General features: G+C 64.6%; 58 protein-coding genes, 1 tRNA gene and 1 other RNA gene (2 of these 60 cut by a window edge). 28 read left to right on the forward strand and 32 right to left on the reverse strand.

The genetic code is table 11. From position 1 onward, the window contains the following. Positions 1 to 568, forward strand: the 3' portion of a protein-coding gene (locus tag D8Z78_RS09810; RefSeq protein ID WP_240672070.1) for a DUF1194 domain-containing protein. 173 nt of this gene lie to the left of the window's left edge; 568 of the gene's 741 nt are visible here — the last part of the coding sequence; the start codon falls outside the window, past its left edge; the stop codon is at positions 566 to 568. 6 nt (positions 569 to 574) lie between these two features. On the opposite strand, the gene D8Z78_RS09815 is transcribed toward D8Z78_RS09810, so the two are convergent. The 3 genes from D8Z78_RS09815 to D8Z78_RS09825 form a co-directional block, all read right to left on the reverse strand. Continuing rightward, the gene (locus tag D8Z78_RS09815) at positions 575 to 1072 is read right to left on the reverse strand and encodes a MarR family winged helix-turn-helix transcriptional regulator (RefSeq protein ID WP_206169665.1); all 498 of its coding nucleotides are present in this window, start codon (positions 1070 to 1072) and stop codon (positions 575 to 577) included. A gap of 142 nt (positions 1073 to 1214) precedes the next feature. Continuing rightward, positions 1215 to 1475, reverse strand: coding sequence for an FAD assembly factor SdhE (locus D8Z78_RS09820; RefSeq protein WP_121630593.1), 261 nt, complete (start codon positions 1473 to 1475; stop codon positions 1215 to 1217). 1 nt (position 1476) lies between these two features. Further along, positions 1477 to 1869 (reverse strand): helix-turn-helix domain-containing protein, encoded by a 393-nt coding sequence (locus tag D8Z78_RS09825; protein WP_121630592.1) that lies wholly within the window; start codon positions 1867 to 1869, stop codon positions 1477 to 1479. 84 nt (positions 1870 to 1953) lie between these two features. On the opposite strand from D8Z78_RS09825, the gene D8Z78_RS09830 reads away from it, so the two are divergent. Next, complete coding sequence (locus D8Z78_RS09830) at positions 1954 to 3156, forward strand: pyridoxal phosphate-dependent aminotransferase (RefSeq protein ID WP_121630591.1); 1203 nt, start codon at positions 1954 to 1956, stop codon at positions 3154 to 3156. 53 nt (positions 3157 to 3209) lie between these two features. After that, entirely contained in the window at positions 3210 to 3608 is a 399-nt protein-coding gene (locus D8Z78_RS09835) for a hypothetical protein (protein ID WP_121630590.1), read from the forward strand. A gap of 27 nt (positions 3609 to 3635) precedes the next feature. Here D8Z78_RS09835 and D8Z78_RS09840 read toward each other — a convergent pair whose 3' ends face one another. After that, positions 3636 to 3911 (reverse strand): hypothetical protein, encoded by a 276-nt coding sequence (locus tag D8Z78_RS09840; RefSeq protein WP_121630589.1) that lies wholly within the window; start codon positions 3909 to 3911, stop codon positions 3636 to 3638. A 202-nt stretch (positions 3912 to 4113) separates the two neighbouring features. Here D8Z78_RS09840 and D8Z78_RS09845 point away from each other — a divergent pair, with 202 nt between their 5' ends. Together D8Z78_RS09845 and D8Z78_RS09850 are read left to right on the forward strand one after the other, a co-directional pair. Then, entirely contained in the window at positions 4114 to 4416 is a 303-nt protein-coding gene (locus D8Z78_RS09845; RefSeq protein WP_121630588.1) for a hypothetical protein, read from the forward strand. A gap of 90 nt (positions 4417 to 4506) precedes the next feature. Further along, on the forward strand, positions 4507 to 5298 hold the full coding sequence (locus D8Z78_RS09850) for an inositol monophosphatase family protein (RefSeq protein ID WP_121630587.1): 792 nt from the start codon (positions 4507 to 4509) through the stop codon (positions 5296 to 5298). Between the two features lie 21 nt (positions 5299 to 5319). On the opposite strand, the gene D8Z78_RS09855 is transcribed toward D8Z78_RS09850, so the two are convergent. From D8Z78_RS09855 to putA, 3 genes are all read right to left on the reverse strand, one after another. After that, positions 5320 to 5694, reverse strand: coding sequence for a GFA family protein (locus tag D8Z78_RS09855; RefSeq protein WP_121630586.1), 375 nt, complete (start codon positions 5692 to 5694; stop codon positions 5320 to 5322). Beyond that, complete coding sequence (locus D8Z78_RS09860; RefSeq protein WP_121630585.1) at positions 5691 to 6431, reverse strand: rhomboid family intramembrane serine protease; 741 nt, start codon at positions 6429 to 6431, stop codon at positions 5691 to 5693. Before D8Z78_RS09860 ends, D8Z78_RS09855 begins: the two co-directional genes overlap by 4 nt. Before the next feature lie 67 nt (positions 6432 to 6498). Beyond that, on the reverse strand, positions 6499 to 9942 hold the full coding sequence (gene putA, locus D8Z78_RS09865) for a bifunctional proline dehydrogenase/L-glutamate gamma-semialdehyde dehydrogenase PutA (protein WP_121630584.1): 3444 nt from the start codon (positions 9940 to 9942) through the stop codon (positions 6499 to 6501). Between the two features lie 108 nt (positions 9943 to 10050). On the opposite strand from putA, the gene D8Z78_RS09870 reads away from it, so the two are divergent. From D8Z78_RS09870 to D8Z78_RS09895, 6 genes are all read left to right on the forward strand, one after another. Then, positions 10051 to 10527 carry an Lrp/AsnC family transcriptional regulator gene (locus tag D8Z78_RS09870; RefSeq protein WP_121630583.1) on the forward strand — a complete coding sequence of 159 codons (477 nt, stop codon included), beginning with the start codon at positions 10051 to 10053 and terminating at the stop codon, positions 10525 to 10527. Between the two features lie 30 nt (positions 10528 to 10557). Further along, positions 10558 to 11097: a tetratricopeptide repeat protein gene (locus tag D8Z78_RS09875; protein WP_164932938.1), complete on the forward strand. Its 540-nt coding sequence runs from the start codon at positions 10558 to 10560 to the stop codon at positions 11095 to 11097. Between the two features lie 113 nt (positions 11098 to 11210). Next, positions 11211 to 12806 carry a calcium-binding protein gene (locus D8Z78_RS09880; protein ID WP_121630582.1) on the forward strand — a complete coding sequence of 532 codons (1596 nt, stop codon included), beginning with the start codon at positions 11211 to 11213 and terminating at the stop codon, positions 12804 to 12806. A 54-nt stretch (positions 12807 to 12860) separates the two neighbouring features. After that, a tRNA-Leu gene (locus D8Z78_RS09885) sits at positions 12861 to 12944 on the forward strand. Positions 12945 to 13143: 199 nt separating this feature from the next. Next, the gene (ypfJ, locus tag D8Z78_RS09890) at positions 13144 to 13965 is read left to right on the forward strand and encodes a KPN_02809 family neutral zinc metallopeptidase (protein ID WP_121630581.1); all 822 of its coding nucleotides are present in this window, start codon (positions 13144 to 13146) and stop codon (positions 13963 to 13965) included. Then, complete coding sequence (locus D8Z78_RS09895; protein WP_121630580.1) at positions 13931 to 14476, forward strand: protein-tyrosine phosphatase family protein; 546 nt, start codon at positions 13931 to 13933, stop codon at positions 14474 to 14476. The genes ypfJ and D8Z78_RS09895 overlap by 35 nt, the downstream gene beginning before the upstream one ends. A gap of 129 nt (positions 14477 to 14605) precedes the next feature. Here D8Z78_RS09895 and ffs read toward each other — a convergent pair. Next, positions 14606 to 14701, reverse strand: an RNA gene (gene ffs, locus D8Z78_RS09900) — signal recognition particle sRNA small type. A gap of 88 nt (positions 14702 to 14789) precedes the next feature. Between ffs and D8Z78_RS09905 the strand changes: the two genes are divergently transcribed. Then, the gene (locus tag D8Z78_RS09905) at positions 14790 to 15878 is read left to right on the forward strand and encodes a THUMP domain-containing class I SAM-dependent RNA methyltransferase (protein WP_121630579.1); all 1089 of its coding nucleotides are present in this window, start codon (positions 14790 to 14792) and stop codon (positions 15876 to 15878) included. 18 nt (positions 15879 to 15896) lie between these two features. Here the strand turns inward: D8Z78_RS09905 and D8Z78_RS09910 are convergent, their stop codons facing one another. The 6 genes from D8Z78_RS09910 to D8Z78_RS09935 form a co-directional block, all read right to left on the reverse strand. Beyond that, complete coding sequence (locus tag D8Z78_RS09910; RefSeq protein WP_121630578.1) at positions 15897 to 16541, reverse strand: HAD family hydrolase; 645 nt, start codon at positions 16539 to 16541, stop codon at positions 15897 to 15899. Continuing rightward, complete coding sequence (locus tag D8Z78_RS09915; protein WP_121630577.1) at positions 16538 to 16876, reverse strand: hypothetical protein; 339 nt, start codon at positions 16874 to 16876, stop codon at positions 16538 to 16540. Before D8Z78_RS09915 ends, D8Z78_RS09910 begins: the two co-directional genes overlap by 4 nt. A gap of 137 nt (positions 16877 to 17013) precedes the next feature. Further along, complete coding sequence (locus D8Z78_RS09920; protein ID WP_121630576.1) at positions 17014 to 17649, reverse strand: hypothetical protein; 636 nt, start codon at positions 17647 to 17649, stop codon at positions 17014 to 17016. 19 nt (positions 17650 to 17668) lie between these two features. Further along, positions 17669 to 18055, reverse strand: coding sequence for a VOC family protein (locus D8Z78_RS09925; RefSeq protein ID WP_121630575.1), 387 nt, complete (start codon positions 18053 to 18055; stop codon positions 17669 to 17671). 170 nt (positions 18056 to 18225) lie between these two features. Beyond that, complete coding sequence (locus D8Z78_RS09930) at positions 18226 to 19512, reverse strand: PQQ-dependent sugar dehydrogenase (protein ID WP_121630574.1); 1287 nt, start codon at positions 19510 to 19512, stop codon at positions 18226 to 18228. Between the two features lie 187 nt (positions 19513 to 19699). Continuing rightward, on the reverse strand, positions 19700 to 21667 hold the full coding sequence (locus D8Z78_RS09935) for a bifunctional 2',3'-cyclic-nucleotide 2'-phosphodiesterase/3'-nucleotidase (protein WP_121630573.1): 1968 nt from the start codon (positions 21665 to 21667) through the stop codon (positions 19700 to 19702). A 189-nt stretch (positions 21668 to 21856) separates the two neighbouring features. On the opposite strand from D8Z78_RS09935, the gene nudC reads away from it, so the two are divergent. The 4 genes from nudC (at position 21857) to D8Z78_RS09955 (ending at position 25588) form a co-directional block, all read left to right on the forward strand. After that, on the forward strand, positions 21857 to 22810 hold the full coding sequence (gene nudC, locus D8Z78_RS09940; RefSeq protein WP_121630572.1) for an NAD(+) diphosphatase: 954 nt from the start codon (positions 21857 to 21859) through the stop codon (positions 22808 to 22810). A gap of 67 nt (positions 22811 to 22877) precedes the next feature. Next, positions 22878 to 23345 carry an SRPBCC family protein gene (locus D8Z78_RS09945; protein ID WP_121630571.1) on the forward strand — a complete coding sequence of 156 codons (468 nt, stop codon included), beginning with the start codon at positions 22878 to 22880 and terminating at the stop codon, positions 23343 to 23345. A gap of 51 nt (positions 23346 to 23396) precedes the next feature. Beyond that, positions 23397 to 24188, forward strand: a complete 792-nt coding sequence (locus tag D8Z78_RS09950; RefSeq protein ID WP_121630570.1) for a DUF4198 domain-containing protein — start codon at positions 23397 to 23399, stop codon at positions 24186 to 24188. Next, positions 24185 to 25588, forward strand: coding sequence for an FAD-binding oxidoreductase (locus D8Z78_RS09955; protein ID WP_121630569.1), 1404 nt, complete (start codon positions 24185 to 24187; stop codon positions 25586 to 25588). Before D8Z78_RS09950 ends, D8Z78_RS09955 begins: the two co-directional genes overlap by 4 nt. Positions 25589 to 25754: 166 nt before the next feature. On the opposite strand, the gene D8Z78_RS09960 is transcribed toward D8Z78_RS09955, so the two are convergent. From D8Z78_RS09960 to D8Z78_RS09980, 5 genes are all read right to left on the reverse strand, one after another. After that, positions 25755 to 25958 carry a hypothetical protein gene (locus D8Z78_RS09960; RefSeq protein WP_121630568.1) on the reverse strand — a complete coding sequence of 68 codons (204 nt, stop codon included), beginning with the start codon at positions 25956 to 25958 and terminating at the stop codon, positions 25755 to 25757. 103 nt (positions 25959 to 26061) lie between these two features. After that, a complete protein-coding gene (locus D8Z78_RS09965; protein ID WP_164932939.1) occupies positions 26062 to 26784 on the reverse strand; it encodes an OmpA family protein in 723 nt (240 codons plus the stop codon). 12 nt (positions 26785 to 26796) lie between these two features. Next, positions 26797 to 29184, reverse strand: coding sequence for a DUF4384 domain-containing protein (locus tag D8Z78_RS09970; RefSeq protein ID WP_121630566.1), 2388 nt, complete (start codon positions 29182 to 29184; stop codon positions 26797 to 26799). Positions 29185 to 29225: 41 nt separating this feature from the next. Then, the gene (locus D8Z78_RS09975) at positions 29226 to 31646 is read right to left on the reverse strand and encodes an SH3 domain-containing protein (protein WP_121630565.1); all 2421 of its coding nucleotides are present in this window, start codon (positions 31644 to 31646) and stop codon (positions 29226 to 29228) included. 133 nt (positions 31647 to 31779) lie between these two features. Further along, the gene (locus D8Z78_RS09980) at positions 31780 to 32172 is read right to left on the reverse strand and encodes a rhodanese-like domain-containing protein (protein WP_121630660.1); all 393 of its coding nucleotides are present in this window, start codon (positions 32170 to 32172) and stop codon (positions 31780 to 31782) included. A gap of 61 nt (positions 32173 to 32233) precedes the next feature. Between D8Z78_RS09980 and D8Z78_RS09985 the strand changes: the two genes are divergently transcribed. Beyond that, a complete protein-coding gene (locus tag D8Z78_RS09985; RefSeq protein WP_121630564.1) occupies positions 32234 to 33466 on the forward strand; it encodes an NAD(P)/FAD-dependent oxidoreductase in 1233 nt (410 codons plus the stop codon). Between the two features lie 30 nt (positions 33467 to 33496). Here D8Z78_RS09985 and D8Z78_RS09990 read toward each other — a convergent pair whose 3' ends face one another. The 6 genes from D8Z78_RS09990 to D8Z78_RS10015 all read right to left on the reverse strand — a co-directional run bounded on the left by D8Z78_RS09990 (position 33497) and on the right by D8Z78_RS10015 (position 38862). Beyond that, the gene (locus D8Z78_RS09990; protein ID WP_121630563.1) at positions 33497 to 34222 is read right to left on the reverse strand and encodes an amino acid ABC transporter ATP-binding protein; all 726 of its coding nucleotides are present in this window, start codon (positions 34220 to 34222) and stop codon (positions 33497 to 33499) included. Further along, on the reverse strand, positions 34219 to 35052 hold the full coding sequence (locus tag D8Z78_RS09995) for an amino acid ABC transporter permease (protein WP_240672072.1): 834 nt from the start codon (positions 35050 to 35052) through the stop codon (positions 34219 to 34221). The genes D8Z78_RS09990 and D8Z78_RS09995 overlap by 4 nt, the downstream gene beginning before the upstream one ends. Positions 35053 to 35066: 14 nt before the next feature. Then, positions 35067 to 35882, reverse strand: a complete 816-nt coding sequence (locus D8Z78_RS10000; protein ID WP_121630561.1) for an ABC transporter substrate-binding protein — start codon at positions 35880 to 35882, stop codon at positions 35067 to 35069. Positions 35883 to 35983: 101 nt separating this feature from the next. Continuing rightward, a complete protein-coding gene (locus D8Z78_RS10005) occupies positions 35984 to 36946 on the reverse strand; it encodes an aldo/keto reductase (protein ID WP_121630560.1) in 963 nt (320 codons plus the stop codon). Between the two features lies 1 nt (position 36947). Continuing rightward, the gene (locus D8Z78_RS10010) at positions 36948 to 37835 is read right to left on the reverse strand and encodes an amidohydrolase family protein (protein ID WP_240672073.1); all 888 of its coding nucleotides are present in this window, start codon (positions 37833 to 37835) and stop codon (positions 36948 to 36950) included. Between the two features lie 67 nt (positions 37836 to 37902). Then, positions 37903 to 38862: a sugar phosphate isomerase/epimerase family protein gene (locus D8Z78_RS10015; RefSeq protein ID WP_121630559.1), complete on the reverse strand. Its 960-nt coding sequence runs from the start codon at positions 38860 to 38862 to the stop codon at positions 37903 to 37905. Between the two features lie 151 nt (positions 38863 to 39013). Here D8Z78_RS10015 and D8Z78_RS10020 point away from each other — a divergent pair, with 151 nt between their 5' ends. Next, positions 39014 to 40615, forward strand: coding sequence for a glycoside hydrolase family 43 protein (locus D8Z78_RS10020; protein ID WP_121630558.1), 1602 nt, complete (start codon positions 39014 to 39016; stop codon positions 40613 to 40615). 81 nt (positions 40616 to 40696) lie between these two features. On the opposite strand, the gene urtE is transcribed toward D8Z78_RS10020, so the two are convergent. The 5 genes from urtE to urtA all read right to left on the reverse strand — a co-directional run bounded on the left by urtE (position 40697) and on the right by urtA (position 46716). Next, positions 40697 to 41395, reverse strand: a complete 699-nt coding sequence (urtE, locus tag D8Z78_RS10025) for an urea ABC transporter ATP-binding subunit UrtE (RefSeq protein WP_121630557.1) — start codon at positions 41393 to 41395, stop codon at positions 40697 to 40699. Positions 41396 to 41399: 4 nt separating this feature from the next. Then, positions 41400 to 42140 carry an urea ABC transporter ATP-binding protein UrtD gene (gene urtD, locus D8Z78_RS10030; RefSeq protein WP_121630556.1) on the reverse strand — a complete coding sequence of 247 codons (741 nt, stop codon included), beginning with the start codon at positions 42138 to 42140 and terminating at the stop codon, positions 41400 to 41402. Continuing rightward, entirely contained in the window at positions 42137 to 43309 is a 1173-nt protein-coding gene (urtC, locus tag D8Z78_RS10035) for an urea ABC transporter permease subunit UrtC (RefSeq protein ID WP_121630555.1), read from the reverse strand. The genes urtD and urtC overlap by 4 nt, the downstream gene beginning before the upstream one ends. 121 nt (positions 43310 to 43430) lie before the next feature. Further along, complete coding sequence (gene urtB / locus D8Z78_RS10040) at positions 43431 to 45362, reverse strand: urea ABC transporter permease subunit UrtB (protein WP_121630554.1); 1932 nt, start codon at positions 45360 to 45362, stop codon at positions 43431 to 43433. A gap of 70 nt (positions 45363 to 45432) precedes the next feature. After that, positions 45433 to 46716 (reverse strand): urea ABC transporter substrate-binding protein, encoded by a 1284-nt coding sequence (gene urtA / locus D8Z78_RS10045; RefSeq protein ID WP_121630553.1) that lies wholly within the window; start codon positions 46714 to 46716, stop codon positions 45433 to 45435. Positions 46717 to 47070: 354 nt separating this feature from the next. On the opposite strand from urtA, the gene D8Z78_RS10050 reads away from it, so the two are divergent. From D8Z78_RS10050 to ureC, 6 genes are all read left to right on the forward strand, one after another. Next, positions 47071 to 47940, forward strand: coding sequence for an urease accessory protein UreD (locus tag D8Z78_RS10050; protein WP_240672075.1), 870 nt, complete (start codon positions 47071 to 47073; stop codon positions 47938 to 47940). 3 nt (positions 47941 to 47943) lie between these two features. Then, on the forward strand, positions 47944 to 48246 hold the full coding sequence (locus D8Z78_RS10055; RefSeq protein ID WP_121630551.1) for an urease subunit gamma: 303 nt from the start codon (positions 47944 to 47946) through the stop codon (positions 48244 to 48246). Positions 48247 to 48312: 66 nt separating this feature from the next. Next, entirely contained in the window at positions 48313 to 48477 is a 165-nt protein-coding gene (locus D8Z78_RS10060; RefSeq protein ID WP_240672076.1) for a hypothetical protein, read from the forward strand. Further along, entirely contained in the window at positions 48474 to 48779 is a 306-nt protein-coding gene (locus tag D8Z78_RS10065; RefSeq protein WP_121630550.1) for an urease subunit beta, read from the forward strand. The genes D8Z78_RS10060 and D8Z78_RS10065 overlap by 4 nt, the downstream gene beginning before the upstream one ends. 42 nt (positions 48780 to 48821) lie before the next feature. Then, positions 48822 to 49100 (forward strand): antifreeze protein, encoded by a 279-nt coding sequence (locus D8Z78_RS10070; RefSeq protein ID WP_128910762.1) that lies wholly within the window; start codon positions 48822 to 48824, stop codon positions 49098 to 49100. A 52-nt stretch (positions 49101 to 49152) separates the two neighbouring features. Continuing rightward, a complete protein-coding gene (ureC, locus tag D8Z78_RS10075; protein ID WP_121630548.1) occupies positions 49153 to 50913 on the forward strand; it encodes an urease subunit alpha in 1761 nt (586 codons plus the stop codon). Here the strand turns inward: ureC and D8Z78_RS10080 are convergent. Then, a complete protein-coding gene (locus tag D8Z78_RS10080) occupies positions 50898 to 51224 on the reverse strand; it encodes a hypothetical protein (protein WP_121630547.1) in 327 nt (108 codons plus the stop codon). The genes ureC and D8Z78_RS10080 overlap by 16 nt on opposite strands. A gap of 143 nt (positions 51225 to 51367) precedes the next feature. Here D8Z78_RS10080 and D8Z78_RS10085 point away from each other — a divergent pair, with 143 nt between their 5' ends. From D8Z78_RS10085 to ureG, 4 genes are read left to right on the forward strand one after another with little or no spacing between them, the layout of a single operon-like run. Continuing rightward, the gene (locus D8Z78_RS10085; RefSeq protein WP_121630546.1) at positions 51368 to 51883 is read left to right on the forward strand and encodes a hypothetical protein; all 516 of its coding nucleotides are present in this window, start codon (positions 51368 to 51370) and stop codon (positions 51881 to 51883) included. 5 nt (positions 51884 to 51888) lie between these two features. Beyond that, positions 51889 to 52386, forward strand: a complete 498-nt coding sequence (locus tag D8Z78_RS10090; protein ID WP_121630545.1) for an urease accessory protein UreE — start codon at positions 51889 to 51891, stop codon at positions 52384 to 52386. Further along, positions 52352 to 53002, forward strand: coding sequence for an urease accessory protein UreF (locus tag D8Z78_RS10095; RefSeq protein ID WP_240672077.1), 651 nt, complete (start codon positions 52352 to 52354; stop codon positions 53000 to 53002). Before D8Z78_RS10090 ends, D8Z78_RS10095 begins: the two co-directional genes overlap by 35 nt. Continuing rightward, positions 52999 to 53610 carry an urease accessory protein UreG gene (gene ureG, locus D8Z78_RS10100; protein ID WP_121630544.1) on the forward strand — a complete coding sequence of 204 codons (612 nt, stop codon included), beginning with the start codon at positions 52999 to 53001 and terminating at the stop codon, positions 53608 to 53610. Before D8Z78_RS10095 ends, ureG begins: the two co-directional genes overlap by 4 nt. Before the next feature lie 177 nt (positions 53611 to 53787). Here the strand turns inward: ureG and D8Z78_RS10105 are convergent, their stop codons facing one another. Beyond that, positions 53788 to 54168: the 3' portion of an RbsD/FucU family protein gene (locus tag D8Z78_RS10105; RefSeq protein WP_121630543.1), read on the reverse strand. The gene runs 48 nt beyond the window's last position; the window shows 381 of its 429 coding nt (coding positions 49–429); its start codon lies beyond the right edge, outside the window — the gene reads right to left on this strand; the stop codon is at positions 53788 to 53790.

Consider the following 54168-nt stretch of genomic DNA (forward strand, 5'->3'; position numbering starts at 1 on the left):
GTTCTTGCAGATGCCGGACGCGCCGGTGGTGCTGGCGGTCTACGACTGGAGCGGCGCGCTGGCGCAGCGGGTGGTGCAGGATTGGGTTGTGGTGAGCAGCGCGGCCGATCTGGTGCAGGTGGCGGCGCGATTGCGCGGCACGGCCCGGGTCGAGGGCGATCCCTCGACGGCGATCGGTGCGGCCAAAGCGTTCGGGGCGCGGCTGCTGGCGCAGCAGGCCGGGTGCTGGCGGCGGGTGCTGGACCTGTCGGGGGATGGCGAATCCAATACCGGGCCAAGGCCGGGCGAGGTGCGCCCCGACGGTGTCACGATCAATGGGCTGGTGATTGGCGAAAGCGCGGATGCGGACGGGATCGGTGCCTTGGCCGCCTATTTCGGGGCCTACGTGATCCAAGGGCCGGATGCGTTCGTCGAAACCGCATTGGGGTTTGACGACTACGAGGCCGCGATGGTCCGAAAACTGAAGAGGGAGTTGCTGGTGCTGACCTTGTCCGGCATCTCTGGCGAGGCGGTCGGTCGAGCGGGGTGCGTCGGGACTTCTGCCCCAGGCTGCTCGCGGCAGCGGTAACGCGTCTTAGTAGATGTACCGGATCTGATCGGTCCAGTAGCGTTCCACGCGGCGCAGCGCGGTGGTGATATCGTCGATCCCCTCGCTGCTGAGCACGGCCTTGGTCTGCAGACCCTCGGCATGGCGACCGAACAGGTCGGTGACGATGTCGCGGATCTCGCGGCCGCGCTGGGTCAGGCGCACGCGGACCGAGCGGCGGTCGATCTCGCAGCGCTGGTGGTGCATGTAGCCCATCTCGACCAGCTTCTTCAGGTTGTAGCTGACATTCGAGCCTTGGTAATAGCCACGGCTTTTCAGTTCGCCAGCGGTCACCTCGTTGTCGCCGATGTTGAACAGCAGCAGCGCCTGCACCGCGTTCACGTCGATAATGCCGAGCCTCTCGAACTCATCCTTGATGACATCCAGCAAGAGACGGTGCAGCCGCTCCACCAGACTGAGTGCTTCGAGGTAGCTCGCCATGAAGCCCGTATCCGAGCCGTTGGTCATGGACGAATGAATGCTCATTTCATGTGTTCTCCGCCTGTTTCATTTGAACGGAGATTTGTGGAAAAAACCCAATATCCCGTTAAACCGCCACGAAGACCGCGAAAATTAGAGCTATTTAAGTGTGAAATTGGGGTTAGAGCACCGTACGCAGGGGCGGCGTTCAACCGTTGGCTGCAACCTGCGTGATCTCTGAAATCATCGGTGCGTGGATCTCGGGCGCGGGTTTCTGCCCCGAGATCCACTGATACAGGTCCTGATCGTTCTCATCCAGCAGCGCCTCGTAGGCGTCCAGCTGGTCGTCGGTCAGGTCCGCGAGGCGCGCGGCGGAATAGCGCATCAGGAGAATGTCCATCTCCTTGGTGCCGCGCCGCATGGAGCGCATGTGAAGCCGTTTCAAGCGCGTCTCGCGGGATTCGGTCATGTCAGGCCTCGGTCTTCAGCAGCAGGCGCAGTTTTTTCTCAAGGCGACCGAGCTTTTCGGCGCGGGACTTGAACTGGGCTTGCAGGCCACGAATCTCCATCAGGATCTCGTGCATATCGGCCGAGATCGGGTCGGATTCGGGTTCCGACACACCTTCGCCTTCGCCGGTGATCAGCCAGACCATGGACACGTTCAACATGCCCGCGATCATCTGCAGACGGTTGGCGCGCGGCTCGGCGAGGTCGTCTTCCCATTTCTGGACGGTGCTGAGCTTGAGGCCCATGCGTTTGGCCAGCGTGGCTTGGTCCATGCCGGCGGCTTCGCGTGCCGCAGCCAGCCGGTCGCCGAAGGTGGCCGCGTCGGGGCCATACCAGTCGGTCGTGGTCTCGTTCATGTCGATCTTCCTCCGATGGCGCTTGTCACGCGGTCGCATCGCAACTTATGACAGGGGGCGCAGAATTACAAACGGTGACCCCAAATGCCTTTCCTGTCCGAGACCCTCGCCCGTGTAAAGCCCTCGCCCACCGTGGCGGTGACGCAACTGGCGGCAGAGCTGAAGGCGCAGGGCCGGGACGTGATCGGCCTGGGGGCCGGTGAGCCGGACTTTGACACGCCGGACAACATCAAGGCTGCGGCGATTGCGGCAATCGAGGCCGGGAAAACGAAATACACCGCGCCAGATGGCATCATCGAACTGAAACAGGCGATCTGCGACAAGTTCAAGCGCGAGAACGGGCTGGGTTACGTGCCCAGCCAGGTCAGCGTGTCGACGGGCGGCAAGCAGGTGCTGTTCAACGCGCTGCTGGCGACGCTGAACCCCGGCGACGAGGTGATCATTCCCGCGCCCTACTGGGTGTCCTACCCGGATATGGTTCGGCTGGGGCAGGGCGAGCCGGTGATCGTCGAGGGCGAGCGCCAGCTGGGCTACAAGATCACGCCTGCCGCGCTGGAGGCGGCGATCACGCCGAAGACAAAGTGGTTCATCTTCAACTCGCCGTCCAACCCGACGGGCGCGGGCTATAACCGCGACGAGTTGAAGGCGCTGACGGATGTGCTGATGCGGCACCCCCATGTCTGGGTGATGACCGACGACATGTACGAACACCTCGCCTATGACGGGTTCGACTTTGTGACACCCGCGCAGATCGAACCGGGGCTGTACGACCGGACGCTGACGGTGAATGGCGTGTCCAAGGCCTATGCCATGACCGGCTGGCGCATCGGCTACGCGGCAGGCCCCGAACACCTGATCGCGGCGATGCGCAAGCTGCAATCGCAGTCGACGACCAATCCCAGCACGATCAGCCAATGGGCGGCGGTCGAGGCGCTGAACGGGCCGCAGGATTTTCTGGCCGAGCGGTGTGATGCATTCCTGCGCCGCCGCGATCTGGTGGTTGCGGGGCTGAACGCCTGTCCGGGGATCGACTGCGCCACGCCCGAGGGGGCGTTCTACGTCTACCCGTCGATTGCGGACTGCATCGGCAAGACCTCGGCGGGCGGGGCCTTGATCGAGAATGACGAGGCGTTTGCCAAGGCGCTGCTCGAGGAAGAGGGGGTGGCGGTGGTGTTTGGCGCGGCCTTCGGCCTGTCGCCGAATTTCCGCGTCAGCTATGCGACGTCGGACGCGGCATTGACCGAGGCCTGTGCCCGGATCAAACGCTTCTGTGAAGGATTGCGTTGAAGTAGGATGGGTGATCACCCATCCTACCCAAGCTTGGCCCCGAAGGAGGTCAGATGACCGATCTGCCTGAATATTATTACCGCGTGCGCGAAAACGGCGCGCTGGTGTTTCTGGTCGATACCGAAAATCGGCAGCGTCGCATCGAGATGGACCAGATCGCCGTCGTCAACCTCAACAAGGGCGAGATCAAGCCGCATGGCGGGCGCGACCTGACGGATCGGGACAAGGCCGAGATCGAGGCGTGGATGGCCCGGCGCAAGGCGCTTTTGGCGATGCGGGATATCGATGACATCCACAGGGCGGTCGATTACCTGAACACGACCACGCAATGGGTGCAGTCCAAGGCCACCGATGACCAGTTGGACGCCGTGACCGACGATCTGCTGCTGGCGATGCATGACCTGCGGACGGTGCTGGTGCGCAAGAAGGCGGATCGCTTGATGAAGAAATAAGGCGGCCGGGGTCCGACCCCGCCCCCGTCAGCCTTGGCCGAGATGGGCGCGCGCGGTCTTGCGCAGGCCCTCGACCAGCGCCGGGTTGGCGGCCTCCCACGCCTTGAACTTGCGATAGGCCGCCAGATTCTGGGCCGCCCTCGCTTCGCTGCCCGAAGGTGCGGGCGTTTCGTCGAGGAATGTCAGCTTGACCTGTTCATAATGGCGCGCGCAGCGTTGCGCGTCGGACGGGGGCAGCGGACGCAAGGCGGCGCCTTGATCGCACAGGTAATACAGGCTCAGCAGGGCGATGAATGGGGACATGATGGCTCCTTTCGGGTGGGCCGAATCGTGCGCCCGATTCCTTGCTGCGGCGTAAACGATGCGTCCGGCGCCGGGGATTTCGTCGGAAATACCCGGAATTGTTCGGGAATTCCGCATATCCACACACGAATAAATTGACTCGGGCCGTCGCGCTGGTAGCTTGATGACAGACGGAATTTCGATTTCACCACGGGGGATTATCATGCGTAACATGTTTCGGATGGCGGCCGCTGCGTCGCTGTGTCTTGCGGGCAGTTCGGCCTTTGCCTGGGGCGACATGTATATGGGGGACGGCACCAACGACCCCAATTCAAACTTCCTTGTCCACAGCTACAACGCGACGAACTATTGCCCGCAGGGCTTGCAGCCCGTGCTGGCGGGCGGCGTGATCTGCTGCGGCGTGCCCAATGCCGGGCACTATGTCGACCGCCCCGGCAAGGCGCATTACAAGCCGACCAAGCGGTACTACACGCCCGAGGGCGAAAAGGGCGTCGTCTATCGCTGACCCTGCGGGGGCAAGGCCCCTTGGCATTTCCGGTCAGGCCGCGTATACGCGCGGCCTGATTTCTTTTGATCGACCGAAAAGGGCAGACCCATGCAGGGCACCGCGAATCTGAACATCATGATGAAAGCCGCGCGCAAGGCGGGGCGCTCGCTGGTGAAGGATTTCCGCGAGGTCGAGAACCTGCAGGTCTCGATGAAAGGCGCAGGCGATTTCGTCGCCAAGGCCGCCATCGCCGCCGAGGCAATCCTGAAGGAAGAACTGCTTGGCGCCCGCACGACCTATGGCTGGTTGGCCGAAGAGGGCGGCGAGATCGCCGGTGAGGACCCGACCCGCCGCTGGATCGTCGACCCGCTGGACGGCACCACCAATTTCCTGCACGGCCTGCCGCATTGGGCCGTCTCGATCGCGCTGGAGCACAAGGGGCAGATCGTGTCGGCCGTCGTCTATGACGCCGCCAAGGACGAGATGTTCTTTGCCGAGCGCGGCGCGGGCGCTTGGCTGAACGACAAGCTGCGCATGCGCGTCTCCGGTCGCCGCCGCATGATCGAGGCGGTGTTCGCGGCCCCGGTCCCGTTCGCCGCGAAAAAGACCCTGCCCGCCACGTTCAAGGACCTCGCCCGCGTCATGCCCGAGGTGGCTGGCGTGCGCCAATGGGGCGTGTCTTCGCTGGACCTGTGCTATGTCGCGGCTGGCCGCTTCGATGGCTACTGGGAGCGTGAATTGCAGATTTGGGACATGGCAGCCGGCCACCTGATCGCCAAGGAAGCGGGCGCCCTCATCGAAGGCATTCGCGAAGACCAGGACCCGTTCGAGAACGGCTCGGTTCTGGCAGCGAATGGCGAACTGTTCAAGCCGCTGGCCAAGTTGCTGCGCGAGGTCTGACCTGCGCCTACGGCGCGCCCGTCATCCCTGCCGGTCGGAGGGGTGATTGACCCCGTCGACCCACCTGACCGGCTCGACATCTGCGGGCAAGACCCCCTCTATGGTATAGACGTTGACGCCATACTCGTTCGGGTTGGACCGCCGCTGGTGGTACATGTAGATGCCGCAGACCGAGCAGAAATGGTGCTTGGCCGTGTGGGTGTTGAAGCTGTAGGTGGTCAGCACATCCGATCCCTTGACCACCTCGATCCCGCCCAACGGGGCCGACACGGCGGGCGCGCCACGCCTGCGGCAAAACGAACAGTCGCACCGGCGCGCCGTGTTCAGCCCGTCGCTCAGCGTGACGCGCAGTTCGACGGCGCCGCAATGGCAGGTGGTTTTCACAGGGGCGTTCATCGTCTGGGAATCCTCGGGATGCGGGTGACGGACCTGTAGCGTGTGGCGCGGTGTGGCGGATGTCCATGGGTCACCGCCCAGAAACGTGGCCCGCCAAGCCAAAGCCAGGTCGGGAACGCCAGCACAATCCCGATCACAAAGCCCCCGGCATGCGCCCAGTAGGCGACGCCGCCTTCTGCGGCGGGGGCGCTCCAGCCACCGATCACCTGCATGGCGAACCAGAGCGCAAGCATCAGCCAAGCGGGCACCGGGATCACGCGGATGATGACGATGAGGAACAGCAGGATATCGACCCGCGCTTTGGGAAACAGCAGCAGGTAGCCGCCCATCACCCCCGCAATGGCGCCGGAGGCGCCGATGGTGGGGACGGTCGAAAACGGCTCGGACAGGTACTGCGCCAGACCCGCGCCGGCGCCGCAGGCAAGGTAGAACAGCGCGTAAAGGGCATGGCCCATGCGGTCTTCGAGATTGTCGCCGAAGATGAACAGGAACAACATGTTGCCCGCCAGATGCATCACCCCGCCATGCAGGAAGATCGAGGTCACAAGCCCGGTATAGCCGTAGCCTTCGGTCAGGAAACGGGGAACGAGCGCGTAGTTCGCATAGAGTTCGAGCAAGGCGCGGGGCGAGGATTCGAGGTGCCAGGTCGACAGAAAGACAAGGATGTTCGCCGCGATCAGCGCGTAGGTGACAAAGGGCACCCGGCTGGACGGGTTGTGATCGCGGATCGGAAACATCCGCTAGAGTTAGGCGCTGTCACGGGCGGCGTAAAGTAGGATGGGTGATCACCCATCCTACCTCGGGTCAGTCCTGACCGGCCAGCAAGGCGGCATTGCCCCCGGCGGCGGTCGTGTCGATGCAGACGTGACGTTCTGCCATGGCGTGGCCCTTGTCGGGCCGTGCCGTGATCAGGGTCAGGATCGGGCCGTCGCGCCCGGCCAATGCGCGGCGATAGGCGCGGGCCGTGGTTTCGTCCCCCCACCAGAGCGCGGCGGAAAACCCGTCGAGACGGCCCAGTTCCTCGGGTGAGATGGCCCGGGTGGCGGCCAGTGCGCGTCCGCCAAGTGCCTCGATCTCGGCAGCCTGAGCCTTGGCGGACTCCTCGCCGGGGCCGAGGCACAGCACCGGCAGACGGGCTTCCTGCCGATACTGGTTGGCCTCGCCCGTCGGGCCGGGCAGGTCGCGCGTCTCGCTCGCCGGGGCAGGATGCGCCAGCAGAGCCTTGCCAAGATCGGTCGGCCCGGTTTCGGCGAATACCCCGGTCGACCGGTCTGCGGCGTGCAGGCGGAACCGGTCCAGATACAGCGGCCCCCCGGCCTTTGGCCCGGTGCCCGACAGACCCTCGCCCCCGAAAGGCTGGCTGCCGACGATCGCGCCGATCTGGTTGCGGTTGACGTAAATGTTGCCCGCATGGATGCGGTCGGACACGTGCTGCACGCGGTCGTCGATCCGGGTCATCAGGCCAAAGGTCAGCCCGTAGCCGGTGCCGTTGATCGTGTCGATCACCTTGTCCAGATCCTTGGCCTTGAAGGTGGCGATGTGCAGGACGGGGCCAAAGATCTCGCGTTCCAGATCTTCGATCGCGTTTACGCGGATCAGTGCGGGCGGCACGAAATATCCCGTGTCCGGCACCGCGACGCGGTGCAGGAGGCGCTGCCCGGCGGCGTCGATATGGCTTTGGATGCCCGCCTGCGCCTCGGCGTCGATCACCGGGCCAAGGTCGGTCGCCGGGTGCCACGGATCACCCGCCACCAGCGCATCCATCGCGCCGGTCAGCATCTTGGTGAATTCCTCGGCGATGTCTTCCTGCACGTAGAGGCACCGCAGGGCCGAGCAGCGCTGGCCCGCCGATTGGAAGGCGCTTTCGACGATGGCCTGCACGGCCTGTTCGGGCAGGGCGGTGCTGTCGACGATCATCGCGTTCAGCCCGCCGGTTTCGGCGATGAAGGGCGTGCCGGGGTCCAGATGCTCGGCAATGCTGCGATGGATGATCTGCGCCGTCTCGGTCGAGCCGGTGAAGGCCACACCCGCGACTTGCGGCTGGCGCGTCAGCGCCGCGCCCACATCGCCCGCGCCGGGCAGCAGGTGCAGGGCCTCGCGGGGGACGCCGGCCTCGTGCAGCAACTGCGTGGCGCGCCATGCGATCAGCGGGGTCTGTTCGGCGGGTTTGGCGAGGACCGCGTTGCCGGTGGCCAAAGCCGCCGAGATTTGCCCGGTGAAGATCGCCAGCGGGAAGTTCCACGGCGAGATGCAGGCAAAGACGCCGCGCGGCGGGGCATCCGCGTCTGAAATCCCGGCGGCGTAATAGCGCAGGAAATCCACCGCTTCGCGCAGTTCGGCCACGGCGTCGAGCTGGGTCTTGCCCGCCTCGCGGTGCAGCAGGGCGAACAACTCGCCGAAATGCGACTCATACAGGTCGGCGGCGCGGTTCAGCACGGCGGCGCGCTCGGCAGCGGGGACGTCCCAAGGCCGCGCGGCCTCTGCCGCCTGCGCGACGGTGTCCGCGCTGGCCCAAGTGATGTGGCCAACCTGATCGGCGGGATCGGTGGGGTTCACGACAGGCTCGGTCGCGCCATGGGTCGTGGCGGTCGTCAGCGGTGTCCCGTGCCATTCGTGATGGCGGAAGGGGGCGCGGGCGGTCTCGATCACCGCCTGCGTCGGGCGGTGGCGCAGGTCGAAACCCCGAGAATTCGTGCGCTCGGGTTGGAACAGATCCGGCCCAGCCGTGAGGCCCCGGGTCTGCGCCCGGGGCGCGGTGTCTGCGGCAAAGACCGTATCGAAAGGATCGGCGGCGACGGTTTCGGGCGCCACGTCCTCGTCCACGATCTGGTTGACGAAGGACGAGTTCGCGCCGTTTTCCAGCAGGCGGCGCACGAGGTAGGCGAGCAGGTCGCGATGTGCGCCCACGGGCGCGTAGATGCGGCAGCGGGTCTGTTCGTTCTTATGGACGATCTCGTGCAGGGTCTCGCCCATGCCGTGCAGGCGCTGGAACTCGAATGCGCCCTTGTCGGTCGCCATGTACAGGATCGCGGCCACCGTATGCGCGTTATGCGTCGCGAATTGCGGGTAGATGCGGTCGGTCAGGCGCAACAGGCGGCGGGCATTCGCGATATAGCTGACATCCGTCGCGGCCTTGTGGGTGAAAACCGGGAAACCCGGCAGTCCTGCGACCTGAGCGCGCTTGATTTCCGTGTCCCAATAGGCGCCCTTGACGAGGCGGACCATGATCCGCCGGTCATGCTTCTCCGCCAGCGCATGCAGCCAGTCGATGACGGACCCGGCGCGCTGGCCATAGGCCTGCACGACGACGCCGAAACCGTCCCAGCCGCGCAAGGACGCATCGGCCAGAACCGTTTCGATGATGTCCAGAGACAGCGACAGGCGATCGGCCTCTTCGGCGTCGATGTTCAGACCGATGCCCACCGCCTTGGCGCGCTGGCACAGGTCCAGCAGTCGGGGGCACAGCGCGGCCTTGGCGCCGTCGCGCAGCAGTTCGTCATAGCGCGGATGCAGGGCCGAGAGCTTGACCGAGATGCCGGGATTGTCGCGGATGTCGCTGGCCTTGGCGTTTGCCCCGATGGCGGTGATCGCGTCGGCATAGGATTTGAAGTAACGCTGCGCGTCGGCCTCGGTGCGAGCGGCCTCACCCAGCATGTCGTAGGAATAGGTGTAGCCCTTGGCTTCCATCTTGGATCCGCGCTTCATCGCGGACTGGATCGTCTCACCCAGCACGAATTGCGCGCCCATCTCCTTCATCGCGCGGCCGACGGCGGTGCGGATCACCGGCTCGCCCAAGCGGCGGACGGCCGAGCGCAGATGCGCCACCGGTCCCGGCGGCGTGTCCTCCAGCACCTTGCCGGTCAGCATCAGGGCCCATGTCGAGGCGTTCACAAGCGGCGAGGTCGAATGCCCCATATGCTTGCCCCAGTCCGACGGCGCGATCTTGTCCTCGATCAGCGCGTCGATGGTGCGGGCATCGGGCACGCGCAAAAGCGCCTCGGCCAGACACATCAGCGCGATGCCTTCATCGGTGGACAGACCGTATTCCGCAAGGAACACCTCCATCAGGCCGGGGCGCGTGGTGCCGCGGATGTCACGCACCAGTTGCGCGGCGCGCGCGCTGATCGCGCTGCGGTCCTGCGTGGTCAGATCGGCTGTTTCGCGAAGCACTTTCAGCCGCTCTGCCTCGTTGGCATAGGTCAAAACGTCGATTTGGCTGCGAAGATCGGGCATGCTGTCTTTGGGCATCTGCTGTCTCGTGTGGAGTTTGGACCAGTATACACGCGGCTGCGCGGGCGGATTGACCGCATAGGGCCTGAATGATTATCTAAGTGACTTCATTTGAGGGGACAGCCTATGCAAAGTGACGATTCCTTTCTGGACCGTTTCGACCGGGCGATTCTCACGGAACTGGCCGGAGACGGTCGGATTTCCATCACCGAACTGGCCAAACGGATCGGCTTGTCCAAATCGCCGACGCAGGCGCGGCTGCGAAAACTCGAAGAGGACGGCGTGATCAAGGGCTACCGCGCCATGCTCGATCCGATCCGGCTGGGGCTGGATCACGTCGCCTTTGTCGAGGTGCGCATGAACGACACGCGCGAGGCCACGCTGGCGCGGTTCAATCAGGCCGTCACCCAAATCCCCGAGATCGAGCAGGCGCATCTGATCGCGGGCAATTTCGACTACCTGCTCAAGGTGCGCACGGCGGATATGCCGTCCTACAGGCGGGTACTGGCCGAGAAGGTCTCGACTCTGCCGGGGGTGGCCTCGACCTCGACCTTCGTCGCGATGGAGGCCGTGAAGGAGGCCGGTTTCGCAGACGTGACTTGACCCATGGGCAGGCTGAGTCATTCTTGGATCATGAAGAATGTTCTTGCTCTGATATTGGTGGCGGGTCCGGTCTGTGCGGATGGCTGCCCCGAGGCCCCCGACCACAGCGCCGATCTTGCGCCGCTTTACGAGGCGTTGCAAACCGCCCCGAACGAGATGGCGGCGCGCGCGATCACCAACCAGATGTGGGGCTATTGGGACAATGCGCCTGACGAGGCCAGTCAGGCGATGCTGGACCAAGGCATGCGATACCGCGCGTCTTACGACTTCCTGAACGCGTTGGACCGGTTCGATGCGCTGGTGGGATACTGTCCCTTCTACGCCGAAGGCTACAACCAGCGCGCCTTCGTCAATTTCATCAGCGGAAATTACGCCGCGGCGCTGCCGGATCTGGAACGCGCGCTGGAGCTGAACCCGCGCCATATCGGGGCGCTGTCGGGCAAGGCCCTGACGCTGATCCAGATGGGCCGCGACGCCGAAGGGCAAGCCGCGTTGCGCGCGGCGCTGGACGTCAACCCGTGGCTGTCCGAGCGGCACATGCTGAAGGACGCACCCGGCGAAGAGCTGTGACGCGACCCATAAGTTAACGTTGCGTTAAGATCGGGTATTCCGGACTTTTACCGGTGGCCATGGGCACCAGACTGAGAGGGCACGCATCTCGCCCCATTCAGAAAGCTTTTCCCATGCCCATTTTGACCAACAACGAAACCACCCAACAAACCATCGCTTTTCACAATGATCTGTTCATCGCGCCCGGGGCCTCGGTGATGGTCACGACGGGCTCTGCGATCGACACGTCCAGCGGCGATTATACTCCGTCCCTGATCAACTACGGGACCTTGGTGACGAATGCGACCGAGGCGGTCGAATGGCTGGCCGATGGCGGGAGCATCTACAATGATGGCATCATTGCCTCCGGGTCCGCCTATTCGGCCCGCGCGGTCAGCTTCAATGCGCATTACGTGGACGCGGCCTTTGCCCTGACGAACGGGCCAAATGGCCAGATCATCGGCGGGTTCGAGGTCAACTCCTATGGCGTCCCGGTGGGAACGCCGATCCCGGCCGGGGACAACTTGGTCTCGCTCCAGAATTCCGGGCTGATCACCGTTCTGCCTGACCAATACAACAACAACAATTCCGCAGCGGTCCGGCTTCTGACGATGCCGGCGCATTACAATATCGACAACAGCGGCACGATTTCCGGCGAGATCGGCGTGTATTTCCAGCAACTCGCGTCCTATGGCGGGGATTTCGTGTTGTTCAACACGGGAGAGATCATCGGCACTGCCGGAGAGGGTCTGCGGCTGTATGCCAACGCCAACAACAACGAGACCCTGCTGCTGAACAATTCGGGCCGCATCGCCAGCCTTAACGATGACGCGATCTATGCGTTTGCGGGCAATTGGGTCCTGAACAATCTCGAAGGCGGCGTGATCGAGGGCCGGATCAATTTCGCAGGGGATTGGGAAACGCGTCTGACCAATGACGGGCTGATCGTCGGCGATGTCGACCTGTGGGACGGAAGCGACCATGTGACGAATTCTGGTTCGATACAGGGCAACGTGAACATGGGCGCCCACGATGACCGCTATATCGGGCAGGGCGGCACCGTGACCGGCAGTATCGACATGGGCGGCGGCGATGATCTGGCGCGCGTCGATCAGGACTACCTCGTGATCGACGGCGGGGCGGGCAACGATACGCTGATCGTCACCGGCGACCGGGTCGTCGCCAGCGGGTTCGAGACGATCTTCCTCAATGGCTCGGCCGATATCAGCGTCGATGGCGGCGCGACCGATGACAAGATCTGGGGCAATTTCGGGGCCAATGGCATCGGCGGCGGCGACGGGGCCGACACGATCCGGTCCGGCAATGGGGACGACACGATCGAAGGCGGCGCGGGCGATGACATCCTGTATTCCGGTTCCGGCAATGACGAGATCGTCGGGGGCGGCGGCAAGGACTTGATGAACGGGGGCGCCGACGCGGATATCTTTGTTTTTGAGGCGGTCAGCGACAGCGGCACCACGGGCGCCACGGCGGACATCATCAAAAGCTTTGAACATGGCGTGGACCGGATCGACATGTCCTTTCTCACCAATCCCGCCTTTATCGGCACCGGCGCCTTCACCGGGGGCGGCACTGCCGAAATCCGCGTGCAACTGCTGGCGAACAACAACAGCCGCTTGCTGATTGACGCCGATGGCAACGGCACGACCGACATGATGATTACGATGCTCGGCCAGCAGACCTTCGACGCGGATGATTTCATCCTCTGAGCCGCGAAAACCGCTTTTCACGCTGCGCCGCAGGTCCTAGTTTGCGCCCTGCTGGCCCGCGTGGTGGAATGGTAGACACAGGGGACTTAAAATCCCCAGCCTTCGGGCGTACCGGTTCGAGTCCGGTCGCGGGTACCAAAGCTTCGGTCCGATGCCGACATGTTCCATGCGGCGGTGTCGGCAAGACCGGTATGGCCCATGTCCGGCATCCCCTGCCTCAGCCCTATGATTGCGAAACTTGGCGTGTTGCGGAACCGCCCCGCGCCTTGCGCGATAGGTAAGGGCTAGGCCTATGCGTGGGCTTGTGTATCATCACGTCGGGTTCGGGAGAACGGCTATGAAACTCAGAGGGGTACGGCGCAGCCGCAATGTCGAGGATCGGCGCGGTATGGCCAGTGGCGGAATGAAGGTCGGAGCGGTGGGCTTTCTTGCCGTGCTGGCATTGAGCTACTTCACCGGCATCGACCTGACGCCGCTGGTGTCCGGGGGCGGTGACAATCGCCTCGAGGCCCCCACCGCCGCCGAGGAAGAGGCGGCGGATTTCTCGGCGGCCGTTCTGGGCACGACGGAAAGCGTCTGGAGCGATATTTTCCGCGACCAGTTGAACGCATCCTACCGCCCGCCCGTGCTTGTGCTGTTCTCGGGGACCACGTCTTCGCCCTGCGGCGGGGCCAGCGGGGCCACGGGGCCGTTCTACTGTCCGGCGGATCGCAAGGCCTACCTCGATACCGCGTTCTTTGCGACCTTGCGGCAGCTGGGGGCCAAGGGCGATTTCGCCGCCGCCTATGTCATTGCCCACGAGGTCGCGCATCATGTGCAAAACGAGACGGGCATTCTGCCCGAGGTCAACGCCCTGCGGCAGCGCGCGTCGGAAACCGAGGCCAACGCCTTGACGGTTCGGCTGGAATTGCAGGCGGATTGCCTGTCAGGGGTCTATGCGAGCCGCGTCGATGGCCTGCTGGAACCCGGCGATCTCGAAGAGGCGCTGAACGCGGCGCGCCAGATCGGCGATGACACCTTGCAGCGGCGGGCGGGGCGCGTGCCGCAGCCGCATACGTTCACCCATGGCACGTCCGAGCAGCGGGCGCGCTGGTTTGCCCGCGGGTATGAAGGGGGAGATATCGATGACTGTGACACCTTCGGGGCAGCCCGGCTCTGATCCGGTGGTTTTTCACGTGTTGCCGGTCGGCGGCGGCACGGTCGTTCTGTCTGCGGTGCCGGGGGCGGGCGGCGATTTCGCCGGTGACATGGAGCATCTCGTCAGTTGGCGTCCGGCGATGGTGATCGCGGTGCTGGAGCAGGCGGAACTTGCGGCGGCGGGGGCCGAGACGCTTGGCCAGAAGGTGCAGGACAAGGGCGCGCGCTGGTTGCATGTGCCGGTGGCGAAAGGTGGCGTTCCGGCGCCGCAGGTCGAGGAAGCATGGCCCGAGGCCAGCGTGCGGGCGCGCAAGGCGCTGTTGGGCGGGGGCCGCGTCGTGGTGCAATCGCCCGAGGGGGCGGGCCGGGCCGGCATGGTGGTTCTGCGCTTGATGATCGAAGCGGGCGAGGCACCGGATGAGGCATTGTCCCGCTTGTCGACCGTGCATCTGCCGGCGATCGGATCGGAGGCGCAGGTCGATTGGGCGCGCAAGGCGCCGCGCGAACCCGCGGTCTTTGTCCGACACAGATAGGCGTGACCTGCCGGTGCGGACGATGTCCGCGCAGGTGGGTTTGCGTTCGGGCCACGCAGGCCCTGGGGGTGCCCCCCAGACCCCCATCGCGCATGTGGCGATGGTTCGACATTATCAAACTGAGGGGATGGGTGAGAGGCTGAAACGACCCAGGCGGGACTCGTTGTGGCTGCTTCCTTCCGGACCTGACCAGGTTGGCGAGGCGCCTGCCCGCACAACCTCTCGACTTCGGATGTAGGGGGTTTGTCACCGTTTTGCAATGGGGGCGCAGAGTCTTCTTTTCGCGGGCGGATCGTCGCTGTAGGAGGTCCGGATGGATCAGGAATTCGAGATATTCGCGAGCGCCCCGCCGGGCTTGGAGCCGTTTTTGCTGGCGGAGGTGGTCGAGGCTGGCTTTGCCGCGCCTGCGGCGGTGCCGGGCGGCGTTGTGTTTCGTGGCGGTTGGGCCGATGTGGCGCGGGCCAATATGTGCTTGCGCGGGGCGGGGCGGGTTCTGGCGCGGATCGGCAGCTTTCGGGCGATGCATCTGGCACAGTTGGACAAGCGGTCGCGGAAGTTTCCCTGGAGCGAGGTCTTGCGCGCGGATGTGCCAGTTCGGGTCGAGGTGACCTGCCGGAACTCGAAGATCTACCATGACCGTGCTGCACGCCAGCGGGTCGAGACGGCGATTCGGGAGACGGTCGGCGCGCCGATCGAGGCCGAGGCGGCTTTGCGTGTCATGGTGCGGATCGAGGATGACCTCGTGGTGATTTCGCTGGACACGTCGGGTGAACCGCTGCATCGGCGCGGCCACAAGGAGGCGGTCGGCAAGGCGCCGATGCGTGAGACGCTGTCCGCACTGTTCCTGCGGGCTTGTGGCTATGACGGTCAGGAAACCGTGGTGGATCCAATGTGTGGATCGGGGACCTTCGTGCTGGAAGCCGCAGAGATCGCGGCGGGGCTGATGCCGGGACGGTCACGGCATTTTGCGTTCGAAGATTTGGCCCTGGACGTTCCGAGGGTGGGCGGCGCGGAGCCCCGACCGACGCAGTTGCGGTTCTACGGATCGGACCGGGATGACGGCGCCATCCGGTCGTCGCTGGCGAATGCGGAACGGGCCGGTGTGGCCGGGATCTGTCAGTTCACACGCGCGGCGGTCAGCGATCTGCAGCGGCCCGGAGGGGCGCCGGGGCTGGTGATCGTCAACCCGCCCTACGGGGCGCGGATCGGCAACCGCAAGCAGTTGTTCGCGCTGTACGGTGCCTTGGGCCAGGTGATGCGCGACCGCTTTCAGGGCTGGCGGTTCGGCATGGTGACCAGCGATGGCGGATTGGCCAAGGCAACTGGTCTGGCGCTGGAGGCCGGCCCCCCGGTGGCATTCGGGGGCTTGAGCGTCAAGCTGTATCAGGCGCGGATCGGGTAGGATGGGTTTGAACCCATCCTACTGTGAGAAAAGCCCGGCACGCTGTGCGCCGTCCATCAGTGACCTTGCCCGGAAATGGGCGGGCGCCGCGCCGTCGGGTGCAAAGTTCGGCACAAGCACGACGGTCATGCCTGCCGCATGGGCCGAGGTCGCGCCGGGGGTGCTGTCCTCGAATACGAGGCAGGTCTCTGGACGGACACCAAGCCGGTCCGCCGCCATCAGGTAGGGTTCCGGATGGGGCTTGGCATGGGTCACGCAATCGCGGCTGACCAGCGTCTCGAACTGCCCGGCCAGCGCGCTTTTCTCCAGCTTTGCCATGGCATTGGACCGACCCGAGGAGGTGGCTATTGCGATCGGCATCTGGGCCTGCGCAAGCCGCTGCACCAGATCGAGCGCACCGGGCATCGTATCGACGCCTTGCGCAAACAGCGCCTTCGCCTCGCGCTGCCATGCCTTGAACAAGGCGGGCATGTCGATCTCGCCCAAGGCGTCTTGCAAGAGCCGCATGCCGGTGTCCTGATCGGTGCCGATCAGGCGGTGAAACAGGGCGTCTTCCGGGTCGTGCCCAAGGTCGCGCAGAGCCTTGCGCCCGGCGGCCATGGCGAGCCGCTCGGTATCCAGCAGGGTCCCGTCGAGGTCAAAGAGGACTGCGGCATATGTCATTGCGGTTGCAGCCCGCCGGGGCAGGTAAACCGAGTATAGAGTCCATAGCAGGCAACACGGCGGTCAAAGCCGGTCACGGTCACGCGGGCGTAAAGGATGCGGTCTTCGTAGGTCACGTCTAGCCCGGCCCGCAGCAGGTCGAGGCAGGTCGCGGTGTCGACACGGCAGGCGATCAGGGCGGCGGCATCCAGGCCCTTGGCCCCGGCCAGATCCTGCGCTGCGATCGTTTCGGCCAATTGGCGGCGCAGTTCGGTTTCGGCATCAATGGGCGAGGGTTTGGTGACGAGCGCGGCCAGGGCGGCCATCGTCAGCATGCCTGCGAGGAATTTCAGCATTCCGGCTCCTTGTCATGGCAGGTGGGCCGGGCCTTTGGCCCGGACGTTGTTCGAGCATTCGCTCGAAGGCGCCCCACCCACCATCCCTTTGGTGTCGGTTTGGGATAGGCGATGTTGGCACAAAGGGGAAGGGGTGGTCAGGCGGGGTCCTGCAGGATGATCTCGGCATGGGTGCGGACCCGCCCGCTATCGGTCAAGTCGATCATGTCGCTGATCCAGAGACAGCCGTCGAACGAGAGTATCGACCACGGCCACGCGCTGCGCAAGGCGGGTCGGACCGGCACCCATGGGCGCAAAGGCTGGCTGCCGGGTCGCAGGTCGTGCAGCCGGGCCATGTTCCGGGCATCGCGGCACGTGTCGAGCACGCGCACTCCCTTCCCGGTTTCCAACGAGAAGTGTTTGACCACGATGAATTCGGTTCTTTCGAAGATCAAAGCCCGTTCAAAGGCCTGTGCCAAGGGGCGCAGGTCAAACACGGCAAACCTGCCGCGCGAGGTCGACAGCCATCCGGCTTTGCAGGGCTCGGGCAGGGTGAAGCTGCGATCCATCGCCCAGTCCGGATCGACCAGCATCAAGTCTCCAACCCATGGCTGCACCAGTTTTGGGGTGAAGTCCCCGGGCCAGTCGATGTCGCAGGTGATCTCTGGTTTCGCTTCAGGCGTGCGCGAGGTCTCGAACGTCTCGTACAGACTGGCCCGCTGTTTGTCGGAAAACGGGTCGTGGGCATCGTCGTGAATGATCCGATCATCTTCGATCGTGTAGGTGAAGCGCATGGCGGTTACCTTGCGGACCCTAGGTCCAAGAGGCGTTTTGCAGGACAACCCGGTAGCCGTCGGCATCTTCGTAGGTCAATCCGTTGCGGTCCCAGTAGGGGTTGAAGGCGGGTTTCGGGGCAAAGCCCGCCTGTGCCATGCGTGACGTGGCCGCCTGCCAGTCGTCGGGATCGGGCAGGTAGAGCACCAGAAGGTTGTCTTGGGTTGGGGCGTGGCCAACCGTGTGGCCTTGGGCGTGGGTGAATTCCAGATGCCAAGGCGCATCGGGATGGCCCAGCATGACGCCATAGAACCCCTCATGGTCAGCAAACTGGCTGAGGACCGCGAAGCCCAAACCGTCACGGTAGAACGGCAAGAGCGCGGCGATGTCATCCGTCGGTCGGGCAATACGCAGGTGTGGGGTCATTTCATCACGCCTCAGGGGATGGTTGCGCCACTGCGGGGCGGTCGCTGCGCCGCGCAGTGGCGGCGCGCGGATCTTCGTGTTTATAGCGCCGCAGGATGCCCTGCGACAGCCAGACTGACACGTCACCGATAGGCTGGACTTGCATGTTGACCCTACATTTTAGATGCGCTTCAGGCCCCAGTGACCCGCCAGATAACGTCGCCCACGTCATCCGCCATAAGCAGCGACTTGCCATCATGTCCGAGCGTAACGCCGACCGGGCGGCCATAGGCGAGCTTTTCATCGTCGGACAGGAAGCCCGACAGGATGTCGCGCGGCGGGCCGCTGGGTTTGCCATCGGCAAAGGGCACATGGATCAGCCGATACCCGCTGAGTTTCGAGCGGTTCCACGACCCGTGCTGGCCGATCACCATGCCCTCGCCAAAGCCGGGCAGGGTGCCCTCGGGCAGCCAGCACAGGCCGAGGGAGGCGGTGTGCCCCCCCAGCGCGTAGTCGGGCTTGATCGCACTGGCGACCTTGGCGGCGTCCTGCGGGACACGGTCGTCCACGACCCGATCCCAGTAGCAATAGGGCCAGCCGTAGAAGCCACCATCCTGCACCGAGGTCAGGTAATCGGGCGGGGTCTCATCGCCCAGCCCGTCGCGTTCGTTGACCACCGTCCAGAGCACACCTGTCGAAGGCTCGAACGCCATGCCGACGGCGTTGCGCAATCCGGTGGCAAAGACGCGCGCCTGTCCGCTGGCCACGTCCAGTTCCCAGATCGCGGCGCGGCCTTCCTCCACCTCCATGCCTTGATCGGCGATATTGGTGAGCGAGCCGACCCCGGCATAGATCTTCGTCTGGTCGGGTGAGACCAACAGGCTGCGGGTCCAATGGCCGTGCGGTTTGAAATCGACCAGCTTTTCGCCGTCGCCCTGCAAGGGCTGACCGGGGGTGTAGTCGAACACCTTGATGCCATCGGTATTGCCCAGATAGAAACGGTCGCCCACCAGCGCCATGCCGAAGGGTTGGTTCTGGTTCTGGACAAAGACCTCGGAATGCTCGGCCACCCCGTCACCGTCCGCATCGCGGAACAGGGTCACGCGGTTGGCGCTTTTGCCGATGGCCTTGACGCGGCGCATGGTGGCCTGGGCGGCGTGGTCCATGAATGTCTTGGGCGGGCCGGGCTGTTCCTTGGATTCGGCCACCAGAACGTCGCCGTTTGGCAGCACCTCGATCCAGCGCGGGTGGTCGAGGCCGCTGGCAAAGGCGTTGACCTTGAGCCCCGGCGCGCAGGTCGGCAGGCGGCCATTCTTCCAGCCCTCGGCGGCGGGCATTTTCAGCGTCATGATGCCCTGCGCCCGGGCCTCGGGGATCTCGGGTGCGGTGCCCATGGCCTGATGGCTGGGCGCATTCATGCGCCGGATCGCGGCGATGGTGCCCCCGACGATATTGGTTGCTTTGGCGATCATGCTCATCTTGTCCCTCCGGTCGGTTCCAAGGGGACTTTAGCGGGAAACCCGCGCAAGAACAGGCCATGGCATGCCGGTTGCGGGGGGAAAGGCGCTTCGAAGCGCCTTTCTTGCGAAAATTCGAATTTTCGCGTGCAAGCGCCTTCGAAGGCGCTTGGATCAAGGCCCTTCGAAGGGCCTTGCTCGCGCTGGTTCAGAGCTTGATGCGGAAATTGGCAAAGCCGTTCTCGGCTTCACCCGCATCCTCGATGCTCACCCCTTCGACACTGTCCATGAAATCGCGCGCCTTGGGGCCGGTCTCGAACAGAACGCTTGTGCCTTCCATCGGCTTGAACGACCAGTTGGCATCCGCCGACGGGTTGATGGTGCCCTGCTCGACGATATAGCGCACGATCACGTCGCGGTTGGTATCGGGCGCCTCGAACACGATGGTGTCACCCGTGCCGGGGAAATTGCCGCCCCCCGACGCCCGGTAATTGTTCGTCGCGATGATGAATTCCTGCGCCGGATCGATGGGTTCGCCATTGTAGCGCAGGTCGGTGATCCGGTTGGCATCGGGGTTCTCGACCTCGCCCTTCGGCCCGTATTTCGAGGGCTGGCTGAGGTCGATCTGATAGGTTACCCCGTCGATCACGTCGAAATTATACGACGGAAAGTCGGGGTTCAGCAGGGTCGCATCCGTGGCCCCCGGCTCGACTTGGTTGAACATGCCCGCCGAGCGTTCCAGCCAGTCCTTGACCTGCGCGCCCGTGACCTTCACCGCGCGGACGGTGTTGGGGTAGAGGTACAGGTCGGCGACGTTCTTGATCGCCACATCGCCCGGCGCGACATCGGTGTAATACTCGGGGCCACCCCGACCCCCGGCCTTGAAGGGGGCTGCGGCGGAGAGGATCGGCAGGCCTTCGTATTCCGTGCCCTGCATCATCTGACCGATATACCATTCCTGCGCTTGGGACACGATCTGAACCGAGGGATCATCGGCGACCAGCGCGAAATAGCTGTGCAGCGGGGCCGAGGTCTTGCCCACCGCCGTGCGCACATAGGCCAGCGTTTCCTCGTGTTCCTGACGGGTTGCGTCCAGCACAGCCTCGTTGCTTTGCACCAGTGCTGTGATGGAGCGATCCTCGTTGCGCTGCGAAATCGGGCGGGTTTCCGAGGTGGTGGACACCACGCGCCATTCATTTCCCTCGCGCTCCAAAAGCAGGTCGATCACCCCAAGGTGAGAGCCCCAGAACCCGCCCATCACGGCGGGCTTGCCGTGGATCGTGCCCTTTTCCGCATCGACGGCGGCGAAACCTTCATAGGTGGGCGAGGGGAAGACAAGGTGCGAATGCCCCGTCACCAGCGCGTCGATCCCGTCGACGGCGGCCAGCGGCACGGAGGCGTTTTCCATGCCGTCCTCGTGATCCGCCGAGCCGATGCCGGAATGCGACAGGGCAAGGATGATCTCGGCCCCTTCCTCGCGCATCTGCGGCACATAGGCCTGCGCGGTGGCGACGATATCGCGCGCGGTGACGTTGCCTTCCAGATGCTTGCGATCCCAGTTCATGACCTGCGGCGGGGTAAAGCCGATGATGCCCACCTTGATCGGGTGCTCGTTGCCCGCGCCGTCCTTCAGCATCCGGTCGAGGATCACGTAGGGCTTGAACAGGGTCTCGTCCTTGGTCGGGTCGCTGCCTTCGGACTTCACCACATTGGCCAGCACCACCGGGAACTCGGCCCCGGCCATGGATTTGTCGAGGAAGGGCAGACCGTAGTTGAATTCATGGTTGCCGATGGTGGCGGCGTCATAGCCCACGGTGTTCATCGCGGTGATGATCGGGTGCATGTCGCCCTCTTTCATGCCGCGCTCATAGGCGATGTAGTCGCCCATCGGGTTGCCCTGAAGGAAGTCGCCATTGTCCACGGTCAGCGTATTCGTCGCCTCGGCGCGGATTTCGTCGATGATGCTGGCGACGCGGGCCAGACCCACGGTGTCGACTTCGCGGTCGGCGTAGTAGTCATAGGGCCAGACATGGACGTGAATGTCGGTCGTCTCCAGAATGCGCAAATGCGCCTGATTGGCCTGTGCGCGCGCCGAATAGGGGTGCAGGATCACCAGCGCGGCACCGGCCGTGGTGCTGGTCAGGAATTGGCGGCGGTTGAGGGTCAGTTTGGTCATGGTCCCACCTGTCGGGTTGTCGTTCCACCATCGCCTAGTCTTGCCACGCGACAGACGCATGACAGCGGCGGGCAGAATCGTTTGGGTTGTGCAACCATTTGGTCAAATTTCAGGGCATCTGCCAAGCGCGGTTGCGCCTGCCGTTGCGGGACGGCAGGGTGTGGCCGATGGATTGGCGGGACGGTGCATATGAAACATGCGGAACAGGTGACATTCGGCGGATCGGGGCTGGACCGCGCGGCCGAGCTGCGCGGCGATATCCCGGCGCTGGCGGCGGCGATGCAGACGCCCGAGGCGCGGGTCATCTTCGTCTGGCGCGGCAAGGTCCTGATCCAAGGTGATGCGCTGGCGCGGTTGCCGATGGACCACCCCTTGCTTGCAGAGGCCCGGACCCCGCCTATCCTGCTGGGCCGCGAGACCGGCGCGGTCTTTGCCCATGACATTTCCCATTGGGACCCGCAGGCGCAGGATATGGGCGAGGTCGGCGCCTTCATCGACAAGTCAGAACAGGTCCACCCCGCCGCCTCTGATGCGCACTTCGCCGAACTGCGGATGATCATGACGCGGCTCAGCCCGCGCGACGCGGAACTGGCCTCGGTCGCGAAGGGCATCTTTGGTTGGCACGCCACGCATGGCTTTTGCGCCAAATGCGGGGCGGCGTCCGAGATGCACAAGGCGGGCTGGGAACGGGTCTGCCCGGCTTGCGGCGTGCATCACTTTCCGCGCACCGATCCGGTGGTCATCATGCTGATCACCCACGGCAATCGCTGCCTGCTGGGGCGCTCGCCCGGCTGGCCCGAGGGGATGTATTCCTGCCTCGCGGGCTTCGTCGAACCGGGCGAAACCATCGAGGCCGCCGTGCGCCGCGAGGTCTTCGAAGAGGCGGGCGTGAAGGTCGGTCCGGTCACCTATCTGGCCTCGCAACCTTGGGTCTTTCCATCCTCGCTGATGTTCGGCTGCCATGGCGAGGCGCTGTCGGATCAGATCACCATCGATCCCGACGAGATCGAGGATGCCATGTGGGTCACGCGCGAGGATATCCTTGAGGCGATGGCCGGCAATCGCGAAGGCCTGCTGCCCGCCCGCAAAGGGGCGATTGCGCAGTTTTTGCTACAAAACTGGGTCGCAGATACGTTGGATTGAGGCTGGATTTGTCGTATCCTTGTGGATAATCCGGTTAACAAAATATTAACGCTATCGAGGCAGAGACATGCAGCTGACCGCAAGGGAAGACATCGAGGCCCCGCTCGACCGGGTTTTCGCGGAACTCTCGGATTTCGAGACGGTGGAACGGCAGGCCCTGCGGCGGGGCATCGAGGTGCAGCGCGTCGATAGCGTTGCTGGCAAGGGTCCGGGGATGCAATGGGCCACGGGCTTTACCTTTCGCGGCAAGATGCGCAACGCGGACATCACCCTGTCGGAATACAGCCCGCCCGAACGCATGGTGTTTACCAGCGTGTCCGGCGGTCTCGAACTGGAAACCGTGATTGACCTCGTTGCGCTGTCACGCACCCGCACGCGCGTCGCAGTGGCCTCCGAATTCAAGCCCAAGACCCTGTCGGCGCGCCTTTTGGTGCAGTCGCTGAAGCTGGCGAAGGGCGGCGTGGACAAACGCTTTCGCAATCGTATGGCCGGGCTGGCCAAGGATCTCGAGGACAAGCTGAAACGGCAGGCATGACTGCTTGCGCGTGGCGGGCCTTGGGCTAGTTTGCGGGCAAAGGGGAGCGTGATGAAACACCTGATTGCCATATTGGCACTGCTGGCCGCGCCGGTTTCGGCGCATGAATTCTGGATCGAACCGGCTGACGGGCAGGTGCCCGAAGGTGCGCCGCTGGTGGCGCAGATCCGCGTGGGCGAAATGCTGGAAGGGGCGAATTACAGCTATCTCCCCAAGAACTTCCGCCGCTTCGAGATCGCGCTCGGTGACCGGCTGATCCCGGTCGAGGGCCGCATGGGCGACCGCCCGGCGCTGAACATGGCAGTCGAGGGCGAGGGGCTGGCTACGGTCATCCACGTCACCCGCGACTATGACCTGACCTATGACCGCTGGGAAAAGTTCGCGAACTTCACCCAGCACAAGGATTTCACATGGGCGCAGGCGCGGCATGTCGAACGCGGCCTTTCTCGGGACAAGGTGACGGAACGCTACATCCGCTATGGCAAGAGCCTGATCGCCGTGGGCGACGGGCAGGGCGCCGACCGGGCCTTTGGTCTCGAGGTCGAGATCGTGGCGCTGGCCAACCCCTATACCGACGACCTTTCGGGCGGGTTCCCGGTGCAGGTGATGTATCAGGGCGCGGCGCTGGCGGATGCGCAGGTCGAGGTCTTCGACAAGGCCCCGGATGGCGCGGTGGAGCAGCGGTTGTACCGGACGGACGCAGACGGGCGCGCGATGATCGACGTCACGCCGGGGCATTTTCATCTGGTCGATCACGTCGAACTGCGCGAAGTGGACGAGGGCCCCGATGGCCCGGCTTGGGAAAGCGTCTGGGCGTCGCTGACTTTCGAGGTACCTGAATGATTGAAGACTTGCGCGCCGTTCTGGGCGCGGGGGCGGTTCTGACCGGCGCGGATTGCGCGCCATGGGCGAAGGACTGGACGGGGCAATACGCGTGGACGCCGCTCTGCGTGGCGCGCCCGGCCTCGACCGAACAGGTCTCGGCCGTGCTGCGCCTGTGCCATGCGGCGCGCGTGCCGGTGGTGCCGGTCTCGGGCCATACGGGCCTGTCGGGCGGCACAAAGGGCGAGGGCGCGGTGATGCTGTCGCTCGACCGGATGAACGCCGTCCGCGAAATCCGTGGCGCAGCGCGGCTGGCGGTGGTCGAGGCGGGCGTGATCCTGTCGGACCTGCACGATGCGGTGGCGGCACAGGGGCTGAGCTTTCCGATGACCTTCGGCGCGCGCGGCTCGGCCCGGATCGGCGGGCTGCTGGCGACGAATGCGGGCGGCTCGAACGTGCTGCGCTACGGCAATACGCGCGATCTGGTGCTGGGGGTCGAGGCTGTTTTGGCCGATGGCCGCGTCGTCGACCTGATGAGCGAGCTGCACAAGAACAACACCGGTTATGACCTGCGCCACCTGCTGATCGGGTCCGAGGGGACGCTCGGCGTGATCACGGCGGCGGTGCTGAAACTGGTGCCCGCGCCGCGTGCCCATGCCACGGCGATGGTGGCGCTGGCCGCCCTGCCCGAGGCACTGGACCTGCTGAACCGGTTGCAGGACGTGACCGGAGGCGCGGTCGAGGCGTTCGAGTTCATGCCCGCCCGCTACATGCGCGAATATGAGGCGAAACACCCGCAGGCGCAGGCGGTCTTCGACCGCGAATACGCCGTGAACGTTCTGGTCGAACTGGGCGCGACCGCGCCGCGCGACGTGACGCCGGGACCGGATGGCTCTGTGCCGATCGCCACCTATCTCGAAGAGGTCCTTGGCGACTTGCTCGAACAGGGCGCGGTGCTGGACGCGGTGGTGGCGCAGAACGACGCGCAACGCAGCGCCATGTGGGCCAGGCGCGAGGCGGCGGCTGAACTGTCCCTGTCGCGCAGGCCGCTGGTGGTCAGCGACGTGGCCGTCGCGCTGGACCAGGTGGCGGAGTTTCTGGAGAAGGCCGGCGCACGCATGGCGGCTCTGGCCCCTGATTATGACACGATGATCGTGTCGCATCTGGGCGACGGCAACATTCACTACGTGGTCTGGCCCTCCGAGGGCGTGTCGCTCGACGCCGTGACCGAGGCGGTCGAGGATGTGGTGCAGGAACTGGGCGGCTCTTTCTCGGCCGAGCACGGGATCGGCGTGTCGAAACTGGGCTCGATGCGGCGGCGCAAGGACCCTGTTGCGCTCGACATGATGCGCGCGATCAAGACGGCACTGGACCCTTCGGGCATCCTCAACCCCGGCAAACTGATCCCGGACCTGGACTGATCCAAAGGGGCGCTGACGCGCACAGACACCTCGGCCCCCTCGCTACGCTCGAAGGCCTCAGGCGGGCGCCCGTGGCGATGGTACCGCAAGAACGGACAGGCCTCTCGGCTTGGACAGGGGGCAGGCTGGCTTCTTCTTGGTCAAAATACCCCCGCCGGAGGCGTCCCTACCTGTCATCCGGCGGCTCGGCCGGATCGAACGCGATGAAGAACTGGTGGGCGCAATACACGCCGATCGCCCCGAACGCTGCGGCCCAGCCGGTATTTCCGAGATACAATTCGAACCCTGCCCAGCCAAGACACAGGCCAACCGTGGCGACACGGCGCCACAGCGGAATGAAGAACGGGACCTGGACATCGATTAGGCGCATGCCCGTATGCTTCGTCAAAAGCCCATTGGATTGCAACCCCGTCCCGGGCTTGACCCGGGACCTCCACGCCGATTTCGGCGCAGGCCCCGGGTGGCGGAGGGGGCTATCGGCACACCGCCCCGGCGGTTTGCAGCACCGCCCCCGGCGTATCGGGCAGCCGCATGAAGGTGACGCGGCGGTTGGCCGGGCTCTTGGGGTTGTAGGTGTCCTTCAGAACGTGCTCGCCAAAGCCCACGGGGTAGAGCGGCACGTAGACATTCGCGCCTGTCAGCGTGTCCGTGACCGACCGGGCGCGCCGCTGCGACAGGTCGCAGTTATAGCCAAAGCTGCCGACCGAATCCGTATGGCCGATCACGGCATAGGAGGTGCCCTGCAAGGCCGGGTCGTTCAGCGCCGATACCAGTTCCATGATCTTGCCGATCTGGTCGCCGCGAATGCGGTCGCTGTCATAGTCGAACTCGATGGTGATCGCCACCGACGGGTAGGCGACCTTGCCCTTGGTCGGCGGCACCGGTTCGTCATATTTCGGCGGCTCGGGCGGGGGGGCCTTGGACACCACCACCTTTTTCTCGTCGAGGTCCAGCACCAGCGTCTCGTATTCGACGCCGCCTGCGCTCTCGAACGCAAGCCCGTCGCCCTCGGCCCCGACACCGGCGCAATTCCCGGCATTGGGGTTGGCAAGGCAGCGGGCGAGGGCGCTTTGCGCCTGTGGCTTCACCTCGACCGCGGCGCCGGTATCGGCACCGGGGATGAAGATCTCGCCCTCCTGTGCGAGGGCTGCCAGCGGCAGCCCCACACAAAGTGCAATAGGAGCAAGGATACGCATCGCCATACCTCCTTAGTAGTCCGACACGACGACCGAGATCTGCGCCTTGGTCACATGCGGGTTGTGGTCGGAGACGGCCTTGTAATCGGCCCCGGCGAGGGTCTGCTTGTCCGGCGCATTGTCGTCTAGATCCAGCGCCAGCACCTCGTTGACCACGGATTCGTAGTTGCCCGTATGGCCACCGGCGGCGCAAGACACCGGCTCATATCCCGCCCGTTCGGTGCTGATCGCATGATCCGAGGCGTTGCAGATTGCGAGGATCGTTTCCAGCCCGGCCTCGGTCGTCTTCAGCGAGCCGCGCGGCGGGAAGATGTATTGCGAGCCACCGGGGATCACGATGTCCTCCAGCCCGGGGAAGGGATAGAGCACGCAGGACCGCTTGCGATCGTCGATCGAGATCAGCGTCAGACGGCAGTCGTGGCGCGGCTCGATGAAGACCTTCAGCCCCTCGCCGACCTTGTAGGTGGGCTTGTCGGTATAGACCGTCAGATGCGACTGGGCGTTGACCGAATGTTGGGTCGGGTCATAGGCGGGGGCCTTGGCCGCATCGGCATAGCTGGTCGGCTTGACCACCTGCTTGGCGGGGGGCAGGGCCTTGGGCTTGGGTGCGGGGGCGTAATCCGTGCCCGCGACGACCTTTTGCGTCGAATAGGACAGGTCCGCATGCACGGGCTTGGCCGCCTTGATCGGGCGATACTCGGTGATCTTTTCCAGCATCACCGGATAGGCCACGGCCCATTCATCGCGCGCAATCGGCGAGATTTGCAGGCGGTTGATCATCGAGGCCAGATCGACACCGACGAACCCGGCGCGCGATTTCAGCTCGTCCTCGGTCAGGCCCAGCTCATTCGCGGCCTGCTTGAAGTCGATGAAACGATCGACATGGTAGACGAACAGACCCCGGATCGGCTCCAGCCCGCCGGCGGTGATGTCGGGGTTCAGCCCTGCGCTTTCCATCGCGCCACGGAACTGCTTTTCGTCCTGTTCATAATACTCGACGACCGTCTCGTTGCCGGGATAGGTGGCGTCGATGGTCTGGCGCGCATCCGGCGGCAGGGAGAAGTCGCCCATCGCCACGTCGCGCACCTTGTCCTCGTTGCGGCGGATGCCCTTGGAATGGCAGGACATGCAGGAAATGCCGTTGACCACCTCGCCGGTGCCATCGGGATAGTCGTCATCGCGGACGATCTCGGTCGGGCCGACATTCAGGCGCGCGCCATCGGCGGTGTTCAGGTAGTAGGCGTGGAAGCCGTTGGGCAGGGTAAAGATCGACTCGCCGCCGTCATGTTCAAAGGCCAGTTCAGGCCCGTAGGCCTCGATCGGGCCCAGCGGATATTCGAAGAAGCTTTGGCGCCCCTTGGACCCGGCGAAATCGTAGGATGTCCAGAAGAAGCCGGTTTGCAGCGGGTGACGCTCGATCAGGCGGTTGTTGGTGCTGACGCCCGAGTTCTGGAACCCGGCGCGCACCACCAGCTCGTTCTGGATGTTGCCGACGATGTCGAGGTTCAGCAGGTCCTCAAGCCCGGCGACCGTGTCGGGCAGGCCGAGCAGGTCGTAATACAGCGGAGAGACCGGTGCGGTCGAGGCGAACCAGTCGGCGCGGATGATCGGGATCTGGGTGCCAGACAGGTGCTGAAGCGGGCCAAGATAGGGGTCCGTGTCGCTTTCCATCCCGTAGGGGTACTGCATTTCCAGCAGGTGCCACTTGTCCGCGTCCCAGTTGATCTCGGGCAGGTAGACGCGCATCAGGATGCCGTGCGGGTCGACCTGTTCGAACTTGTAGGGGATTGGGTTCCACGACAGGGCGTTGATCAGCTTGACCGTCGCCTGCGTGTAGCCGGTATAGTTCTCCTCGGACACGTCCGGGTTGTTCCAGATCGGCCGCATCGAGATATAGCGGATGCGGTCGCGGCGGTTGGTCGGCTGCTTTTGCAGGTCGTCATGCGCCATCTTGTGCATCTCTTCGAGCGAGACAAAGACGCGCTCGGGCGGGGCCTGATTGCCCAGCTCGGTGATCCAGTCGGCGACGACCTTCATCTCTGCGTCGGTGGGGAAACAGCTGGCCTCGGTGCAGTCGTCGGGCATCGCAGGGAAGCTGTATTGCCCGATCACGTCATACAGCTTCGACCCGACGGGCTTGCCATGGATGACGAACTTGGTGTCCTGCGCGAGGCGCTTGAGGTCGAGCACGTGACCAAAGCCGGATTTTGGCTGGGTCATGCCCTCTTTCAACGCGCCGTCCTGGTGGCAGCGCGCGCAATGCTTGTCGAGCACTTCGTAGACTTGGGTATCGAGGTCCGAAGCCCCGGCGGGCAGCGGCATGGCGTCATTCGCCAGTGCCGGGGCAGACAACCCCGCCACGGCCAAAGCCGCCGCCTTTATCAGATCACTTGGTTTCATAACGCGTTTCTCCTTGGAAAATCGGGGAAATATCGGATCGGTCAGTTGCACCGGATGGAAAGGTATTTCTTGGACGCCCAGCCCGTCGCGCCGGCGCTGCCGCGATAGGGGGTCTGGCATTGGCCGGACAGGCAGCGCACCTGCGCCCAGTTGCCCGATTGCGACAACACCTGCATGCGGTCGCCCAGATAGGTTTCCGACAGGATCTGCGATCGGGCCGAGGCACTGGCGCGGATGTTCAGGAAGCCGGACCCATCGGCGCGGGTGGCGCTGCTATAGGGGCGCAGGTTGGTGACATAGGCGGTGCAGCTGGCTTGCTGGACGGCGCGGGGTTTGGACGCGGACAGGTAGCTGTAGCTGACCCAGCCGGTCTGCCCGCCGCTGGTGCGCACCTGCGCCCAACCGTTCGAGACTTGCAGGACCGACACCTGTGCGCCGCGCGGGATTTCGGTGATGATGCCGCCGCCCGGCCCGGTTCGCAGGTTCAGCCCGGTATTGACGCGGTCGCCCACATACATGGTGCGGGTGCTGCCGCCATCGCCACCCCCGACACTGCTGCGCATGATCTCGGCGACAAAGCGTTCGCCCTGCGAGCAATAGCTGTCCGAAGGTATCACGCGCCGCGCCTTGAAGTCGTTCAGGCGCCAGTCGGATTCCGCCTTCGACACGGTGGCGACGACGATGCCGTACCAGCCATTGCTGGACTGGAAGATGCGCACGCCCGAGCGGTTCGGGAACCAGTCGCGGATAAAGGCCGTGGCTTCGGTCAGGGTCTGGCGCGAGGCGGTGACGATATAGCACTGGTTCGACGACAGGGTGTAGCTGCCCGGCACCCGCTGCGAGCCGCTTTCCGGCTGCGGATCGGCGGGCGGGTTTTGCAGATAGGCGATGCGGTCGAGGATCGCACGGCTGATGCAGCTGCTGTCGCTTCCACAGGCATTGCGGGTCGTCAACCACGCGCGCTGGTCGCTGGCCGAGGCGTGTGATTGCCCGCCATAGACGCGCTCCATCTCGGCATCGAGCCCGGCAAGGTAGGCGCTGTCGCAGATCGCGTATTCGGTGGCGTTGAGGTTGTTCGACGCGCACCACGGACGGCGCATCAACGGCGTCGGGTCGGGGTTCGGCTCGGGATCGGGGTCGACCTGCGGCGGTGTCGCGAGATAGGTGATGTAATCCACCATCTCGCGGCTCAGGCAGCGCCCATCGGTGCCGCAGGCGTCGCGCCCCTCGCGTTCCCAAGTCAGCAATTCGGCGCTGCCGACATGGCTTTGGGCCTCGTATGCGCTTTGCAATTCTTCATCCAGACCGGCCAGATAGGCATCGGCACAGATCGTCTTTTGCGCATCGCTCAGGAACGAACTGACGCACCATGGGCGCAGCGGATCGGCGGTCTGGGGTTGTTCGGGCTCCGGGCCGGGATCGGGCGCGGTGCATTGGGCATTCAGCGTGGCCTGCGCAAAAGGCGCATAGCGGTGTTCGCCGCATTGCGACAGGTAGACCTCGTAGGCGGGGCAACTGTCGAGCGACTTTGCCTCGGTATACATCTCGTCGCAGATCGCCAGTTCGGGGGCCGGGGCGGGGCCGGGATTGGGACCGGGATCGGGGCGTGGGCCGTCATCGCCCACGGCGGCGACCAGCACCTTGGACCTGTTCAGGATTTCGGTCATGGGAATGGCGAAGTTGACGGAATCCTTGCGGCTGCCCGCATGATGCAGCCCGACCACAGCGCGCAGCGACGCATCGATGACGGGCGAGCCGGAATTGCCCGGCAGGGTATCGCAGGTGTGCAACAGCTGATGGCCCGACAGGGCGGGCTTGTTGGCGCGGCACTTTTCGCGGCTGATGCGCTGCGCCTCCCCCATCGGGTGACCGATCACCCAGTAGGGATCGCCATCGGCGGGCGTATGCGCGGCTAGCGTGAGCGTGCCGTATTCCGAGGACGGGTTGCCGATCACTTCGAGCACGGCATAGTCGAGATCCTCATAGGCCTCGACCGGCGTGGGAATGACGGTGTATTTCTTGGTGTTTTCCTCGATCCCGGCCTCTATATAGCCGGCGACGAACATCACGCTGTCGATGCGCGTGGCGCCGGCGCGTTCGTTGTCGAGAATGCCGGGGACGCAGTGGTAGTTGGTCAGGATGTGCTTCTTGTCGACGATGAAGGCGGTGCAGGGGAACACGCCGTTATCGGTCAGGATGTCCAGCCGCCCGACCGACAGGCCCATCTTGGCAAAGACGCTTTCGCGGGAATAGGTGGTGATCGGCTCGTTGTTGTAATCGCCGACCGACAGCTCAAACACCATGTCGCCATTGCCGCCCGCGCCCGCGGCTTGTTTGCGGTTCAGGACAGCCTTGCCAAAGCTGGCCCGGTCGAAGCCCACGAGGTCATCCTGTGCGCGCACGGGCGCCGGGCCGATGGCAAGCGTGGCAAGAAAAGCCGCCGTGATCGCTGAAAACCGCACTGGTTTGTCCTCCGGGTCGAAATGACATGTCAAAATGACAGGTTTACTGTCGGTCACCCGGGCCTTTCGAGTCAACGAAGGAAAACCCGACCCCGCGAGGCGAGGTGGGGTTAAATATCTGGTTTTGCACGCGTTAAGCGGGAAATTCCACCGGTCCGCCCTGCTTTTCCCATGTTGAAAAGCCTTCGCGCAGGTGGGCGCAAGGGAATCCCATGTCGTTCAGCGTGGCGGCGGCAAGGGCGCTGCGCCAGCCCGAGGCGCAATGCAGGACATAGCGTTTGTCCTGTCCAAAGACCTCGCGGAAATAGGGGCTGTCGGGATCGACCCAGAATTCCAGCATGCCGCGCGGGGCGTGGACGGCACCGGGGATGAAGCCCTGCCGCTCGCGTTCGCGCGGGTCGCGGATGTCGACGATGACCGTGTCCGGGTCGTCGAGGCGGGCGATCAGGTCGGCGGTTTCGACTTCGTCGATGCGGGCGCGGGCCTCGGCGACGAGCTGGGCTGCGGTCTTGGTGAGTTTGGGCATAGGTCCTCCGGTTTTGCGGGCCAGATTGACGACGTCCGCGCGGCGGTGCAAGGCTGCGCGCATGGATGCGATCTGGTGGAAAACGGCGGCCGAAGAGCCGGTCTTGGATGTGGCGGAGTTTGCGCCCTGTGACGTGGCGATCGTGGGCGGCGGCTATACCGGCCTGTCCACCGCGCTGCATTGCGCGCAGGCCGGGCTGAGCGCCCATGTGCTGGAGGCCGAAGCCGTGGGTTTTGGCGGGTCCGGGCGCAATGTCGGGCTGGTCAATGCCGGGTTGTGGCTGCCGCCATCGAAGCTGGTCAAGGCGCTGGGCGACCGGGGCGAGGCCTTTCTGGCCGAGTTCAGCGACGGGCCTGCCCGGGTCTTCGACCTGATCGAACGCCACCAGATCCGCTGCGAGGCGCGCCGCGAGGGGACGATCCATGCGGCGCATGCGGCCTCGGGCATGACCGATCTGCGTGGTCGGTTTCAGGAATGGCAGCGGCGCGGCGCGCCGGTTCGGCTGTTGGATGCGGGTGAAGCGGCGGAGCTGACCGGCACACGCGCCTTTGCGGGCGGCCTGCTGGACGCGCGGGCAGGCACGGTGAACCCGATGGGCTATGCGCGAGGGCTGGCGCGTGTGGCGCGGGCGCAAGGGGCGAAGGTCTCGACCGGCGTGCGCGTGACCGGGCTGCGGCGCGATGGCGGCGGCTGGCTGGTCCAGACCGCGCAGGGCGCGGTGCAGGCGCGGGCGGTTGTGCTGGCGGCGAATGCCTATTCCGATGCGCTTTGGCCCGGCTTGGCGAGGTGCTGGAGCGACATTCATTTCATGCAGATCGCGACCGAGCCCTTGGGGGATCGCGCGGCGCATATCCTGCCCGGGGGGCAGGGGCTGTGGGATACGGGCATGATCATGCGCTCGCTTCGGCGGGACGCCGAGGGGCGGGTGATTCTCGGTACGATGGGGCGGGATCTGGGGCGCGTCAGCCGGGCTTGGGCCGCGCGACTGCTGCGCCGTTGGTTCCCCGAGTTGGGCGAAGTGGGCATAGAGCGTGTCTGGCACGGATGCATCGCGATGACGCCGGACCACTTGCCGCGCATTCTGGAACTGGATGCCGGGGTTTATGCGCCGATTGGCTATAACGGGCGCGGGATCACGACCGGCACGTTGTTCGGCGCGGCGCTGGCCCGGGTGCTGGCCGGGGAGGATCCGGCGACCCTGCCTCTGCCATTGACCCGCCCTGAGCCGGTGCGCTTCAAGCCCGTGCAGCAACGGTTCCACGATCTGGCCTTTGCGTTGAAGCAGTTGACCTGAGGTAGGATGGGTGATCACCCATCCTACTTTTCAAAGCACGCGCGACAGAAAGGCGCGAGTTCGTGCCTCTTGCGGGGTCTCGAAGATCTGGCTCGGCGGACCGGCTTCCAGAATTCGTCCCTGATCGAGAAAACAGACCGTGTCCGCCAGTTCCCGCGCAAACCCCATCTCGTGCGTGGCCAACACCATCGTCATGCCCTCGCCGCGCAGATGCCGCAGCACGTCCAGCACCTCGCCCACAAGCTCGGGGTCCAGCGCCGAGGTGATCTCGTCAAAGAGCATGATCTCGGGCCGCATCGCCAAGGCGCGGATGATCGCCACGCGCTGCTGCTGCCCGCCCGAGAGCTGATCGGGATAGTGCTCCATCCGGTCCGCCAGCCCGAACCGAGCAAACAGCGGTTCGACCCTTGGACGCAGTGCGGCGCGGCTTTGCCCATGCACCCGGCGCGGGGCCAACATCACGTTCTCGACCGCGGTCATGTGCGGGAACAGGTTGTAGCTTTGAAAGACCATGCCGATGCGCTGGCGCACGGGCTGCGGATCGTGCCCCGGCTCGGAAATCTCGACGCCATCGAGCAGGATGCGCCCGTCGTCGATGGGCTCCAGCAGGTTCATGCAGCGCAGAAGCGTGGACTTGCCCGACCCCGACGCGCCGATCAGGCAGATCATCTGCCCGGGCACGATCGTCAGATCGATCCCGCGCAACACCGGCACATCGCCAAACGCCTTTTGCACATTCTCCAGCACCAGCGTCATGACCGTGCCTTGCGTTGCCGGTTCATCAGGTGATCCGCATAGCGCGTCGCCGGGATGGTGATCGCCAGAAAGATCAGCGCCGCCCCCAGATAAGGCGTAAAATTCGCGTATAGCGACTTGTAGACCCCGGCCTGCCGGAAGATCTCGACCGGGCCGATGAAGCTGAGCAAGGCCACGTCCTTTTGCAGCGCGATGAACAGGTTCATGTTGGCGGGCACGACCCGACGGATGGCCTGTGGCAGCACGACGAAGCGCATCACGTCAGACCCCGACAACCCCAGCGACAGAGCGGCATTGCGCTGGCTGTCATGCACGCTTTCGATGCCCGAGCGGATCACCTCGGCCACATAGGCGGCGTAGACGAGGATCAGGGCGAGCGATCCCCACAGATAGGGCGAATTCCACGGGCGGGGCAGGCCAAGGCCGGGGATGCCAAAGCCGATCAGATAGATCACGAGGATCACGGGCAGGCCCCGAAACACGTCGATGAACCCCACTGCCGCCAGTCGCAAGGGCGTGAGGGCCGGCGTGCGCAGATCGCGGGCGATGGCCAAGGCCAGACCCAGCACCGCGATCAACGGCGCACACCACAGGAAGATCGCGATATCCAGAAGGAAGGCGTTCAGCAGGCCCGGAAAGGTCTTGGCAAAGACCTCGCCATTGAAGAAGACGCGCTTGACCGCCGCCCAGCCGGGCGCGAGCGGCACGAGCAGGACGATCGCCATCAGGACGGCGGCCGTGGACAGCCCGCCGATCAGGTTGGCGCGGCGGCGCTGGCGGGCCTCGTAGATCTGACGTTTGGTGCGTGGGTAGGATGGGTTTGAACCCATCCTACTTTGATCCGTCATTCGATCACCGGCACGGAGGTCGCCTGTTGCAGCCACTCGGCCTCGATCTCGGCCAGCTTGCCGCTGTCCTTCAGATTGGCCAGCGCGGCGTTGACGCAGTCCTTCAGCGGGTTGCCATCCTCGAAGAGCAGGCCGAACTGGTCGGGGTTCTCCGACCGATCCGCCGGAAACTGCCCAAGGATCGTGCCGCCCTCGACCACGACCGCCGCAAGATACAGCGCCGTGGGCAGGTCGAACAGCGCCGCGTCGATCTGGCCCGCCTGCATCGCCGCCGTCACGTCGACATTGTCACCATAGAGCATGGGCTGCTTGTCGGGGCCGATCAGGTCGGTCAGCATCGGCACGGCGGTGGTGTTGGCATCAGCGCCCCAGAGCAGGCCCTTGAGGCTGGCGACGCTCGGCTCGATCCCGCTGTCCACCACCTTCTGCGTGGTCAGGACCGCCATGGCCGAGGTGTAATACGGGTCCGAGAAATCAACCACCTGCTCGCGTTCTTCGGTGATCGAGAATTGCTGAAGGTTGAAGTCGAAATCCTTCGCGCCCGGCTGGATCGACTGGTCGAACGAGGCGCGCACCCATTCGACCTGTTCGGGCGAAAAGCCCATCTCCTGCGCGACGGCATAGGCCACGGCCGCCTCGAACCCCTCTCCGCTTTGTGGGGCGTCGTCGATCACCCACGGAAAGAAGGCCGGGTTGCCGGTGGCAATGGTCAGCGTGCCGTCCCGCAGGGTCTGGCCCGCCGCGCAGTCGTTTTGCGCCTGCGCGCCGCCTGCCAATGTCAGTACGATCGCCGTCGTGGTCAGAAACTTCATGTCAGCCCCCTGTTTGAGTCGCCGCCAGAGTTGCGAGGCGCAGGGCGGTTGTCAATTTCCGAAATGGCTTGGGCGCAGCGGTGGTTCGGGGCCGTCCGCGTTCAGCCGGGCCGGTAGACGCGGTTCGCCTCTGGGTCGGTCATCTCGAAGGGCAGCGCGTCCAATTCGTCCCAAAGGCCTGCGGGGAGCGATGTCGCCGCCCAGTCCAACGTCTGCTGGACGCGCTCGGGCTTGGTCACGCCGATGACGGTCGCCGTCACGCGCGGATCGCGCAGCGAAAAGCCAAGCGCAGCGGCGCCGGGGGCGATGCCCCAGTCCGAGCAGATGCGTTCGATGCGTCGGACCGGCGCCAGCGCATCCTCGGTCGCGTCCATATAGGTGACGCGGGGCATCTCGGTCGCGCCCTTGGCCAGCACGCCGCCCGCATAGGGCGCGGCATTCAGCACGGCGATGTCGGCATCGTAGCAATACTCGAACAGCCCCGTGGCCGAGCGGTTCAGCAAGGTGAACCGGTTGTGCGAAACGATGGCGTCGAACGGGTTTGCGCGCACCATCGGCTCCATCAGGGCGAGCCGCCCCATGGCGAGGCCGACCGCCTGCGCGATCCCCTCTTCCCTCAGCTTGAACAGCTCGTCCAATGCACCGCCCTCGCGGGTGATCTCCTGCAGGTCGCGCGCGTGCTCTGGGTCGTGCAGGTGCAGCAGCGGAATGCTGTCCAGTCCGAGGGCGGTCAGGCTTTCCTCGACCGACTGGCGCACCCGCGCCGCGTCAAAGCGCCCCGTCTCCGGGCAACGGTCGAGCTTGGTCGACAGGACGAACCCGTCGGGCAGGCCGCCGCGCTCGCGGATCACCGCGCCGATGCGTTCCTCGGACCGGCCCATGCCGTAAATCCGCGACGTGTCGAGGAAATTCACTGGCCCGTCAAAGATCGCCCGGATCGTGGCAAGCGCGCGTTCCGTATCCACCGAATAGCCGTAGGTGTCGGGCATGTCGCCAAGGCCCGATGCCCCGAAACACAGCTCGGTGACGTCGAGGTCGGTCTTGCCGAGGGCGTATCTTTTCATCTCAGGGCTCCAATCCGTAGAACGCGCGTGCCGTGCCCCCGAATACACGGGCGCGGTCGGTCGCGTCCAGATGCGCGGTCAGGGTCTGCGCCGCGTCGAGCCAGTCCTGATACTCCGCGCGCAGGCGCAGCACCGGCCAGTCAGAGCCCCACATGACGCGCTGCGGGCCGAAGATGTCGAGCACGTGGCTGACATAGGGGCGCAGCTCGTCCAGCGTCCAACCGGGGCCGGCCTCGGTCACGAGGCCGGACAGTTTGCAGAAGGCGCCGGTGCGGGCGAGGGCGCGCAGACCCTCGGCCCAGTCGTCAAAGGCGCCATCGCGGATCTGTGGTTTCAGGCAATGGTCGATCACGCAGCGCAGGGACGGGTGGCGCGTCAACAGCGTCTGGAACCGGCTGATATGACGCGGAAATCCAAGCGCATCAAAGCGCAGGTCGAGATCAATCAACGCCTCGAACGCCCATTGCACATCGTCGCGCAGCATCCAGTCATCGTCGGGAATGTCCTGAATCATCGGGCGGATCGCCTTCAGCTTTGGGTGGCGGGCGAGGCGTTGCAAGGCCGCAAGCTGCCCCCGGTCCTCGAAGTCGATCCAGCCGACCACCGCCGCCACATGCGGCGTCGCGTCGGCGATTCCAAGCAGGTATTCCGTCTCGTGAAGGCTGGGCGCGGCCTGCACGAGGACGGTCTGCGACACGCCCGCCGCGCTCAGGGCCGGTGCGAGGTCAGTCGGGCCGTAGGGCCGGGACAGCACGGGATCGTTGGCCGGCATCCAGCCATAATCGCCCCGCGCCGGATGCCAGAAATGCTGATGTGCATCGACGATTTCCACCTGCCGTCCTCCCATGGTCGCTTGGCCGGCGAAACTGTCCGGCGGTCCCGTCATCATGCGTACAGGATGCTCGGCCTCGGCGCGACAGCGGATTGCCGGTGCCCGATCACTGGGGGCGGGGCGCTTAGTACGCTTGGGCGGCTTCCTCCGGCGGGTCGACGGGCAGAACGCCGCGCAGAAGCTGAACGGATTTTTCCAACCCCTCGACCGCCCCCAGAACGACGTCCCGGTGATCGATGGACAGCCAGCCATCATAGCCCGCGACGCGGAGGTGATAGCAGAACCTTTGCCACCAGTCCGCACCGTGACCGATCCCGATGGTCACATGGCTCCAGCTGCGGGCACCGACATCCATCAGCGAACCGGTTTCCAGCAGCGACGAGACAGCCTGCACCGCGGGATTGAGCATCGTATCCTTGGCATGGACATGATAGATCGCCTCGCCAAGCGCCCCTGCCACCGCCATCGGATCGGCACCCATCCACACCTGCTGCGCGGGGTTGAGGGCCGCGCCGATCAGCGGACCGATTTCCTCGCGAAGGGTCATCAGGGTGGCCACGTTGTAGACGCATTGGTTGTCGCGCAATTCCAGCGCGATCTGATCGACTCCCGCGTCGCGGGCCACCATGGCGATGCCGTTCCAGAACGGGATCAGGCATTCCTCCCACTGGTAGTGCAGAATGTCGCGGGTTTCCGGTGGCCAACTGGTGACGATCCAGTTCGGCGTCAGGTCGTTCGGCCCGCCGCCCGGCAGACCGGAGGCCGAGCACACCCTGGGCACGCCCAGTTCGCCCGCCGCGCGCAAGGTATCGACAAGGCAGTCGGCATGATCGCGGTTGTTCGGATGCAGGGGATTTCCGATGGCATTCAATGCCAGAAGTTGCAGTCCGCGCGCCTCGAATTCCGTCCGAAAGGCGCGCCGCGCGGCCGCACTGTCGCGCAGGGCCTGCAGGTCGACATGCGGTGCGGCGGACCAGCCGCCAGTGGTGATCTCGACACCGCCGACGCCCATCCTGACCGCGTGATCCAGCATCTCGGGCAGGGGCAGATGCGCAAGGCTGTCGGATACGAATCCAAGTTTCATCTATGCTTTTCCTTTTGTTGGCGCGACATTAGCGCGACAAAGGTAAAGCCTCGGTTTCATCCGCCGAATTCGCGCAAACGGGGCGTGCATATCCGCGTGGCTCATGCCTAGGATGGGACATCCACGATCCGACATCAGGAAATCTACCAGAATGATCCGCAACCCGATCCTGCCCGGTTTCAACCCCGACCCGTCGATCTGCCGGGTGGGGGACACCTACTACATCGCCACTTCGACCTTCGAATGGTATCCGGGCGTGCAAATCTTCCGTTCGACCGATCTGGCCAACTGGGAGTTGTGTGCCCGTCCCTTGAACCGCCCCGACCTGCTGGACATGCGCGGCAATCCCGACAGTTGCGGCATCTGGGCGCCGTGTCTGTCCCATGCGGACGGGCTGTTCTGGCTGGTCTACACGGATGTCAAACGCTATGACGGTAACTTCAAGGACGCGCACAACTACATCACCACCTGCGCGACGATCGACGGCGATTGGTCGCCGCGCGTCTATGTGAACTCGTCCGGTTTCGATCCGTCGCTGTTCCATGACGATGACGGGCGCAAGTGGTTCGTCAACATGCAGTGGAACCACCGCAGCCAGTCCGTGGGCGGCAGCCCCAAACACCCCGCCTTCGACGGCATCCTTTGTCAGGAATGGCACCCTGAACACGGCTTGATCGGGCAACCGAAGAACATCTTTGCGGGCTCGCCCCTTGGGCTGACCGAGGCGCCGCATTTGCACAAGCGCGACGGCTGGTACTACCTGACCACCGCCGAGGGCGGCACCAGCTATGACCACGCGGTGACCATGGCCCGCAGTCGCAACGTGCTGGGGCCCTATGAGATGCACCCGGACGTCCATCTGTTCACCGCGAATGAGACACCGTCCAGCCCCTTGCAGCGTGTCGGTCACGGCCAGATCGTAGAGACGCCCGAGGGCGAGACCTATCACACCTTCCTGTGCTCGCGCCCCATCGACAAGCTAGGGCGCAGGCGCGCGCCCGGCTTCTCGCCGCTTGGGCGCGAGACGGGGATCGAGCGTTGTGTCTGGCGGGATGGCTGGCTCTACCCGGAAACCGGGTCAGAGGTCCCGAGGGTCGACGTACCGCACGAGGCCGAGACGCGCCCCGCCCCGGCAACGCATCGTATCTTCAACGAACGGACCCTGCCGCCGGAATTCCAGTGGTTGCGCACGCCCGAGCCTGACAGGATTTTTGAACTGACCGGCAAGGCGCTGCGTCTCTACGCGCGTGAAAGCATCGGCTCGTGGTTCGAGCAGGCGCTGGTTGCGCGGCGGCAGGAACACCTGTCCTATCGCGCCGAAACGGTCCTGACGGCGTTTGAGCCCACGACCTACCAGCAGAATGCGGGGCTCGTGACCTATTACAACCGGTTCAAGTTCCACTTCCTCGCGGTCACTTTGGAACCGCGCATGGGGCGGTGCGTGACGATCCTGTCCTGTCCGGGGGACCATCCGGACGGCAAGCTGGAGTTTCCCGTGCCGCCGATGCCCATCGGAGACGGGCCGATCGAGCTGTCGGTGGTGACCAAGAACGCCTTGCAGCAGTTCTGGATCCGGCAGGGCAAGGACTGGGAGAAGTTCGGCCCGGAGCTGGACGCCGCCGTCCTGTCGGACGAGGGGGGGCGCGGGGCGCATGGGTCGTTTACCGGCAATTTCGTCGGTATGGCGGCCTTCGACCTGACGGGGCAGGGTATGCCAGCCGAGTTTTCGCGCTTCGAGTACGTGCCCTTGTAACCCGTCCTGGGCAAAGACCCGGGACCTCTGGGTCGGAACCAAGGTGGAGGCCCCGGGTCTTTGCCCGGGGCGCGTGTTGGCTCAGACCGACACCTTCTTCAGCAGCACCTCGCGGGGGGTGTCTGCCTTCGGTGCATCGTGGATCACCGCCCCGCGTTCAAGTGCAACGAAGTGATCCCCGAGGTCGAAGGCAAAGTCAAAGAACTGCTCGACGAGGATGATCGCCATGTCGCCCTTGTCGCGCAGGTATTTGATGACCTCGCCGATCTGCTTGATGATGTTGGGCTGAATGCCCTCGGTCGGCTCGTCCAGCAGCAGCAATTTCGGCTTGGCGATCATCGCGCGGGCGATGGCCAGCTGTTGTTGCTGCCCGCCTGACAGGTCGCCGCCGCGCCGCGCGAGGAAGTCCTTGAGGATCGGGAACAGCTCGAACACTTCGTCGGGGATGATATGCTCTGACTTGGGCAGGCAGGCGAACCCGGTTTCAAGGTTCTCCTTCACCGTCATCAAGGGGAAGATGTCGCGCCCCTGCGGGACGTAGCCCACACCCAGTTGCGCGCGCTGATGCGCGGGCATGTTTTGCGGCATCTCCTGACCGTTCAGGGCCATCTCGCCGCCCGAGCGCGGATGGGTGCCGGAAATCGCCTTCAGCAACGACGTCTTGCCCACGCCGTTCGTCCCCATCAGGCAGGTGACGGCGCCGGGCGCGGCCTGCATCGAGATATCGTACAGGATCTGGCTGCGGCCATAATGCAGGGTCAGGTCTTTGATCATGAACATGTTTTCAGCGCCCCAGATAGACGTCGATGACTTGAGGGTCGGAGGTGACATGGTCGATCGACCCCTCGGCCAGAACCGAGCCCTCGTTCAGCACCGTGACCTTGCAATTCAGGCGGCGGACGAATTCCATGTCATGCTCGACCACGACGACGGCGCGGGTCTTGGCGGCTTCGACCAGCATCTCGGTGGTTTTCTCGCGCTCCGCCGGGGTCATGCCGGCGGCGGGTTCGTCGACCAGCAGCAGGCGCGGTTCCTGTGCGAGCAACATGCCGATCTCCAGCCATTGCTTTTGCCCGTGGGACAGCTCGCCCGCAAGGCGGGTCAGGCTGTCAGTCAACCCGATCTGTTCGGCGATAGCCTCGACCCGCTCGGCGCCGCGCTTGGTTTTTTTGTAGAACAGCACGTCGAACGGCCCGCGCGGGTTTTTCAGCGCCATGGCGAGGTTTTCGCGCACGGTCTGCGCCTCGAACACGGTGGGTTTCTGGAATTTGCGGCCGACGCCCTCACGCGCGATCTGGCTTTCGGAGAGGCCCAGAAGCGAGATGTTCTTGTCGCCCCAGATCACGCGGCCCTCATCCGGTTTGGTCTTGCCGGTGATGATGTCCATGAAGGTCGTCTTGCCCGCGCCGTTGGGGCCGATGATGGCCCTCAGTTCAGGCTCCCCGATTTGAAATGAGAGATTATTGATGGCCTTGAACCCGTCGAAAGAGACAGAGACGCCGGACAGTTCGAGTAGGGTGCTCATGCTTTCCTCCGGAGTTTGTCGACCAGCCCGCCAAGGCCCTGTGGCGCGAACAGCGTGACCGCGACGAAGGACACGCCCAGCAGCACCAGCCACCAATCCGTCCATTTGATCGTGTAGACGCCAAGGTTCACATCCGGCGCGCTGCCGCCGGTGAACCAGCTGGAGGCCAGCGTGACGAAGACCGTGCCAAGGACCGCGCCATAAAGGCGGCCCCGCCCGCCGATGGCGACCCAGACGGCAAGGTAGATCGATGCAATGGGCGCGATTTCCGCCGGGTTGATGATGCCCGCCTGCGGGTAATAGAGCGCACCCGCGATGCCCGCGACGATCGCCGTCAGAGTGAAGACGAACAGCTTGTAGCTTTCGACATGGTAACCAAGGAAGCGCACGCGCGCCTCGTCGTCGCGGATGGCGCGGATCACGCTGCCCATCTTGCCCGACACGACCCAGGCGAACAGCACGTAGCCAAGGCCGAGCGCCGCGGCGGAGGCCCAGAAGAACCAGATCGAGATCAGCGCCTGAGGGGTTTCCTCGAAACCGGGGATGTTTTGCAGGCCCGAGAGGCCATTGTTGCCGCGCAGGCCAGAGTCGTTCTGGAACAGCCACAGCGACAGGGCCAGCGTCATGGCCTGCGTCAGGATCGACAGGTAGACGCCGGTGACGCGGCTCCGGAAGGCCAGCCAGCCAAAGACCAGCGCCAGAAGGCCGGGGACCAGCACCACCATCAGCAGTTGAAGCGGCAGAGAATGGGCAAAGGCCCAGATCGGCGGGAATTCGGACGCGCCGACCACGCCGAAGATCTGGCTGGCAACGGCATCTGACAGCTCGGAGGCGGTGGGGGGAATGGCCTGCGCGGCGAGGCTGTCGGCCACGATGCCCTCGGTCCGGGCATACATCAGCCACATGCCGATCGCATAGCCGCCGATCCCGAAGAAGGCGAAGTGGCCAAGGCTGAGGATGCCGCAATAGCCCCAGACCACGTCCATCGCGATGGCGATCAGGCACAGGCACAGGATCTTGCCCAGCGTCTTGACGAAGGAGGTGGAGATGACGCCGGTGCCCGTCGCCTCGGAGAAGACCGTCACCAGCAGGGTGAACAGGCCGAGAAAGCCGAGGAACCAGAGGACCGAGGGGTTTTGTGCAAGGAAGCTGCGATTGGGTGTGCTCATGAGACGGCTCCGCGTTTGGCGGCGGGGGAAAGGGGCGCTGCCCCTCTGCGCTGGCGCGCATTCACCCCGAGGTATTTCGGGACCAAAGAAGCATGGGGCGGGGGGCAGGGCGGATGCATGATCAATCCCCCGCGGCGCGGCCCTTGAGGGCGACGATGCCCTTGGGACGGAACTGGATGAACAGGATGATGAAGAGGATCATGTAGGTCTGGGCCGCCAGCGTGTTGGACGGGTTGAACCACTCGATGCCCTTTTGCAGGATGCCGATCAGCCCTGCGCCCGCGAGCGTGCCCCAGACATTGCCGACGCCGCCCACGACCACGGTCATGAAGCTTTGGACGATGTAGTCGGCGCCCATTTCCGAGGTGACCTTTGCATAAAGGCCGATGGCGACGCCGGCGATGCCCGCGATGCCGGAGCCGAGGCCAAAGGTCATCATCTTGATCTTGTCGGGGTTGATGCCCATCGACGCGGCCATGCGGGGGTTTTGGGTGACGGCGCGGACCTCCAGCCCGAGGCGGGTCTTCTTGAGGATAAACAGGAGAAGGCCGAGGAACAGCAGCGCAAGGACGAAGATTGCGATGCGGATGTAGCTGATGGAAATCACGTCGTTGATCTGCCATGCGCCGTCCAGCCAGCCGGGAGAGGTCAGCGGGCGGGCCTGCGTGCCGAAGATGTTCTTGGCCAGCTGTTGCAGCGCGATGGAGATGCCGAAAGTCGCCAGCAGGGTTTCCAGCGGGCGGTTGTAGAGCCAGCGGATGACCAGACGTTCCATCGCCACACCGGCGGCGAAGGTGATGAGGAAGGCCAGCGGCAGGGCGACGATCAGAGACGCCGTGTAGTTGGGCACGAATTGCTGGACCACGTAGCCCGTATAAGCGCCCATCATGATGAACTCGCCATGGGCCATGTTGATGACGCCCATCACGCCGAAGGTGATGGCCAGCCCGATGGCGGCGAGGAAGTAGATCGAGGCCAGCGACAGCGCATCCAGCGAGATATCGGCAAACTGGCTGGCGGCGACACGGGTCTGCACGCCTTTTTGCGCGGCCAATGCGGCGTCGGTGATGGCGGTTTCTGGCTCGTCATAGGCCTCGTATATGGTCCAGTTGGCCAGCGTCTCATCTATCTGGCGGGGCAGGGCGCGGGGCGGGAGCGTACCTTGCGCGGCGAGTGCGTCATAGGCCATCAGGCGCGCCTCGGTCGTGGCCAGTTGGCCCACGGGAATGCCGCCGACGCGACCGTTTTCCACATGCGGTTCCAACGTGCTGCGCAGCGCATTTTCGTCCAGCAGCGGCGGCAGGTCGGCCTGCGCGGCGATCATGGCGTAGGCCTCCTCGCGGGGCAGGTCGAGGATGCGGGCGAGGTTGACGTCCTGTGGGATCTCTTGCGCCATCTCGGTGCGGGTGGTTAGGATTTGCGACAGCACGGCGCGGCCATCGACGGAGAGATCGTCCGAGAGCGCGTCGATCGCCTCGATGCGGTCATCACGCGTCTCGCCAAAGCGCGCGATCAGGTAATTGGCGAGCCGTTGCTTGCGCAGCTTGAGCGCCGGGTCGGGCTCGTTGGCGATGGAGCCTTGTAGCGGGCCAAGCTGGTCGGGGTCGAGGTTGCGCGAAATCGCGTCCAGCGCCTCCATCCGGCGGGTGATGTCGGGGTCGGACAATTGGAACTGCACGAGCGCTTCGGAGATGGCGCGACGCACGCCGCCATTGGGGCGGATCTGGTCGAGGGTGCCGGGGTCGACGCCTTCGGCAACGGGCTCGGCCGTGGCGATGTCCAGCAGGGTCACGGTGTCGCCGGTCTCTTCGACGAGGAAGAACAGGCCGTCCTCTTCTCTGACGTGCACGTTCTTGTCCTGCCAATTGTTCAGGAAAGCCGGAACGCCGGGAAGGCCGGACGCGGTGAGGGCCTCCAGAACCGGGCCGACACTGCTGCGCGAGGGCTTGGCGACCTCGGCCTGATGCTCTTGCAGGATGGACTGGAGGTCTTGGGCAAGGCTGGCCAGCGGCAGCCACAGCAGAGCCAGGGCCGTGAGAAGGACACGGAGCATTTAGGGACCTGTCTTTCGGGGAGAGTGGGGGAAGTAGGATGGGTGATCACCCATCCTACCCAAGGTCAGCTTAGTAGTTCGACTTGATCTGCACGCAGGTCGAGGTCTCGGTGTTGTACATGCCGCACTGGAGGTCCTTCCAATCGGATTCCAGCACTGCGGATTCCGGAAGGAAGTCGGTCCATGCGTCACCCGGCACCGGGTCCGTCGACGAGATGATGTCGAACTGGCCATCGGCGCGGATTTCACCGATCAGCACCGGTTTGGACAGGTGGTGGTTGGTGCCCATGACGGCCATGCCGCCGGTCAGGTTCGGGAATTCCTGCCCCCACATCGCTTCGCGCACGGCGTCGACATCGGTGGTCTCCGCCTGCTCGACCGCGTTCACCCACATGTTGAAGCCGATGTAATGCGCTTCCATCGGGTCGTTGGTCACGCGGTCCTCGGAACCGATGAAGGCGTGCCACTGCTTGATGAACTCGGCATTGGCGGGCGTGTCGGCGGACATGAAGTAGTTCCACGCGGCAAGGTGGCCGACGAGGTTCGAGGTATCCAGACCGGACAGTTCCTCTTCGCCGACCGAGAAGGCGACGACGGGGATGTCATCGGCGGACACGCCGGCAGCGGCCAGTTCCTTGTAGAAACCGATATTGGCGTCGCCGTTGATCGTCGAGATCACGCCGACCTGCTTGCCATCGGCGCCGAGCGCAGTGACATCGGACACGATGGTCGCCCAATCGGAATGGCCGAAGGGGGTGTAGTTGACAAAGATGTCCTCGGCCGCGATGCCCTTGTCCTTCAGGTAGCTTTCGAGAATGTTGTTCGTGGTGCGCGGATAGACGTAGTCGGTGCCGAGCAGCGCGAATTTCTCGACGCCCAGTTCCTCTAGGAAGTAATCCACCGCCGGGATCGCCTGCTGGTTCGGCGCGGCGCCGGTGTAGAAGACGTTCTTCGACGATTCCTCGCCCTCGTATTGCACCGGGTAGAAGAGCAGGCCGTTGAGTTCCTCGATCACCGGCAGCACGGATTTGCGCGACACGCTGGTCCAGTTGCCAAAGATCACGTCGACCTCGTGCACGGTCAGAAGCTCGCGGGCCTTTTCGGCAAACAGCGGCCAGTCGGAGGCCGGGTCGACCACGACCGCCTCAAGCTCGCATCCCAGCACGCCGCCCTTTTCGTTCTGGGCCGCGACCAGCATCTCCATCGTGTCTTTCAGCGTCGTTTCCGAGATCGCCATGGTGCCGGACAGCGAGTGCAGCACGCCCACCTTGATCGGGCAGTCGGCGGCGGAAGCTGCGCCTGCGATCAGGGCCATGGAGGCGGCGCTGGCGAGCATCTTGGTCAGTTTGGTCATTCCTGTCTCCTCGCGGAAGGCAAGGTGCCTCTTGCGCCAACGGGTCTTGGCGCGTAGCACTCCTTCCGCAACTTATGTTGCATCCCGTGTGGCGGCCCGGTTCACGAGGTCCAATTCGTCGGGTCGTCACACACCCTTGTCCAGTAGGCCGTCATGGCGAGCGGAGCGGGCAGGTCGAGTCATTCTCCGATGCTTCCTTTTGGTCAACGTTCTGCGGGGGAGGGGCGTGGGAATGGCATGGTCTGATTAATTATTGATCGTATTTTCTCGATTTTGATTAATTTTTGGACGCACGGCCGTGGCTGGATGGCGGATCTTGGCGGAATCGTTGTGCCTTTGGTGCTCACATGCTGAATGAAGAGGCGAAACAGGGACAGCGGGGCGACCGGCAAGATGTTGCAATTGCGCAAGGAACCAGAGGCGGGCGCCGTGGCACAGCCGCGTGCGCAAGGGCGTCTGGACCTGAGCACGAAAGCGCGCGGCACGGTCAGCGCGATCGACCGTCTGCGCAGCATCGGCAGCATGAAGGCGCTTTTCCCCCGTCGTCCCGGCCGCGTCGAAGCGATTGCCATCAATACTGCGGGCGGTTTGACCGGCGGCGACCACCTCGAGATCAACGCGCGTGCCGGAGCCGGGTCACGGCTGAGCGTCACGACGCAGGCGGCCGAGCGCGCCTATCGCGCGGCCAGCGGTTTCGCCCGGATGGAAACCGAGCTTTCGGTCGAGTCCGGAGCGGTGATGCATTGGTTGCCACAGGAACTGATCCTGTTCGAGGGCGCTTCGCTGCGTCGCCGCCTGAGCTGCACCCTTGCCGCCGATGCACGCCTGCTGCTGGTCGAGCCGATCGTTCTTGGCCGCGCGGCCATGGGCGAAACGCTGCGCGCCGTGGCCTTCGACGACCGCATTTCCGTCAATCGCGAGGGCGTGCCGCTGTATCATGACGCGCTGCATCTGGACGGTGACGCCTTGGCGCTGATGGCGCGCCGGGCCACCGGCGCAGGGGCGGGTGCGATGGCCAGCGTTCTGTATGTCGCGCCCGATGCTGACTCACACCTGACGGCGCTGCGCGGCCTGCTGCCTGCGACCGGCGGAGCCTCCCTGCTTCGGTCGGACGTGCTGGCGCTGCGCCTTCTTGCCGCCGATTCCCACGAACTGCGCCGCAGCCTCGTTCCCGTGCTGGACAGGCTCAGCGCCGATACACTGCCGACGTCCTGGAGACTTTGAACGATGCAATTGACCCCCCGCGAAAAAGACAAGCTGCTGGTTGCCATGGCAGCCGAGGTGGCCCGCAAGCGGCTGTCCCGAGGCGTGAAGCTGAACTACCCGGAGGCGATCGCCCTGATCACCGACGCGGTGGTCGAAGGCGCGCGGGACGGGCGGTCCGTGGCGGACCTGATGCAGGCGGGCGCCGAGGTCATCACGCGCGACCAATGCATGGAGGGCATCCCCGAGATGATCCACGAAGTGCAGGTCGAGGCGACGTTTCCGGACGGGACCAAGCTGGTCACAGTGCATGAGCCCATCCGCTGAGCGCGGGTGGATGGTGCGGAATTGGGTATTTTTTACCAAGAAGAAACAGGGAGTTGTCAGAAAATGATGAAGCGGTTTGGTATGGTCTTTGTCGGGTGCGCAAGCGCGGCTCCGGCTTGGGCGCATGAGGGCGCGCATCTGCATCCGCATGGGGCGGGCAATTGGCTGAACGTTGTCATCGCCCTTGTGCTGATCGGCGCGGCGGGGTTGGTCGCGGTGTCGCGCAAATGATCCCCGGCGAGTTGTTCCCCGCCGAGGGCGAGCTTGTGCTGAACGAAGGTGCCGAAGCCATCACCCTGATGGTCGCCAATACGGGCGACCGACCTGTGCAGGTCGGCTCGCATTACCATTTCGCCGAGGCCAACCCGGCGCTGGATTTCGACCGCGACGCGGCGCGCGGGCGCAGGCTGGACATCGCTGCCGGGACGGCGGTGCGGTTCGAGCCGGGCCAGCGCCGCGAGGTGAACCTGATCCCCGTGGGGGGTGCGCGGCGGATATTCGGGTTCAACCAGAAGGTCATGGGGGACCTGTAGGCGATGCACCTGCCGTGGCCCGATCCGTTTCGTACCTTGCGCATGCAGATCTATTTCGGCTCGCTCGCGATGGAGGCAAGCGCGGTGATCTGGATGCGTATGCTTGGGGTGACGGGCCTGTGGGCCGTGTCGCCTCATGAAGGCACGCGGATGGTGCGCGAGAAACAGTTGGCCTTTGCACGCGGCGGCTCCGCTGCGATCCGCGCGGCTCTGGAGGGCAAATCAGCCGAGATCATCATGCTGGAGGGGTTTGGCCCCGCCCGGCGCACGGCCCGGGCCAATCAGCGGCGTCTGACACGCAGCGGCCCGCGCAAGCCATAGAGACCATTTTTCAGACCGGCCCGATACGGGTTCGCCTGACAGGAGAGACGAGATGCCCGCAACGATCAAGCGCTCTGACTATGCCGCGATGTTCGGCCCCACCACCGGCGACCGGCTGCGGCTGGCCGATACCGATCTGATCATCGAGGTCGAGCGCGACCTGACCGCAGAGGCGGTCGGCGCGGCCCGTACCGGTGGGACAGGCGCCAACGCGCTGGGCTATGGCGAGGAGGTCAAGTTCGGTGGTGGCAAGGTGATCCGTGACGGCATGGGGCAGTCACAGGTGACGCGCGCCGAAGGCGCGGTCGACACTGTCATCACCAATGCGCTGATCGTCGATTGGACCGGTATCTACAAGGCAGATGTCGGGCTGAAGAACGGACGCATCCACAAGATCGGCAAGGCGGGCAACCCCGATACCCAACCGGGCGTGAACATCATTGTCGGACCGGGCACCGAGGCGATTGCGGGTGAGGGGCGCATCCTGACCGCCGGGGGCTTTGACAGCCACATCCATTTCATCTGTCCGCAACAGATCGAGGATGCTCTGCATTCCGGCCTGACCACGATGCTGGGCGGCGGCACCGGGCCTGCGCATGGCACGCTGGCCACCACCTGCACGCCCGGGCCGTGGCATATCGGGCGGATGATCCAATCGGCGGATGCGTTTCCGATGAACCTTGCATTTGCGGGCAAGGGCAATGCGTCCCTGCCCGCTGCGCTGGAGGAACAGGTCAAGGCCGGGGCCTGCGCGCTGAAACTGCACGAGGATTGGGGGACCACGCCCGGCGCCATCGACTGCTGCCTGACCGTGGCCGATGCGATGGACGTACAGGTGATGATCCACACGGATACGTTGAACGAGTCGGGCTTTGTCGAGAATACCGTTGCGGCGATGAAGGGCCGGACGATCCATGCCTTCCACACCGAGGGCGCGGGGGGCGGTCACGCGCCGGACATCATCAAGATCTGTGGCGACGCCAATGTGCTGCCCAGCTCGACCAACCCGACACGGCCCTTCACCGTGAACACGATCGAAGAACATCTCGATATGCTCATGGTCTGCCATCACCTTGATAAATCGATCCCCGAGGACGTGGCCTTTGCCGAAAGCCGCATCCGGCGCGAGACGATTGCCGCAGAGGATATCCTGCACGACATGGGCGCGTTCTCGATCATCGCGTCGGACAGTCAGGCCATGGGCCGCGTGGGCGAGGTGCTGATCCGCACTTGGCAAACCGCCGACAAGATGAAGAAGCAGCGCGGGCGGCTGGCCGAGGAGCAGGGCGACAACGACAACTTCCGCGTGCGTCGCTATATTGCGAAATACACGATCAACCCGGCGATTGCGCACGGGATCGGCCACCAGATCGGCAGCATCGAGGAAGGCAAACGCGCCGACTTGGTGTTGTGGAACCCGGCGTTTTTCGGGGTCAAACCCGAGATGGTGCTGATCGGCGGCTCCATTGCCTGCGCGCAGATGGGCGACCCGAACGCCTCGATCCCGACGCCCCAGCCAGTCTACTCGCGACCCATGTTTGGGGCCTATGGACGGGCGGTGGAAAATTCCGCCGTGGTCTTCGTGTCCGAAGCGGCGCAGGCCGAGGGGATCGGCAAGCAACTGGGCATCGCCAAGCAAACCATCGCGGTGCAAAACACCCGTGGCATCGGCAAGCGCGATCTGAAGCTGAACGACGCCCTGCCGAAGGTCGAGGTGAACCCCGAAACTTACGAGGTGCGCGCCGATGGCGAGTTGCTGACCTGTCAGCCCGCCACCGAACTGCCCATGGCGCAGCGCTATTTCCTGTTCTGATGCATGTCGCGTTCGATCACATCGGTCTGCTCGGGCGGGGCGGGGAGCGGTTCGGTCTTGACCTTGGTCACGTCACGCTCGACCCAGTAATCCGGATCGGCCTGCACCTCGTCCGGAAGGCGCCGCCGGTCGAACCTGCGATGCGTGCTGCGATGGATCGTCAAGCCATAGGTCTGGCCGCTGACGGTTCCATTCGGGCGCATGGCAAGGATGCGGTCGCGCAACAGCGCCTCGCGCGCCTTGAGTTGGGTCGTCAGCGCGCGCAGCGCCCCCAATTCGTCGATCATGCTGGCAAGGATCGGGTCTGGCATGGCTCCTGCCTATCGCCGGTCGGTGAAATCCGCGTTAACGTGGGTCCGAATTGACACATGAGGACTTCGTAATGCTTCGATATGCTGCTGTTCTTGCCGCTTTGCCCTTTGCCACCCACGCAGCTTGCCCGACGGCAGTTTCCTTGGATCGAGGCATCGCCTTTACTGTCAATGACGCCGACACCGAGACCTTCACCCGTATCAGCCCGACGGTGATCGAATCCGCCTATGAAAGCGCAGACGGTGGCGGGGAAGTGTCCAAATCCCTCTACGTCAAAGGCTATTACTGGGTCCAATCGGTGACCTATGATGCTGACGGCAGTTTGCAGCCGGACAGCCGCATGACCTATGCCTATCCCGGCGCCGCGGCCGACCTGCCTGATCCCGAACCGCTGGCCGAGCACCGCTTTGACGTGGTGCGCAGCGATGATTTCGGCGTGGTGCCCGAGCAGCAACTGCATGTCTTTGGCGATTTCGAGACGCGCGATTACGGCGGATGCCCCTTCATCGCGCTGCCTTCGACCATCGAGTATTTCGAGGATGGGCAATCCACCGGCAAGGACTTCATGGAGTACCTGCCAGAACTGGGCATCTCGCTTTGGGTCGGGTCGGAATTCGACGGGTCCAAAGACGAATACACCTACAAGATCAAGGAGTAAGGCGCATGACAACTCTGCCCGTGGCGCAGGTTCTGCATCGCAAGGGTCACTGGACCGGCGCGGCCGACAGCGTGACGCTGGACTACGAAGGACGGTTCCTGCGGCGCAAGCGTCTGGTCGCGGCCTCGGGCGAGGCATTCGTGGTCGATCTGGACAAGACGACATCGCTGGATGCCGGGGATGCTCTGGAACTGGGCGACGGGCGTCTGGTCGAGATCGTCGCGGCGGCGGAGGCGGTGCTGGAAGTGCGCGGGACGAACCTTGCGCGGCTGGCCTGGCATATCGGCAACCGTCACACGCCCTGCCAGATCGAGGCGGACCATCTGCTGATTCAGCGCGACCCGGTGATCCGGCACATGCTGGAACATCTGGATGCGCAGATTATCGAAGCAGATCGCGCATTTACCCCCGAGGGCGGCGCCTACGGCCATGGCCGCACCCATTCGCACGAGCACGGGGCTTCGGCCCATGCGCACGAGCACGCGCACGACCATGCCCATTGACGCGCGCCTGCTGACCCTGACGCAATGGCTGTCGCCGTCCTATCCGGTGGGCGCGTTCAGCTATTCGCACGGGCTTGAGGCCGCCGTGGCGCGGGGCTGGGTGTCGGATGCCGACAGCCTGCGCGACTGGCTGACCGACGTGCTGGAACAGGGGTCGGGCCGGATTGATGCGATCTGGATCTGGCGGGCGTTTCATGGCGACGCGGTTGAGGTCGACGCCTTGGCGCGCGCCTTCCAGCCGTCTTTCGAACGCCTGCGCGAAGCGGAACGGCAGGGCGCAGCCTTTGCCCGGGTCACGCGGGAGGTCTGGGGGCTGGACCTGCCCGACATGCTGTTGCCGGTCGCCTTGGGGCGCGCGGCCCACTTGATGCAGATGGAGGCAGAGACGGTCGCGGCGCTTTACCTGCATGGGTTTGTGGGCAACCTGGTACAGGTCGCACAACGGCTGATGCCCTTGGGACAGACGGCAGCACAGGCGGTTCTGGCCGGGTTGACGCCGGTCTGCCAGCGCGTGGCGGTCGCTGCCGAGGGCGCAGAGCCGTGGTCGAATGCCTTCCTTTCGGACATCGCGGCGATGCAACACGAAACACTGGAACCGAGGCTTTTCCAATCATGACCAAGATGAACGGCCCGCTGCGTGTGGGCATTGGCGGCCCTGTCGGCGCGGGCAAGACGACCCTGACCGCGCGGCTGGCCGAACGGCTAAAGGACAAATACTCGATCGGGGTGATCACCAACGACATCTACACGCAAGAGGATGCCGAGGCGCTGATGCGCATGCAAATTCTGCCGCAGGATCGGGTGATTGGCGTGGAAACCGGTGGCTGCCCGCATACGGCGATCCGCGAGGATGCTTCGATCAATCTGGCGGCTGTGGCCGAGATGGTCGAGCGGCATCCCGAGGTCGAGATCGTCCTGATCGAGAGTGGTGGCGACAACCTGTCGGCGACGTTCTCGCCGGAACTGGCCGATTTCACCGTCTACGTGATCGACGTGGCAGCCGGTGAGGAAATCCCCCGCAAGGGAGGGCCAGCGATCACGCGGTCGGACCTGCTGGTCATCAACAAGACGGACCTTGCGCCTTATGTCGGGTCGAATCTTGACGTGATGGACCGGGACGCAACGCGGGTGCGCGACGGGCGGCCATTCCAGTTTGCCGCTCTGCGCCATGGTGAGGGGGTCGATCAGATCGTGTCCCGCCTGATCGAGATGAACGGGCTTTAGAACGCCGCCCAATCGGTAAAGCGCCAGCTTTGCGGCTTGCGCGTGCCGGGCTGCGGGGTCTTGGGGGCGGCGGTGTGGATCTTGCGCTGGGGTGTCATGGGCTTTCTCCTTTGACCCCAGCGTGCCATCGCTAAACTGAACCGGGCAGTCTGGTATTCCGGACGGGTCCGGTATGCCTTACCCGATCACGCCTTTCTTGAGGATGATGTTCCCATACAGTCGCGATTCCCCGGTTTGCACGGCGGCAAAACACGTGCGCGCCCGGTCGTAAAAGGCAAAGCGTTCGAGGCTGGCAATTGGGGCGGGATGGTCGGCTGTGTCGTCGATGATTTTCTGGAACTGTGTGACGATTTCCGGCGTGGCGCTCGGATCGCCCACCACCTGCATGACCAAGGCCGGGTCGGGCACAAAGCTGTCGAGCGGCATGAGCGTCAAGATCGCATCGAGCGCATCCGTCGCGGTGATCCCGTCCAGTCTGTGGGCGCGCGAACACATGGACGTCGCCGGGAAATTCGCGTCGCCAATGACGATTTCATCGCCGTGCCCCATGGCGCGCAG

The sequence above is a fragment of the Tropicibacter alexandrii genome (genome assembly GCF_003667315.2).
Classification (GTDB): domain Bacteria; phylum Pseudomonadota; class Alphaproteobacteria; order Rhodobacterales; family Rhodobacteraceae; genus Tropicibacter; species Tropicibacter alexandrii.

Coding starts and splice junctions, on each gene's coding strand:
- D8Z78_RS09815 (WP_206169665.1), bottom strand. CDS start 1,072: ATGAGCATTCATTCGTCCATGACCAACGGCTCGGATACGGGCTTCATG.
- D8Z78_RS09820 (WP_121630593.1), bottom strand. CDS start 1,475: ATGACCGAATCCCGCGAGACGCGCTTGAAACGGCTTCACATGCGCTCC.
- D8Z78_RS09825 (WP_121630592.1), bottom strand. CDS start 1,869: ATGAACGAGACCACGACCGACTGGTATGGCCCCGACGCGGCCACCTTC.
- D8Z78_RS09830 (WP_121630591.1), top strand. CDS start 1,954: ATGCCTTTCCTGTCCGAGACCCTCGCCCGTGTAAAGCCCTCGCCCACC.
- D8Z78_RS09835 (WP_121630590.1), top strand. CDS start 3,210: ATGACCGATCTGCCTGAATATTATTACCGCGTGCGCGAAAACGGCGCG.
- D8Z78_RS09840 (WP_121630589.1), bottom strand. CDS start 3,911: ATGTCCCCATTCATCGCCCTGCTGAGCCTGTATTACCTGTGCGATCAA.
- D8Z78_RS09845 (WP_121630588.1), top strand. CDS start 4,114: ATGCGTAACATGTTTCGGATGGCGGCCGCTGCGTCGCTGTGTCTTGCG.
- D8Z78_RS09850 (WP_121630587.1), top strand. CDS start 4,507: ATGCAGGGCACCGCGAATCTGAACATCATGATGAAAGCCGCGCGCAAG.
- D8Z78_RS09855 (WP_121630586.1), bottom strand. CDS start 5,694: ATGAACGCCCCTGTGAAAACCACCTGCCATTGCGGCGCCGTCGAACTG.
- D8Z78_RS09860 (WP_121630585.1), bottom strand. CDS start 6,431: ATGTTTCCGATCCGCGATCACAACCCGTCCAGCCGGGTGCCCTTTGTC.
- putA (WP_121630584.1), bottom strand. CDS start 9,942: ATGCCCAAAGACAGCATGCCCGATCTTCGCAGCCAAATCGACGTTTTG.
- D8Z78_RS09870 (WP_121630583.1), top strand. CDS start 10,051: ATGCAAAGTGACGATTCCTTTCTGGACCGTTTCGACCGGGCGATTCTC.
- D8Z78_RS09875 (WP_164932938.1), top strand. CDS start 10,558: ATGAAGAATGTTCTTGCTCTGATATTGGTGGCGGGTCCGGTCTGTGCG.
- D8Z78_RS09880 (WP_121630582.1), top strand. CDS start 11,211: ATGCCCATTTTGACCAACAACGAAACCACCCAACAAACCATCGCTTTT.
- ypfJ (WP_121630581.1), top strand. CDS start 13,144: ATGAAACTCAGAGGGGTACGGCGCAGCCGCAATGTCGAGGATCGGCGC.
- D8Z78_RS09895 (WP_121630580.1), top strand. CDS start 13,931: ATGACTGTGACACCTTCGGGGCAGCCCGGCTCTGATCCGGTGGTTTTT.
- D8Z78_RS09905 (WP_121630579.1), top strand. CDS start 14,790: ATGGATCAGGAATTCGAGATATTCGCGAGCGCCCCGCCGGGCTTGGAG.
- D8Z78_RS09910 (WP_121630578.1), bottom strand. CDS start 16,541: ATGACATATGCCGCAGTCCTCTTTGACCTCGACGGGACCCTGCTGGAT.
- D8Z78_RS09915 (WP_121630577.1), bottom strand. CDS start 16,876: ATGCTGAAATTCCTCGCAGGCATGCTGACGATGGCCGCCCTGGCCGCG.
- D8Z78_RS09920 (WP_121630576.1), bottom strand. CDS start 17,649: ATGCGCTTCACCTACACGATCGAAGATGATCGGATCATTCACGACGAT.
- D8Z78_RS09925 (WP_121630575.1), bottom strand. CDS start 18,055: ATGACCCCACACCTGCGTATTGCCCGACCGACGGATGACATCGCCGCG.
- D8Z78_RS09930 (WP_121630574.1), bottom strand. CDS start 19,512: ATGAGCATGATCGCCAAAGCAACCAATATCGTCGGGGGCACCATCGCC.
- D8Z78_RS09935 (WP_121630573.1), bottom strand. CDS start 21,667: ATGACCAAACTGACCCTCAACCGCCGCCAATTCCTGACCAGCACCACG.
- nudC (WP_121630572.1), top strand. CDS start 21,857: ATGAAACATGCGGAACAGGTGACATTCGGCGGATCGGGGCTGGACCGC.
- D8Z78_RS09945 (WP_121630571.1), top strand. CDS start 22,878: ATGCAGCTGACCGCAAGGGAAGACATCGAGGCCCCGCTCGACCGGGTT.
- D8Z78_RS09950 (WP_121630570.1), top strand. CDS start 23,397: ATGAAACACCTGATTGCCATATTGGCACTGCTGGCCGCGCCGGTTTCG.
- D8Z78_RS09955 (WP_121630569.1), top strand. CDS start 24,185: ATGATTGAAGACTTGCGCGCCGTTCTGGGCGCGGGGGCGGTTCTGACC.
- D8Z78_RS09960 (WP_121630568.1), bottom strand. CDS start 25,958: ATGCGCCTAATCGATGTCCAGGTCCCGTTCTTCATTCCGCTGTGGCGC.
- D8Z78_RS09965 (WP_164932939.1), bottom strand. CDS start 26,784: ATGCGTATCCTTGCTCCTATTGCACTTTGTGTGGGGCTGCCGCTGGCA.
- D8Z78_RS09970 (WP_121630566.1), bottom strand. CDS start 29,184: ATGAAACCAAGTGATCTGATAAAGGCGGCGGCTTTGGCCGTGGCGGGG.
- D8Z78_RS09980 (WP_121630660.1), bottom strand. CDS start 32,172: ATGCCCAAACTCACCAAGACCGCAGCCCAGCTCGTCGCCGAGGCCCGC.
- D8Z78_RS09985 (WP_121630564.1), top strand. CDS start 32,234: ATGGATGCGATCTGGTGGAAAACGGCGGCCGAAGAGCCGGTCTTGGAT.
- D8Z78_RS09990 (WP_121630563.1), bottom strand. CDS start 34,222: ATGACGCTGGTGCTGGAGAATGTGCAAAAGGCGTTTGGCGATGTGCCG.
- D8Z78_RS09995 (WP_240672072.1), bottom strand. CDS start 35,052: ATGGGTTCAAACCCATCCTACCCACGCACCAAACGTCAGATCTACGAG.
- D8Z78_RS10000 (WP_121630561.1), bottom strand. CDS start 35,882: ATGAAGTTTCTGACCACGACGGCGATCGTACTGACATTGGCAGGCGGC.
- D8Z78_RS10005 (WP_121630560.1), bottom strand. CDS start 36,946: ATGAAAAGATACGCCCTCGGCAAGACCGACCTCGACGTCACCGAGCTG.
- D8Z78_RS10010 (WP_240672073.1), bottom strand. CDS start 37,835: ATGATGACGGGACCGCCGGACAGTTTCGCCGGCCAAGCGACCATGGGA.
- D8Z78_RS10015 (WP_121630559.1), bottom strand. CDS start 38,862: ATGAAACTTGGATTCGTATCCGACAGCCTTGCGCATCTGCCCCTGCCC.
- D8Z78_RS10020 (WP_121630558.1), top strand. CDS start 39,014: ATGATCCGCAACCCGATCCTGCCCGGTTTCAACCCCGACCCGTCGATC.
- urtE (WP_121630557.1), bottom strand. CDS start 41,395: ATGTTCATGATCAAAGACCTGACCCTGCATTATGGCCGCAGCCAGATC.
- urtD (WP_121630556.1), bottom strand. CDS start 42,140: ATGAGCACCCTACTCGAACTGTCCGGCGTCTCTGTCTCTTTCGACGGG.
- urtC (WP_121630555.1), bottom strand. CDS start 43,309: ATGAGCACACCCAATCGCAGCTTCCTTGCACAAAACCCCTCGGTCCTC.
- urtB (WP_121630554.1), bottom strand. CDS start 45,362: ATGCTCCGTGTCCTTCTCACGGCCCTGGCTCTGCTGTGGCTGCCGCTG.
- urtA (WP_121630553.1), bottom strand. CDS start 46,716: ATGACCAAACTGACCAAGATGCTCGCCAGCGCCGCCTCCATGGCCCTG.
- D8Z78_RS10050 (WP_240672075.1), top strand. CDS start 47,071: ATGAAGAGGCGAAACAGGGACAGCGGGGCGACCGGCAAGATGTTGCAA.
- D8Z78_RS10055 (WP_121630551.1), top strand. CDS start 47,944: ATGCAATTGACCCCCCGCGAAAAAGACAAGCTGCTGGTTGCCATGGCA.
- D8Z78_RS10060 (WP_240672076.1), top strand. CDS start 48,313: ATGAAGCGGTTTGGTATGGTCTTTGTCGGGTGCGCAAGCGCGGCTCCG.
- D8Z78_RS10065 (WP_121630550.1), top strand. CDS start 48,474: ATGATCCCCGGCGAGTTGTTCCCCGCCGAGGGCGAGCTTGTGCTGAAC.
- D8Z78_RS10070 (WP_128910762.1), top strand. CDS start 48,822: ATGCAGATCTATTTCGGCTCGCTCGCGATGGAGGCAAGCGCGGTGATC.
- ureC (WP_121630548.1), top strand. CDS start 49,153: ATGCCCGCAACGATCAAGCGCTCTGACTATGCCGCGATGTTCGGCCCC.
- D8Z78_RS10080 (WP_121630547.1), bottom strand. CDS start 51,224: ATGCCAGACCCGATCCTTGCCAGCATGATCGACGAATTGGGGGCGCTG.
- D8Z78_RS10090 (WP_121630545.1), top strand. CDS start 51,889: ATGACAACTCTGCCCGTGGCGCAGGTTCTGCATCGCAAGGGTCACTGG.
- D8Z78_RS10095 (WP_240672077.1), top strand. CDS start 52,352: ATGCGCACGAGCACGCGCACGACCATGCCCATTGACGCGCGCCTGCTG.
- ureG (WP_121630544.1), top strand. CDS start 52,999: ATGACCAAGATGAACGGCCCGCTGCGTGTGGGCATTGGCGGCCCTGTC.